Genomic DNA, 52,780 nt, shown 5'->3' with positions numbered 1-52,780 from the left:
ATAACAGTTTCGTTTTTTAAGCCAATAATTATTGGTTTATTAGGTGTGCATTTTTTTATTATTAATTTTTCCAAAAAACATTAAATATTATTTTGCTAAAATCTATTGACTTTAATTAGCTGGTCTTTATTTTATCCAATATTGTCACTATAGTTTTTAGACTTTGTTTAAATTCATCAACTTCTTTTTCTGGTATTGTACTAAATAGTTCCTCTATTTGAGATATAAATTTTTCTTCTTGTTTTATAAAGTATTCTTTGCCTTCATTAGTTAACTGGATCCATATTTTTCTTTTATCTTTTGGATCATCTTCTCTAAATACTAAACCCATCTTTTCCATAGAGTCAATTAAAGTTGTAATACTCCCTTTTTCCATATCCATATATTCGCATAATACACTGGGAGAGATTTTATCAGATCTTCCAATAATCATAATGGCTCTTATTTGATTTTTATTGCATTTATATTCTCCATCTGTCTCCCTTTTAAAAGTTGGTCTAAATAATCTATGAAATAGGGACATAAATTTAATTAAATTATGCCTTATATCTTCATAATCAGATTTATTATTCATTAAATCACCTCAAATAAAAATAGATAGTTAGAATTCTAATCATTAGAATTCTAACTATCTATTATAACATTTATACACATATAGTCAAGGATTAGTCTGTAAACATTTGTGTCCAGTAGGTAGTACCACCTTTATTTACGTATCCTACACCAATTTTTTTGAAGTTTGAATTTAAAATATTTGCACGATGGCCTGAAGAATTCATCCAGCCATTCATTACAGATTCAGCACTTAAATATCCTTTAGCAATATTTTCACCAGCTTGTCCGTATTTTATTCCAAAGTTTTTCATCATAGTGAAAGGGTCTTTATAAGTAGGAGAGTTATGGCTAAAATAGTTTTTGTCCGCCATATCTTGAGATTTTATGCGAGCTACTTTAGAAAGCTCTTCATTATAAGATAGTGGGGACAAACCTGCCTTTTTTCTCTCTATATTAACTAGTTCGACAACTTTTAATTCTTCAGCATTTGCACTAGTTGATATGTTTTGATTAACTTCTTTTTGTGTATTATTTTCAGTAGGGGTATTTTTCTCTACTACATTTTTTGTAGGTTTAGTAATGCTTTCTTTTTCGGTTATAACTTTATTTTGTTCAGTAGTGTTGTTATATTTGTATCTTGGAATATAGGTTATTAAGTAGTTATTCCAATCTTCGTTTATTTTATACTGATATCTGGTTCTAGGATAGTATTTTATAGTGGTATAATTTGCTGCATGAGCTAAACTTATTGGTGAAAATAGAAATGCAGCAATGGACAATGATAGTAAATACTTTTTAATATTTTTTCTCATTTTATATTTCCTCCCTTTATTTTAAAAAATTCTTTTCCACTCCTCCTTTCTAAAGAATGATTTTTTAAGAGTATAACATTAAGTTTTTTCAAGATAAACCCTTAAAATATGGGTAATAAGCCATATGGAAGAAATATGGGAAAAAAATAAAAAGTCCTGCAAATTTTTGCAGAACTTTTATGTTTAAGAGTATTTACAGGACTAAACAAGTTTTACCTGATGATAAACTTTCTTTCCTTTCCTTAGTAGTAATTTATTGTCAGTAAAGTCTTCAATATTTATTATTTTATTTGGATCACTAAGTCTTTTATCTTCCATATATAATCCACCTTGCTTGATTAAACGTCTTGCTTCTCCGTTAGATTTAGTAAGGCCTACTTCTGTCAATAGATTTAGTATTCCTATTCCTTTTTCTAGTTCTGATTTAGAAATTTCCGTAGTAGGTATGGAATCAGATTTTATTCCACCTTCAAATAAAGATTTAGCAGCTTTTTGAGCTTTTAAGGCTTCTTCTTCTCCGTGAACCATTTTAGTTACTTCAAAAGCTAGAACTTCTTTCCCTTTGTTGATTTCTGCTCCTTCTAGAGCTCCTAGTTTTCTTACTTCTTCCATAGGCAAGAAAGTTAAGACTGCTAGGAAGTTTTCTACGTCCCTATCGTCTACATTTCTTAGATATTGATATAGTTCATATGGTGGGGTTTTTTCTGGATCTAACCAGATAGTACCTGCTTCTGTTTTACCCATTTTAGTACCAGCGGCAGTAGTTAGAAGTTTAAATGTCATAGCATATACTTTAGCATTTTCTAATTTTCTAACTAATTCATATCCACTTAAAATATTTGACCATTGGTCACTACCTCCAACTTGAAGACGACAATTATGTTCTCTATATAGTTTTAAATAGTCATAGGATTGCATTAACATATAGCTAAATTCAAAGAAAGTTAATCCTTTATCTAATCTGTTTTTATAACAATCAAAGGAAAGCATTCTATTTACAGAGAAATGTACACCAATTTCCCTCATAAATTCTAAGAAGTTTAAATCTAATAACCAATCAGCATTATTAACAACCATTGCTTTATTATCATCAAAGTCGATAAATCTTGAAAGTTGTTCTTCAAATCTCTTTGCGTTATAATCGATTTGTTCCTTAGTCATCATTTTTCTCATATCAGATTTTCCGCTAGGGTCTCCAACCATAGTTGTGCCTCCACCTAGTAGAGCTATAGGTCTATGTCCAGCATTTTGCATATGTTTCATTACCATTATTTGAACAAAATGTCCAAGAGTTAAACTATCAGCTGTAGCATCAAATCCAATATAAAAATTTATAGGTTCCTTACCTAATAATTCTTTAAGTTCATCTTCATATGTTGCTTGATCAATATATCCTCTTTCTTTCAGGATATCAAACACATTTTCCATTTTTTACCCTCCTTGAAATTTATATTAATGATTTTTTATACAAATAAAAAGGGTGTTTTTCTCCTCAAAGGACGAGAAAACACCCGTGGTACCACCTTAATTTGCATATAGCCTCTAATCATTTTATCGTATGATAAACGCAATGGTCTCCCATTGAAACTCCAGATTGTAATTCGCTTCTTTATAGGTTATAGACTTCTCACCAATAGTCTATTCTCTGTCCTTTAACCATAAATAGCTACTGAATCTTTCATTGTTTTATCTCAATATGTATTTTATAGTTTATGATATATAATATTATATGTTATATGTATTTGTCAAGGGGAAAAAGAAAAGAGGACTAATTAGTCCTCTACAACTAGTTCAACACTATTTTCCCAAAGACCATGAATATTGCAATAGCTCATGGTATGTATTGTTCCAGGTTTATCAACTTTAAATTTAAAAGATACATAAGGTTCAGTGTATATTTCGCTTTCACCATGTGCTGAAAAATCATAGTTTCCTATTTCAATAGGAAATTTACTTCCTTCTGGATGATAAAATACTTTAATCCATGCAATGTGATGTTCTAAAGTATTTGGATGAGCTATTTCTTCTCCAACAAGTGTTTTTATTTCAAATTCTTCACCTTTTTTAACTTTTTCTGGGGCATGAATAACAGGTACGTGTTTTTCACCTTTCCAATCTCCACTTTGTAACATTGTTCCTAAACTTTTCATAATAATATTCCTCCTTAAATATTTTTAAATTCCCATAAGGGTTTATTTCCTATCTGGTAAAATATATACCCAAGTTGTTTAAAAAATACACATAAAATAAAGAAATTAAAGTAATTATTTAAAAATTAGAGTATAATATTGTTTAGACAAATATCAAAGGAGAGATAAAATGGAGCAAATAGAACTAATAGCTACATCTACTTTTGGATTGGAGTCTGTAGTTAAAAGAGAGGTTTTAGCTTTAGGATATGAAGATATAGAAGTAGAAAATGGAAAAGTAACTTTTAAATGCGATGAAAAAGCTATTCCAAAAGCAAATATTTGGCTGAGAACAGCTGATAGAGTACTTTTAAAGATGGGAGAATTTAAAGCAACTTCTTTTGAAGAGTTGTTTGAAAAAACAAAAGCCCTTCCATGGGAAGATTGGATAACAGAAGATGGGGAGTTTACGGTTGTAGGAAAAGCTGTAGATTCAAAATTAATGAGTGTACCAGATTGTCAATCTATTGTTAAAAAAGCAGTGGTTGAAAAGCTTAAAACAAAGTATAATACAGAATGGTTTAAGGAAACAGGAGCTAAATTTACAATTCAAGTATCTATCTTAAAAGATATTGCTACACTAACTATAGATACTAGTGGAGAGGGATTACATAAAAGAGGTTATAGATTAGAAAGTGTAGAGGCACCTATTAAAGAGACTTTAGCAGCGGCATTAGTTCAATTAAGTTTTTGGAATCATGAAAGAGTTTTAGTAGACCCTTTCTGTGGATCTGGAACGATTGCTATAGAGGCAGCTATGATAGGCAAAAATATTGCACCAGGTATTCAAAGAAATTTTGTTTCCGAAGAATGGCCTAGAGTGAAGAAAGAATATTGGAAAGATGAGAGAATTTCTGCTAGAAAAGCAATAATACAGGATAGAGATTTAAAGATTATAGCTTCAGATATAGATAAAAAGGCAGCCAAAATTGCTGAAGAAAATGCATTTGAAATAGGGGTAGATGATTGTATAGAGTTTAAAACTGAAGATGTTTTAAACTTAAAATTAAATGATGAATATGGTGTAATAATATCAAATCCACCTTATGGAGAGAGAATAGGTGAAAAAAAAGAGGTAGAAAAATTATACAGAGAAATTGGGAAAAAATTCAACAAACTTGATACTTGGTCTATTTATATTTTGACATCTAATACTGGATTTGAAAAACTTTATGGGAAGAAAGCTGACAGAAGAAGAAAACTGTTTAATGGAAGAATAAGAGTAGATTATTATCAATACTATGGTCCAAGACCTCCTAGAAAATAATTTATTTAAATTAATATTTTTATTTTACCAGAAAGGTTTGATTTTTTAGAAATCGAGTATATATATAATAAAGAATTTTTATTTTGGGAGGAATATATATGAATATATATACAAAGACTGGAGATAAAGGAAAGACTAGTTTATTTGATAATAAGAGAGTTTCCAAGGATTCTATTAGAGTTGAAAGCTACGGTACTGTTGATGAATTAGTAGCTTCTTTAGGTCTAGCTAAAAATTATGTTGATGATGAGGAAATGTATGACCTAATTACTGAAATACAAAATAAGTTATTTACAGTAGCAGCAACTCTTGCAACAGAAGATATAACTAAGCTTCCATATAGTATAGAAGAAAAGGATATAAGATTTTTAGAAGAAAAAATTGACGAATATATGGCAAAAGTAAGTAAACCTACAGGATTTATAATACCTGGTTCTGGAAAGGGTTCTGCTTATTTACATGTATCTAGAACTATATGTAGAAGAGCAGAAAGAAGAATTATTACATTGTCAAATAGTGCAGATATAAATCCTATTGTAATAAAATATGTAAATAGGCTGGCAGATCTTATATACGCATTAGCTAGAGCATCAGAAGAAAGAGAGGAAAAAGTAAATTTTAGCAACAAATAATAAATATTATATATGGAAATAAAGTATATTGAAGATATTCATGTAAATTTTAAGAAAATACAAATTACTGCTTAAAAATAGGCGGGAAAGCTGAAAAACAGGCATGTTTTTTCAGCTTTTTTTGTTTTATTCTTGAGTTTGTTGGAATTTCACTCTTTAAGATATATTAGAAAGTGGCATAAACATTGCAATATTTATAACAATAATAAAATGCGATTTTAAAACTATATTATAAGGGGGATTTATTATGAAGTATTTACTACAAGGTTTAATGTTAGGTCTTGGTTATGTAGCACCTCTTGGTATGCAAAATCTTTATGTTATCAATTCAGCTTTAAGAGAAAGCAGGTCTAAAGCTTATCAAGTTGCATTTGTTACTATATTTTTTGACATTTCTTTAGCTTTAGCATGTTTTTTTGGTATAGGAGCATTACTAAAAAAAGTCCCTATATTACAAGGAATAATTATGTTGCTTGGTAGTATAATAGTTATTTACATAGGGATTAGTTTATTAAAATCTTCTCCCAAAATATCAAATGATGTTGATACTGAAAAGCCTTTAATTAGAATAATAGTTGATTGTTTTGTTGTTACCTGGTTAAATCCTCAAGCATTAGTGGATGGTTCAATACTTTTAGGGGCATATAATGCTTCTATTCCTGAAGGGTTTAGTAAATACTTTATAATGGGATTTTGCTTAGCCTCATTTATTTGGTTTACATCACTTTCTACTATTGTGTCAATATTCCATGAGAAATTTAATAACAATATTATAAAATGGATAAACATTGTATGTGGCATAATAATTATATTTTTTGGTGCTAAATTAGGTTATTCATTTATTAGAACTTTTATGTAAATATTTTCACAAAAATATATATTCAATTAGAGTTTTTTAAATATAGCATATAATTTAGTTATTAAATAGATATAAGAGCATCTATTCTTTTAGGATAGATGTTCTTTAGCCATTTTAAATAAAGCTTTTTTTTAATTATAAGCTATGATATGATAGGTATAAGGTGTTTAATTTGAAAAATATAGGTGAGAAATATGATAAATAAAGAAAAATTTAGTTTCATCGAAGAAAAGATGAAAGAGTATAAGAATTATAGTATGTTAAATTATCATGTTTTAGAAGGAATGGCCGACTGGGTAAGGGTTATAGACAAAGAAGGCACCATTATATATGCAAATAAAACTATGAAGGAAAGTCTTGGTCAAGATTTAGAAGGAAGAAAATGTTATGAAGCTATTGGTAAAATTAGACCATGTACTTTTTGTATTACAGAAAGAAGTATTGCAACTGGAGATATAGTTCAAAAAGAAGAAATTGTAGGAGATAGAATTTTTTCAGTTAAAAGTTCTCCTGTAGCGGATTCTGAAGGCAATGTATATGCAGCAGTTGAAGTTTTTAGAGATGTTACAAGAGAGAGAAAATTGGAGAGGGAAATAAAACAAAAAAATAAAAAAATGAGTAAAGATTTAGGTTTTGCTAAAACTCTTCAAAGAAAAATACTTCCTCAAAGAGGCATATATAAAAATGTTAAAATAGATTTTTTATACAAGCCATGCGAAATGTTAAGTGGAGATATGTTTGATATCTTTTATATTGATGATCAACATATTGGTATATATATATCAGATGTAGTAGGTCATGGTATTACGGCTTCTATGATGACTATGTTTGTAAGGCAAACTATGAGAGCTATAAAAGAAGAAATTAAAAGTCCTTCAAAAGCTCTTACTGAACTTCATAAAAGATTTATAGACTTAGATTTGGATGATGATAAATATTTTACTATGTTTTATGGCGTTATGAATACTGAAACTAATGAGTTTAGATATTCTAATGCTGGACATAACTGTGTACCAATATTATTTAATGGAGAAGAGATAAAGCTTCTTAAGGTTAGAGGATTTCCTATTTCTTATATATTTAATGAGATAAAATATAAGGAAGACTCTATAAAGTTAAATAAAGGTGATGAGATTCTTTTTTATACAGATGGTATTACAGAGATTCAAAATAAATCTAAAAAAGAGTTTGGTATAGAAGGAGTAATAGAAGTAATAGAAAAGGGAACGACAAATGTAATAAAGAGATTAGAAGGAGAAGTTAATAAATTTAATTGGGGCACTCAAGATGATGATCTTGCAGTAGTTTTAATGGAAGTAATGGAATAAATCCTGGAAGCTTAAGCTTCCAGGATTTATTTTTTAAAATTTGTGATATTATAAGTTATAAGTAATTTTTAAATATAATAGGAGGGATTTCATGAATAATATTTATTTAGATTATTCCAAGAGTTTCATAAAAGATCATGAGCTAAAATCTTTAGAAGAATATATAAATCTATCACATAATATTTTACATGAAAAAAAAGGTGCAGGGTCAAAATATTTAGGTTGGTTGGATTATCCTCAAAATTATGACATAGATGAATTTGAAAGAGTAAAAGAAACAGCTAAAAAAATAAGAAGTGATTCAGATGTATTTATTGTTATAGGAATAGGAGGTTCCTATTTAGGGTCTAGAGCTTGTATAGAAGCTTTAAACCATTCTTTTTACAACCAGTTGAGTTCAGACAAAAGAAAAGGACCAGAAATATATTTTGTAGGAAATAATGTAAGTAGTACTTATATACTTGAATTGTTAGAGTTGATGGATGGAAAAAATATAAGTATTAATGTAATATCTAAATCTGGAACTACTACAGAACCTGCTATTTCCTTTAGAATATTTAGAGAATATATGATGGAAAAATACGGGGAAAAAGCTAAAGAAAGAATTTATATTACTACAGATAAAGAAAAAGGAATATTAAAAGAAATGTCTATTGCAAAAGGATATGAAACATTTACAGTACCAGATGATATTGGAGGCAGATATTCTGTATTTACATCTGTAGGCTTACTCCCTATTGCAGTGGCAGGTATAGATATAGATAAGTTAATGGAAGGTGCTAAAGAAGGGATGGAAGAATATGCTACTTTAGATATAGATAGCAACTATTCCTATCAATATGCTCTTTTAAGGAATATTTTGTATAGAAAAGGAATAGATATAGAAATATTAGCAAGTTATGAACCAAGTCTATTTTATTTTCAAGAATGGTGGAAACAATTATTTGGAGAAAGTGAAGGAAAAGATTTAAAAGGAATATATCCTTCGTCAGTAAATTTTACTACTGATTTACATTCTTTAGGTCAGCTTATTCAGGATGGAAGAAGAAATATTTTTGAAACTACTATAAATATTGAGAAGCCTAAAAAAGATATAAAAATCAATAAAGATAGTGAAGATTTAGATGAGCTTAATTTTCTTTCAGGAAAGACAATAGACTTTGTAAATAAAAAAGCTTTTGAAGGTACTGTTCTTGCTCATACACAAGGAGGAGTACCAAATATAATTATAAATATTCCTGAGTTAAATGAAATATATTTTGGAAAACTAATTTATTTCTTCCAGAAAAGTTGTGCTATTAGTGGATATTTAATGGGAGTTAATCCTTTTGATCAGCCAGGAGTCGAAGAATATAAGAAGAATATGTTTAGATTAATAGAAAAGCCAGGATACTAAAGGGGAGATAAAAATTGATACTATCAGATAGAACTATTAAAAAGATGATTGAAGATAAAGAACTTATAATAGATCCAATTGAAGAAGATAAGCAAATTCAACCGGCTAGTGTAGATATAAGATTAGGAAGACATTTTTTGAAAGTTGATGAAAACAGGGTTGAATCTATGTGTCTTCAAGAAGAGATAGAATATATAGAGATTGAAAGTGATGAGATAATTATTCCACCAAATTCTTTTTTACTTGCTACTACTATGGAATACATTAAACTGCCTAATTATTTGACAGCTTTTGTTGAAGGAAGAAGTTCAATAGGTAGGATGGGACTTTTTATTCAAAATGCAGGATGGGTGGACCCAGGTTTTGAGGGGGAAATAACTCTTGAATTATATAATGCCAACAGACTTCCTATAAAACTTATTTCTGGAAGAAGGGTTTGTCAATTGGTATTTGCTCTTATGGACAAAGAAGCATTGAATCCTTATGACGGAAAATATCAAAGGCAAAGAAGAGCAACAGGGAGTAAGGTTTATAAAGATATAGAGAATAATAGAATAGGTAATTAATTACCTATTCTATAGCTTTTATAATCTCTTTATAAAAACGTTATTTTCGATATTATTTTAACAAAAAATAAATACTTGTAAATTATTAATTAGCTATAATTACATTTCTTATATTGTAAAGGTATAGATTTAAATAATAAAATCCCGTAAAAAGCTTAAAATTATAAATATAATAAAAAATAACTTATAAATTAAAGAAAATAAATATTAAAAAATGGAGAACAAAGGAGATAAACTAAGAAATATCAAGAACTTTTAATTAAGACTACTCTAAGGGACAAAGATTGTTAATCGGTTATCAAACTTACCATTGATTTATTTTGGAAGTTTTGATAAAATGTAAATAAATAGAGACAAAGATAGCAATATGAGGAGGGATAGAATGGATTTTGAAAATTTAGTTTTCAAAAAAGAAGGCAATATAGGTATATTATCAATTAATAGACCTGAAGCATTAAATGCCCTCAATACTCAAGTATTGAAAGAGCTAGATAAAGCTGTAGATATGATAGATAAAGATGAAGAGGTACATATTGTTATATTAACAGGTGAGGGAAGAGCTTTTGTAGCAGGTGCAGATATAGCAGAAATGAAGAATATGGGCTCTAAAGAAGCAAGAGAATTTGCAAGAAATGGTTTAAGTGTATTTAGAAAAATTGAGTTAATGGAAAAGCCTGTTATAGCTGCGGTAAACGGTTTCTCGTTAGGCGGAGGCTGTGAATTGTCAATGTGCTGTGATATTAGAATAGCGTCAGATAAAGCTAAGTTTGGACAACCTGAAACAGGTCTTGGAATAATTCCAGGATTTGCAGGAACTCAAAGACTGGCTCGATTAGTAGGAATGGGAAGAGCAAAGGAATTAATCTTTACAGCAGGCATGATAGATGCTAATGAAGCTTATAGAATAGGACTTGTAAATAAAGTAGTTCCTCAAGATGATTTAATGGAAGAAGCAATGAAATTAGCGAAAACTATTTTATCAAAAGGACAAATAGCAGTTAGATTTGCAAAAGCTGCTATAAATAGAGGAATTGAAACAGATATTGAAACAGGAATGGCAATTGAAAGAGATCTATTTGGACTTTGTTTTACAACAGATGATCAAAAAGAAGGCATGGGAGCGTTTTTAGAAAAACGCAAACCTGACTATAAATTAAGATAATTTTAAGATAATTTTTGGAGGTGTTTTTATGCAAAAGGTTGGAATACTTGGAAGAGGTACTATGGCTTCAGGAATTGTTCAAGTTTTAGTTCAAAATGGTTGTGACGTTGTTATGTGGGTTAGAAATATTGATCCAGATAACCCAAGAGCAAGTGCAAAACATGTTGATAAAGGCTTAAGTAGATTAGTAAAAAAAGAAAAAATTACTGAAGATGATAAGAACAAGTTATTAGACAAAATACAAATTACTACAGAGTATGAAGATTTAAAAGATTGTGATTTAGTAATTGAAGCTATTGCCGAAGACATGGATATTAAAAGAGAAACTTTTGCTAAATTAGATGAAGTTTGCAAAGAAGATGCAATACTCGCAACAAACACTTCTTCTTTATCAATAACTGAAATTGCAAGCGCTACAAATAGACCTGACAAAGTAATTGGAATGCATTTCTTTAATCCAGTTCCAGTTATGAAATTAATTGAAGTTATTAAAGGAATTGCAACTAGTGAAGAAACTAGAAATGCAGTATTTGAATTATCAGAAAAACTAGGAAAAACTCCTGTTGAAGTTGAAGAAGCTCCAGGATTTGTTGTAAATAGAATACTTATTCCAATGATTAATGAAGCTGTAGGAATATTAGGTGATGGAGTAGCAAAAGCTGAAGATATTGACCAAGCAATGCAACTTGGTGCAAATCATCCAATTGGACCTTTAGCTTTAGGAGATTTAATTGGTTTAGATGTTTGTTTAGCTATTATGGATGTACTATATACTGAATTTGGTGATTCAAAATATAGAGCTCATCCATTATTAAGAAAGATGGTTAGAGGTGGACAATTAGGAAGAAAGACTGGTAAAGGATTCTACGATTACTCAAGATAAATATTATAAAGTTAAATAAATTCCCTGGTGAATTTCACCAGGGAATTTATTTTTTGTGAAAAACTATTTTATTAACTATTTTTGGTAAAAAATCACTAAATGCTTAATTTTTTATAGTTAAAAATAAGAGTAAAAAACTAAGTATTGTATAAAATATGATTATACATTGTTTGAAGGGAGGTAGAAAATTGTATATTAGATGAAAAACTTTTTAAAATACTTTAGTTTAGCTTTCATATGTTTTTTTATTGCTTTTTTATTAGGTTCTTATACTTTTTTAAAGTTTAACAATGGAGAAAAAAATCTTATATATAATAATATAAATAAAAGCGCAGAGAAAGATATAAAACTTTCTGAGAAAGATAAAAAAGAAAAAGATACAGAAAAACCTATAAATTCCTTAGAAGAAGGTATAGAAAGAAGTGATAGGATTAATTTTATATTATTAGGAATGGATGATATAAGGACAGATACTATTATATTTGCTTCTTTTGATAGGGAATACAAAAGGGTTGATTTTATTTCTATTCCTAGGGATACTTATGTTTATAGAAAGGGATATGAAAAAGCAGAACAGAGAAAGATTAATGCGGTATATGGAGATCATGGAATAGAAGGTTTAAAAAAAACTATTGAATACATGCTTGGAGAGGCACCTGTTCACCACTATGTTATGGTTGATTATAAAGGGGTTGAGAATATAGTAGACTCTATAGGGGGTGTAGAAGTATATGTGCCATTTCATATGAAATATGAAGATCCTACATCGAAACCTCCACTATATATAGATATACCAAAAGGAGAACAAGTTTTAGACGGCAAAAAAGCTGTACAATTTTTAAGATATAGAAAAGGAAATAATAATAAAGTTGGTTATAAAGAAGGAGATTTAGGTAGAATAAAAGCACAGCAAGAGTTCTTATTTTCTCTTTTAAATAAATCTCTAGGAGCAAGGTTACCTTTAGTTGTTAAAAGCAGCTTTGAACATGTAAATACAGATATTAGTTTAAATGAAGCTTTGAAATATGGAAAAGAAGCATTTGGAATAGACAAGAAAGATTTTAAATTTTCTACATTACCTGGTGTAGCAAGTTATAGAACTATTGAAGGTAAAACTCTATCTTATTATATTCAAGATGAACTAAAGACCAAGGAGATAATAGAAGAACTCTATAAAGTATCAAAAAAAGTCCCTATGGAATAGGGACTTTAAATAGCTTCTTTTTTGCTTTCTTCCAGCATTAATTCTCCTAATTTATAAATATTACCTGCTCCCATAGTTACCAAAACATCCCCATCTTCCATATTATCAAAGAGATAATTTTTAATTTCTTCAAAAGATTTAAGATATATAGCTTCTACATTTTTTTCTTTTAATAAGTTAACTAAACTAGTAGAATGAATAAGACCTGTGTCTTTTTCTCTAGAAGCATATATATCAGCTATTATAACTTTATCGGCTTCATAAAATGATTCAGAAAATTGTTCTAAAAGAAGTTTAGTTCTGGAGTAAGTATGAGGTTGAAATACACACCAAAGTTTTTGCGATGTACTTTTTCTAAGGGCATTAAGAGCTGCTTTAATTTCTGTTGGATGGTGAGCATAATCATCCATTATCTTTATACCATTTATATATCCTTTTGTTTCTAATCTTCTATGGGTACCTTTATAGTATTGCATTGAATTTATTATTGATTCTACTGGTACATTGTAAGTATGGGCTGCAGCAATACTAGCTAGGGAGTTGTATACATTATGTATTCCCATAACATTTAAGGTAATAGGAAACTTACCTTTATCTTTTATATTAAGCACAAATCTTGGATATCCTTCATCTGTAAATGAAATATTTTCTGCGGTATAATCAGCCTTGTTATTTATACCAAATGTAACAATATTACATTTACTATCTTTTATAACTTTATAAGCATTTTTATCATCTATATTTATAATCAAGTGTCCATCTTCATCTAAACTGTTTGCATATTCCTTGAATGTATCTACTATATGATCTATATTTTTAAAATAGTCTAAATGATCTTCTTCCATATTAAGTATTATGGCCATGGTAGGCTGATATTTAAGTATATTTCCTTTATATTCGCAAGCTTCGGTTAAAACCAAATTTTTGCTACCTATTTTTACATTGCCACCTATTTCATCTAATTCTCCACCTAAAAGTATAGTAGGTTCTAAAGAAGATTTATTTAATATTGTAGCTAACATACTAGTAGTAGTAGTTTTTCCATGAGTACCAGAAACAGCAATAGATTTATCGTAATTCTTCATAAGTTTTCCTAGGAAAGTACCCCTATCTAAAGTTGTTATACCATTTTTCTTAGCTTCTAATAGTTCTGGGTTGTCATTAGATATAGCATCTGTGTATATTATTAAATCTGCTCCTTGTATATTTTCTTTTTTATGATCTGTGTAAATATTAGCACCTTGTTTTTTTAATTTATCAATTATCAAAGATGAGTTCATATCTGAGCCAGAGACAGTATATCCTTCTTTTAAAAGTATTTCTGCTAATCCACTCATACTTATTCCACCAATACCTATAAGATGAACGTGTGAAACCATATACAATTACCTCCCAAAATATATATAATCATCTCTATATTTATTATTGCCAAAAAAAATATTATTATCATATTTTATAGCATTTTATTTTGTCATTGATAAATTATATCATAAAGGTGAAAATATAAAAAGGAAAAGTTATAAATATATTGAATTATACTATATAAAGGAATAAAATAGGTTAATATGTGAAAAAAATATTTAATTAGGGTGGTTAGAATGGATCAATTAAAAAGAAATGAAAGAATAGGAGCTATAATGTATATACTTACAAGTAGACCAAATGAAATTTTTACATATAATTATTTTTCTAAAATGTTTAATGTTAAAAAGCCTAGTATCAGTGGTGATATATCCATAATGAAGGAAATTGCCCAAAAACTGGATATAGGGAAAATAGAAACTATTCCAGGAGCTAATGGTGGAGTAAAGTTTTTACCAAAGTCTAGAAAGGGAGAAACTGAAATTCTTTTAGAGGATCTATGTAGAAGATTATCTGATGGAGAGAGAATTATTCCAGGGGGTTTTATATATATGATGGATATTCTATATACTCCTAGTATAATAAGAAATATAGGTAAAATATTTGCAAATGAATTTAATCATAAAAATATAGATTATGTAGTAACAGTTGAAACTAAGGGAATTCCTATAGCCCTTATGACTGCAGATATTTTGAATGTACCTCTAATCGTTATAAGGAAAAATACAAAGATCACTGAAGGGCCTACTGTAAATATAAACTATGTGTCTGGCTCTACTAAGGTTATTCAAACTATGTCTCTTTCAAAAAAGGTTCTTAAGGAAGGTTCAAAAGTTTTAGTAATAGATGATTTTATGAAAGCTGGAGGAACAATAAAGGGAATAAATGATATGATGAATGAGTTTAATGCCGAAGTGGTTGGCGTTGGAATATTTGTTTCAACTAAAAGTCCAGAGAAAAAATTAGTAGACGATTATATTTCCCTTATACAATTAGAGGCGGTTGATGAACAAAATGGTAAAATATATTTAAAATCAAATTTTGAATACTTAGAACAATTTAAATAAAAATGAAAAAGATTTACAATAAAAGAAGGATTTCTTCAAAATTTAGAGAATATAGAGAATATTTAATAATTGTATTATTTAAGGGACTTCTGGGAAGGTGGTGAGGTGAAAATGCAAGTCACAGATGTAAGAATTAGAAAAATCACCGACGAAGGTAAAATGAAAGCTATAGTTTCTGTTACTTTTGACAACGAATTTGTAGTACATGACATAAAGATAATAGAAGGTCAAAACGGATTTTTTATTGCCATGCCAAGTAGAAAGATGGCAGATGGAGATTTTAAAGATATTGCCCATCCAATTAATTCAGAAACTAGAAGCAAGATACAGGAAGCAATTTTTAAGGAGTATGAAAAAAATATAGGTGATGAGTGAAGAAAAGGACCAAATTTGGTCCTTTTTTTACTATTTTAAATAAATATTATATACAAATGGATAAATTAGGTGTGGACTTATATCAGAAATTGTATAAAATATTATTGGGTGGAGAAATACAAAAGATAGAGGTGTTTTTAATGACTATTTCAATTATACTTGCTGCTGGTGAAGGAACTAGAATGAAATCAAGTAAGCCAAAGGTATTACACAATATTTGTGGGAAACCATTATTAAGTTATGTTATTGACGCAAGCAGATGCGCAAAAGTGGAAAATAATATAGTAATAGTAGGCCATGGAGGAGAAAAAGTAATAGATAGTATAAATGATGAAGACATTACTTTTGAAAAACAGCCTATAGGAGAAGGAGTACCTTATGGAACAGGTTTTGCAGTTATGCAAGCCAGGAACTATATTAAAGATAATAGTTGTGTTATAATTTTATATGGAGATACACCTTTGATTTCTGGAAATACTCTAAACGAACTTGTAGAATATCATAATTCAAGTGATAATGCTTGTACTGTTTTAACTGCAGAATTTGAAGATCCTAAGGGATATGGTAGAATAATTAGGGATGAAAAAGGTAATATTCATTCTATAGTGGAAGAAAAAGATGCCACTGAAGAAGAAAAGAGAATAAAAGAAATAAATTCTGGCATGTATTGTTTTAAAGGAGAATATTTAAAATTTGCTTTAGATAGAATAGATAATAAAAATGCCCAGGGAGAATATTATATAACAGATGCAGTGAAAATTTTTAAAGATGAAGGACTTAAAGTAGGAGCATATAAGATAGAAGATTCTACAGAAATATTTGGTATTAATTCTAGAGTTCAGCTAGCTTATGCTGAAAAATTGATGAGAAAAAGAATTAATGAGAAACATATGAAAAATGGTGTTACTTTAATTGACCCAGAATCTACTTACATAGGGAATGATGTTAAAATAGGCAGTGATACTATAGTATATCCTGGAGCAATTTTAGAAGGTAATACAGTGATAGGAGAAGATTGTATAATAGGTCATAATACTAGAATAGTTAATGGAAAGATAAGCAATAAAGTAGAAATACAAATCTCCACCATATTAGATAGCATTGTTGAAGATGGAACAAAAGTAGGGCCTTATGCTTATTTAAGACCAAATAGTCACATTGGTAAAAATGTGAAGATTGGAGATTTTGTTGAAGTAAAAAATGCAAATATAGGAGATAATTCAAAAGCCAGCCATCTTTCTTATATAGGAGATGCTGATGTTGGCAAAAATGTAAACATTGGTTGTGGAGTAGTATTTGTAAATTATAATGGGAAAACTAAAAGTAGAACTACTGTAGAAGATAATGCTTTTATAGGAAGTAATTCTAACCTAGTAGCCCCAGTAGTTGTAAAAGAGTGGGGTTATATAGCAGCAGGTTCTACAATTACGGATAAAGTAGATAGAGGACATTTAGCTATTGCTAGAGCTAGACAAGTTTGCAAAGCAGATTGGGTTTTTAAAAAAGATTTCACAAAAGATAATAAATAATAGGAGGAGTTTTACATGAATATAAATGGATGTGGCATAAAAGTATTTACTGGAAATGCAAACAAGGAGTTAGCAGGGAAAATATGTAAGGAACTAGGTATTTCATTAGGTGATTGTGAAGTTGGAACTTTTAGTGATGGTGAGATAGCAGCAAATATTAATGAAACTGTTAGAGGTAATGATGTTTTCTTAATACAGCCAACATGTCCTCCAGTAAACGAAAATTTAATGGAAACATTAATATTAATGGACGGTTTAAAGAGAGCTTCAGCAGGTAGAATCAATGCAGTGATACCATACTATGGATATGCAAGACAAGATAGAAAAACTAAGGCAAGAGAGCCAATAACAGCAAAGCTTGTAGCTGATTTATTGACTACTGCAGGTGCAGATAGAGTTTTAACTATGGATTTACATGCAGGCCAAATTCAAGGATATTTTAATATACCTGTAGACCATTTAATTGGTGTACCTATTTTAGCTGATTATTTTAAAAAAATAGTTAAGAGAGAAACAGTAGTAGTTTCTCCAGATTTAGGAGGAGTTACAAGGGCAAGAAATTTTGCTAATTTATTAGATTTACCTATTGCAATTATAGAAAAGAGAAGACCAAAAGCTAATGTTTCAGAAGTTATGAATGTAATTGGAGATATTGAAGGAAAAGACGTAATAATTGTAGATGATATTATTGACACAGCAGGAACTATAACTAAAGCTGCAAAAGTATTAAAGAATTTTGGTGCATTAAATGTTTATGCTTGTGGAACTCACCCAATTCTTTCTGGACCAGCTGTAGAGAGAATAGAAAATTCAGAAATAGAAAAGTTTATAGTAACAGATACAATTCCATTATCAGAAGAAAAGAAAATAGACAAAATTGAAGTAGTTAGTGTTGCATCTCTTTTTGCAGAAGCTATTATGAGAGTGCACAAAAATGAATCTGTAAGTAAGTTGTTTGATTAATTAGGGAGCTGATATATTTGTATGCAGTAATAGGTCTAGGAAATCCAGGAAGAGAGTATGAAAACACTAGACATAATATAGGATTTAATACAGTGGATCTATTGGCAGATAGAAATGGCATAGATATAAACAAGATTAAGTTTAAAAGTGTTTATGGCAAGGGACGGATAGGGAATGAAAGTGTTTTGTTATTGAAGCCCCAAACCTATATGAACAATAGTGGGATTTCTGTATTAGAATTATATAAATACTATAAAATACCTATAGAAAATATATTAGTGGTAGTAGATGATATAGATATAGATTTTGGTGTTGTGAGGATTAAAAGAAAGGGAAGTGCAGGAACTCATAATGGATTGAAATCAATTATATACCATCTTCAAAGAAATGACTTTCCTAGAATAAAGATTGGGGTAGGTAGTCCACCGCCAGAATGGGATTTAGCAGATTTTGTACTAAGTAGATTTCAAAATAAAGAAGAGAAAACTATTAAAGAATCAATTGAAGTGGCTTGTGAATCAATTGAAACAATTATAAGAGAAGATATAGATAAGGCCATGAATAAATTTAATTAAAAAACAAAGCCCAGGAACAAAACCTGGGCTTAAGGTATTTGGTTAAGGAGTTGATTAAATGCCGCAAAATATGTTTGTAGATCCATTGAAGAATTTATATTCCTATAAAGAGTTACTAAAAGAAATACAAGAAAAAACTAGTCCTATTGCTATTCATGGGTTGAGTAGTGAAAGCTTAGGCCATATCACCTATGCTTTAAGAGAGGATACAAGAAAGCAAATATTGGTAATAGCTTCTGATGAGATAAAAGCTAAAAGAATATATGAGGATTTAAAAAACTTTAATACTCCAGTGGAAATGTATACTTCAAGGGAAGTAGTATTTTATGATATTGAAGCATTTAGCTATGAAACTATCCATTCAAGGCTAAAAGTTTTATCTAAATTAAATAATGGAGATAATATAGTTGTAGTAACCTATGTAGAGGCATTACTAAATAAAATAATGAGCAAAAAATTATTTGAAAACTATACTGAAAATATAAAATATGGTGAAACAGTTCAATTAAAAGAACTGGCAAGGAAATTTGTAATTAAAGGCTATGAAAGAGTAAATATGTTAGAAGGAAAGGGACAGTTCAGTATAAGAGGAGGAATTATAGATTTTTTTCCTCCGTTTAGCAACTATCCCTATAGAATAGAATTATTTGATGACGAAGTAGATTCTATAAGGGTATTTGATATAGCAAGTCAAAGATCTATTGAAAAAGTTAATGAAGTATTAATTCCTCCTACTAGAGAAGTTTTAATATTAGATGATTTTAAAGAAGAGGTTATAGAAAGTATTGATAAAGATTTCAATAAGGCATTAAAGAGATCTAAAGATAATTTAAAAGAAAAAGAGTTATTAGAAAATAAGTTTTTAAAGTATATGGAATCTATAAGGGAAGGATTGAATGTAAATAATGTAGATATGGTGACGCCATATATTCCTGATGATAAGTTAGGAAGCCTTATAGATTATTTAGATAAAAACAGTTTAATTTTATTAGATGATCCTAAAAGAATAGAAGAAAAAGTCAGAGAAATATATAATGAGTTTGTTTTTAAATTTACGGATGTGTTTCAACGCGGTGAATTGTTATCAAGTCATGAGAATATTTATTATGATTATGAAAAATTATCTGAAAAAATTAAAAAATACACATGTATAACCGTTAGTGCATTTTTAAAAACTGATGAAATGTATAGGTCTAAATCTATTTTAAATATTACTACTAAGAGCATGCAATCTTTTCATAATAAGATTGATTTTTTAGTAGAGGAATTGAAGCATTATAAATACAGAGGATATAAAACTATTATATTTTCAGGAACTGAAGATAGAGGGCAAAGGCTAGAAAGTACCCTAAGGGAAAAAGGTATAGAATGTGTATATATATGTGATAAAAGTAGAGCTATAAAATCTAGTCAAGTATTTATAATATCAGGAACTATAAATGGAGGATTTGAATATCCAGATATAAAGTTTGTTTTAATAAGCGATAAAGAAGTATTTGGAACCAATAAGAAGAAAATTTCTAGACCTATTAAAAAGAATAGAGAAAAAATAACAGATTTTTCTGATTTGAACATTGGTAGTTATGTTGTTCATGAAAATCATGGAATAGGTCAGTACTTAGGGATAGAACAGTTAGATATTCAAGGTATAAAAAAAGATTATTTAACTATTAAATATAGAGGAAAGGATAAGCTTTATGTTCCTATAGACCAGATGAATTTAATTCAAAAGTATGTAGGAGCAGATAAATCTAAGCCAAAGATAAATAAATTAAGCAGTTCTGAATGGAGCAAGACTAAAGCAAAAGCTAAAAAAGCTATTGAAGATATGGCAAAAGATTTACTTGAATTGTATGCTAAACGACAAAGTGTAAAAGGGTTTGCTTTTAGTCCTGACAATCCATGGCAAAGACAATTTGAGGATATGTTTCCATATGAAGAAACAGAAGCTCAAATGAGAAGTATTGAAGAAATAAAAAAAGATATGGAGAAATCTAGACCTATGGATAGACTCCTTTGTGGTGATGTAGGATATGGTAAAACGGAAGTAGCTTTAAGAGCGGCTTTTAAAGCAATTATGGATAATAAACAAGTAGCTTTTTTAGTACCTACTACTATATTGGCACAACAACATTATAATACTATTGTTGATAGATTTAATGAATTTCCAATTAAAGTAGGAATGTTAAGTAGGTTTAGAACCCCTAGTGAACAAAAAAAAGTTATCGAGAATTTAAGAAATGGGAATGTAAATATAGTTGTTGGTACTCATAGGTTATTGTCTAAAGATGTAAGGTTTAATGACTTAGGGTTATTAATAGTTGATGAAGAGCAGCGTTTTGGAGTAAAACACAAAGAGACTTTAAAAAAACTTAAGGAAAATGTAGATGTACTTACTCTTACAGCTACGCCTATTCCTAGAACCCTTCACATGTCTTTAATAGGTATAAGGGATATGAGTGTCATAGATGAACCTCCAGAAGAAAGATATCCTATTCAAACCTATGTTGTGGAATATAATGAACAATTAGTAAGGGACGCTATAGTTAAAGAGATAAATAGGGGAGGTCAAGTTTACTTTGTTTATAATAGGGTTGAAACCATAGACAAAATGGCTTCTACATTAAAAAAACTAGTGCCTGAAGCTAAGATTGCAGTAGGACATGGACAAATGAGTGAGAGAGAATTAGAAAAGGTAATGATGAAGTTTCTAAAAAAAGAGTTTAATGTACTAGTCTGTACCACTATTATAGAAACAGGTTTAGATATACCTAATGTAAATACTATAATAGTATATGATTCGGATAAAATGGGATTATCCCAACTTTATCAACTTAGAGGAAGAGTGGGAAGGGCTAATAGATTGGCTTTTGCCTATTTGATGTACGAAAGAGATAAAGTATTGTCGGAAGTAGCAGAAAAAAGGCTTAAGGCAATAAAAGAATTCACAGAATTTGGTTCAGGATTTAAAATAGCTATGAGAGACTTAGAGATTAGGGGGGCTGGCAATTTATTAGGAATGGAACAGCATGGACATATTGAAGCTATAGGTTATGATCTATATGTGAAGTTTTTAAATGATACTATAAGAAGGTTTAAAGGTGATGTAGTAGAAGATGTAGTAGAAACTAACATAGATCTTAATGTAAATGGATATATACCAGATAAGTATATTTCAGATGAAGAAATAAAAGTTGAGATATATAAAAAAATTGCTAGTATTCAAAATAAAGAAGACTACCATGATTTGCTAGAAGAGCTTATAGATAGATTTGGAGATATACCTGAAGAAGTAGATAATCTAATGAAAATATCTTATATTAAATATATTTCCAGTCGCTCCTATATAACAAGTATTGTTCAAGGTAAGAGTTTTATAGATATACAATTCAGCTCATCATCTTTTATTACCCCAGAGCTTATAAACGAGTTATCTACTAAATATAAAAGGAGATTACAATTTGATTTGTCAGGTAAACCTATATTTAAGTTTAGGCCAGGAATTAAAATATTAGAAGATTTAAAGGTGCTGATAGAAAAAATAAGTGGTTTTCTTAATGGAAAAAGTAGTATATAATATATTTGTTAACTAAAAATAGAGAAAGGATGTTTTCATTGATTAACTTTAATAAAAAAGTTTTCAAACTTTCATTAATATTTGTATTGGTAATTGTAATTTTGACTGGATGTCAAAGTACACCTAAGGATGCAGTGGCAAAAGTAAACGGAGATACTATTTCTAAAACTGAATTTAACAAGGCATTTGAAATGGTTAAGAAAGGGTATGAAGATCAATTAGGTCCAGATATTATGAGCCAGGAAGCTGAAAAAGGTAAAACAGTTGAAGAATTAATAAAAGAAAATATTTTAGAAGTTTTGATAATGGAAAAGATAGAGCTGAAAGAAGCTGAAAAAAATAAAATGACTGCTACCGATGAAGAAGTAAATGAATTAATTAAGCAATATAAAGAAAAACTTGGTGGAGAAGAAGAATATAAGAAGTTTTTAGAAAATAATAATGTAGATGAAGGATATTTCAACAAAATGGTAAAAAAAGAGAAGACCATTGAAAAATATAGGGAAGACTATATTAATAAAACGGAAGTAACAGATGAAGAAGCTAAAAAATTCTTTGACGAGAATAAGGATGCTTATGAGGTTGTTAAAGCAAGCCATATATTAGTTGAAACGGAAGAGGAAGCTAAAAATATTTTAGAAAAAATAGAAAAGGGAGAAGACTTTAAGGCTTTAGCTAAAGAAAAATCAAAAGATGAAGGTAGTGCTAAAGAAGGCGGAGATTTAGGCTACTTTACTAAAGATAAAATGGTACCAGAGTTTTCAAAAGTTGCATTTTCACTAAAACCAGGAGAAGTAAGTGAAGTAGTTAAAAGTCAATATGGATACCATATTATAAAAGTTGAGGACAAGATAGATAAGTACGATAAAGCAAATGATGAAATGAAAGATGAAATAGTTCAAGGAATAAAAGTTACAAGGCTTCAAGAGCATTTAGAAAAAATGAGAGATGAAGCAAAGGTAGATATATACACTGAAGAAAACAAAAAATCTGAAGATAAATCCGATGATAAGAAAGACAATGAAAAAAAAGAAGATAAAAAAGCTAGCTAATAAAAAACTCTATAGGAAAGCCTATAGAGTTTTTTATATTAATACTTTACCTTAACTTTACCATTCATGCATAAAATGTTCATAGAAGTAAAATAATAAATATACAAGAAAATTACATTTAAGGAGGTAAAACATGAAGGCTACTGGAATAGTTAGAAGAATAGATGATTTAGGTAGAGTAGTTATTCCAAAAGAAATTAGAAGAACATTAAGGATAAGAGAAGGTGATCCCTTAGAAATATTTACGGATAGAGAAGGTGAAGTAATACTTAAAAAATATTCTCCTATAGGAGAGTTAAATGAATTTGCAGCAGAATATTGTGAGTCATTGTATGAAACTACTAATCATATGGTTGTTATAACTGATAGGGATTCTATTATAGCTGTTGCGGGAGGTTCACGAAAAGAGTACTTAGAGAAAAGAGTAAGTCAAAGTTTAGAAAAAATGATGGAAAGTAGAGAGGTTTATATATCTAGTGATACTAACAAACCTATTAGACTTTTTTATGAAGATGAAAGTGTAGAGGAATATACAGGTCAAATAGTAGTTCCAATAATTATGCAAGGTGATCCAATAGGTGCAATAATTTTTATATCTAAAGATGATGATGTAAAAATGGGAGAAATGGAAGTAAAGTTAGGAGAAGTGGCAGCAGGATTCTTGTCAAAACAAATGGAAAGTTAATAAAAGTCTACCTCAAGGTAGACTTTTATTATTTTTGTAATAAATACATTTCTTATAAAATATCTTTTTGGTATAATAGACTTTATTGACCCATATTAAAATATACATATATAAATAATGTTGGAATTTTAAATGGTTTCATATACAATTAAGAATAATGAGGTTATAGTACATTATTAGCCATAGATTATGTGAAAGGTGGTGAAGCTCCTGGTTATTTTAAGATATATATTTGAAACCAGGGTTTATAATGACTAAAGAAAATTTTTTGAAAGGGGCAGCTATTTTAGGAGTTGCAGGTATTATAGTTAAGATATTAGGAGCATTTTATAGAATTCCTATTAGTAATATAATAAAAACAGAAGGTATGGGATATTATCAGACAGCGTATCCACTTTATGTCTTACTTTTAACTATATCAACTTCAGGATTTCCTGTAGCTATTGCTAAATTAGTTTCAGAAAAAAGAGCTATAGGAAACTACAGAGGAGCTCATAAGGTATTTAAAATAGCTTTATCAGGACTCTTTATATGTGGTATTTTGACAAGTTTATTTGTATTTGTATTAGCAGAAAATATTGTGGAAGCCTTAGGGAATAGAAATGCTTATTATTCTCTAATAGCATTAGTACCAGCATTATTTTTTGTTCCAATAATGTCTGCCTTTAGAGGATATTTTCAAGGAAGACAATTTATGACACCTACAGCAGTTTCCCAAATTTCAGAACAAGCTTTTAGGGTAGGGACTGGGTTGTTTCTAACCTATTTTTTACTTGATAGGGGAATTCCAATTGCAGCAGGTGGAGCTTCTTTTGGAGGTTCTATTGGAGCTATTGCAGGAACTATTGCTATGGTTTTGATATATTTACCTAAGAGAAAAGACATTAGAAAAGAAGTAAGAATGACTGAGGGATATGATGAAGAAACTACTGGTAAAATCATTAAAGATTTATTGATAATAGCAATTCCTATAACTATTGGTTCAGCTATTGCACCTATAATGGATACCATAGATGCTGCCATAGTAATGAGAAGACTTCAGTATGTTGGATTTAGTGAGTTTCAAGCAAATGATCTATATGGTCAACTTAAAGGTCTTGCTCAAACTTTAATTAATTTGCCACAAGTTTTTTCTATGGCATTGGCCATAAGTTTAGTTCCAGCTATATCTGATGCATATGCTAGAAAGAAAAAAGAAGAAATAAAGAGTATAATCTCATCTGGAGTAAGGGTTACCTTACTAATAGGTTTACCTTGTGCGTTAGGATTATTCGTTTTAGGAAAGCCTATTATTAGATTATTATATTTTAAAAATACAGCAGAAGCATTGGATAGTACGGGAGAAATATTACAATATCTTTCTTTTGGAGTAATATTTCTAACCTTGGTTCAATCTTTGACGGCTATACTCCAGGGATTGGGAAGAACTATGATACCAGTAAAAAATTTATTAATAGGTGCAATTACAAAGACTATACTTACCTATGTACTTACAGGAATACCAAGTGTTAATGTTAAAGGAGCAGCTATAAGCACAGTTGTAGCTTATATGATTGCAAGTACTTTAGACTTGATTAGTGTGAAGAAATATGCAAAAATGGAATTTAAAACTGCGGAAGTATTTATAAGGCCTCTTATTTCAGCTATAGGGATGGCAATTATGGCAAAAGTAGGGCATATAGTATTTACTCCTCTTGTTGGGGATAGAATAGCTACTATATTAGCAATATTTGTAGGAGCAATAGTTTACTTCTTATTTCTTATAAGGACTGGTTCTATAACTTATGATGATTTTAAGTTAATACCAAAGGGCGAGAAAATAGCTAATATCCTTGTGAGACTTAAACTATTAAAAGTTAATTAAAAGATATTTCATTTGCGAAACAAAGGAGAAGATATATATGGGCAAAATATACGTAGTAGGGTTAGGTCCTGGAAATGTGGATTGTTTAACATTAGGAGCTTTAGATAGATTAAATAGTGGATATATAAATATACTAAGAACAGAAAATCACCCTACAATATCTTATTTAAAGGAAAATAATATACCCTATGAATCCTATGATTATGTATATGAAGAAAAAGAAAACTTTAAAGAAGTTTATAATTATATAGTAGAAGATTTAATTAGGAAATCAGAAGAATATGGAGTAATTAATTATTTTGTACCAGGAAATCCATTAGTAGCAGAAAAAACTGTAGAAATATTATTAGATTATAAGAAAGAAAAAGATATTGAAATAGATTTAATTCCAGGTATGAGTTTTATAGACCCTATATTGGTAGCTGTAGGTCATGATCCTGTAAAAGGACTAAAAATCATAGACGGACTAAATATTACAGGACAAAAAGTAGATATAAATACGGCAAATATTATCACTCAGGTATATAATAAAAGAGTTGCTTCTTCTGTTAAGCTATACTTATCTGAAATATATGGAGATGAGTATGAAATATATATAGTAAATAGTGCGGGAATTGAAAAAGAGGAAGAAATTTTTAAAATTCCTATATATGAATTGGATAGATGTGATACAATAAATCATCTAACCAGTATATATATTCCTAAAGTGGATAAAATAAATACAAAAATTTACGATATGAATGATCTTTTAGATATAATAAAAATATTAAGAGGAAAAGAAGGTTGTCCGTGGGATAGAGAACAAACTTATTTATCTATTAGGGAATCTGTCATAGAAGAAGCATATGAGGTAGTAGAGGCTATAGATGAGGATGATATGGACAGTTTGGAAGAGGAGTTAGGTGACTTGCTTCTTCAAGTAGCGTTTTATAGTGAGATGGCAAATGAAGATGGTTATTTCAATATATTTGACGTAACTACTGGTATATGTAATAAACTTATTTTTAGACATCCTCATGTTTTTAAACAAAAAAAAGTAGAAAAATGTGATGAAGTAGTATATAATTGGAATGAAATGAAATTTAAGAATAGAAACATTGAAAACTACACAGGGAGACTAAGAGCTGTTCCAAAACTTCCTTCACTTATGAGAAGTTATAAAGTTCAAAAAAGAGCAGCAGATGTAGGATTTGATTGGGATAATATCTATGGTGCAATTGATAAAGTTAAAGAAGAATACCTTGAAGTAATTGAAGAAGTAGATTTATGTAAAGGTGGTGATATAGAGAAAATAGAGGAAGAATTAGGAGATTTATTATTTGCAGTTGTAAATGTGTGTAGGTTTTCAAACGTAAATCCTGAAGTAGCATTAAATAAAGCTATTAACAAATTTATAAAGAGATTTGAGTTGATGGAAATAAAAAGTAATGAACTTGGTAAAGATTTTAGGGAAATGACTTTAGAACAAATGGATATACTATGGAATGAAGCAAAGAATACATAAAGCCATCAATATTATAAAAACTATTCTAAAATAAGAAGGAATTTTGAAAACAACATAGAATAAGCAAATATAGGCTAATTATAAACATTTGTATGAGGAGGAATTAATTATGAATAAGGCTGAATTAGTTGCTAGCATAGCTGAGAAAAGTAATTTAACTAAGAAAGATGCAGAAAGTGCTTTAAATGCATTTATGAAATCTGTTGAAGAAGCACTAGTGGATGGAGAAAAAGTTCAACTTGTTGGATTTGGTACTTTTGAAGTAAGACAAAGAAAAGCAAGAGAAGGAAGAAATCCAAGAAATCCTGAAGAAGTTATCCATATTCCAGCTTCAAAAGCTCCAGTTTTCAAAGCTGGTAAAGCTTTAAAAGAATCAGTAAATAAGTAAAAAAATCAGGTCATTGGCCTGATTTTTTTATTAGAATGTGGAGGGCGTTATGAGGGTAGATAAGTATTTAAAGAATTCAAGACTTATTAAGAGGAGAACTATGGCTAAAGAAGCTTGCGAACAAGGTAGAGTATATATAAATGGAAAAGTTGCAAAGCCAGGAGATGAAGTAAAAGTAGAAGATATTATAGAAATTAGATTAGGGACAGGTTCCGTTAAAGTAAAAGTATTAAGTACAAAGGATAATGTTCCTAAAAATCAAGCACAAGAGCTATATAAAAATTTATAAGATATAATTAGATTTAAAAAAGAGCTATATTAGAGCGTTTTAAAACATTCTAATATAGCTCTTTTTTAAAAGTTTTAAGTAATAAAATTTTCTTTTTTTCATATTATTTAATAGAGGAGATACAAGGGGGGGATATGTGTGAATGATAGTAAAGTTGAATTTAAAAATCAAAATATATATTTAGAAGATAGAAAAAAGCTATCTATTACAGGTGTAGAGCAAGTGGAAAGCTTTAATGACAATACTATAGTTTTGTTTACAGTAAGGGGTGGTGTTACTATAAAAGGTGAGGAACTTAATATAAGCAAGTTAAATTTAGATGATGGTAATGTAAAAATAGATGGAGAGATAAATGGAATTATATATAATAATAAATCTTCAAATTCAAAAGGAAATATATTAGGTAAAATGTTTAAATGATTATGGGGAGAATACTATGGATAATTCTGTTAAGATGCAAGCATATATATTTTTTACAGTTTTCTATGGTGGTTTAATAGTAGGTTTTATATACGATATCTATAGAGGTTTTAGATATTACTTAAATCCAAAGAAGATTATTACTTTTATTGAGGATCTGGTATTTTGGATAATAGCTACACTTGTTACATTCTATATTCTTATAAAGAGTAATTGGGGCGAACTTAGAGGATATATATTTATAGGGTTATTTTTAGGTCTATATCTTTATTTAAAGTTATTGAGTAAATTAATATATCCTATTCTTTTAAAGATTTTAAGATTGCTTTGTTTAGTTATGAAGAAAGTAATTAAAGTTATAATTTTTCCTTTTAATATGATTAAGAAGATACTATCACCTTTATTTAATAAAATGAAAAAAGCAAAGGATATTTCAGGGGAGATAGTAAAAGATACAAATAAATATATACGGATAATATCTAAAAAGAAATAGAGGAATTTATTAAAAGTTGTAGAATAATTATTATGAGGTGGTAGATATGGGTAAAAAGGGTAAGAAAAAGTTTAGAATAAGACATATGGTACTTTTACTATTTGCTATATATATATGTTCTACAATATATAGCCAAAGAAATATGATGAAAGAATTAGAAATAGAAAAAAATAATACTGAAGAAGAAATAGAAAAACTAAAATCAGAAATAAGTGAGATAAATATTGAAATACAAAATAAGGATTCACTAGAATTTGTCGAAAAAATAGCAAGAGAAGAATTTAGAATGCTTAAACCTAGAGAAATTATATATATTGATAAGAATAAAAATAAAAATCCTTTCTTAAGAAAGGATAATAACTAGGCTAGATTGACATATTTAATTTTCTAATATATACTTATATCTAAGAATAACAGATTAATTGTAAGGAGGAATTATTTATTTATGGCCATAGCTGTAGGAGGTGTAGTTGAAGGCACTGTAACAGGAATAACAAATTTTGGTGCTTTTGTTCAACTACCAGAAGGAAAGACTGGTTTAGTTCATATTTCTGAAATATCAGATGATTATGTGGAAAAGGTGAGTGATTATCTAAAGAGAAATCAAAAGGTTAAAGTAAAGGTCTTATCCATAAATAAGGAGGGGAAAATAAGTCTTTCTATAAGACAAGCTAAACCTAAGACTAGTGAACCAATTGAGATAGACTGGACAAAAACTGATGACAGGCAAAAGCATATGTCCTTTGAAGATAAACTATCTAAATTTATGAAAGAAAGTAATGAAAGACAAGACCAATTAAAGAGCAGAGAGTCTAGAAAAGGACAAAAAGGCCGTAGCAAAAATGCTGATTTCTAAAACCGGATTATTCCGGTTTTTTATTATTTTTTGAAAAGACTAAAAGAATGAATTTATTATTTAATGAGTTATCTTGAAATTAAAATACATTATTATACATTAGATATGAAAATTCTTAGTTGAAGCTATACAGTTGAATACATCCCTATTATAGATATAACGTAGGTTATTTTAGGTTAAAAAAAACAATAGTTTTTTTAAGGTTTGATAATAAAATATGTCTAAAGATTTTTCTATGTAGACAACTAGTATTGACAAATATTTTAGAAAACCTTTGTTATCATGAATTGTAAATATGAAAATATAAATAGGGGTGGTTGGAAATGACTGACAGAATGGGGACTGTATCTTTAAATCAAAAGAGATCTCTTAATAAAAAAATGACATTTGATAAAGCGGGGATTCTTATTGGGATATTAGGTTTTTTCATATCTAGGACTTCAGTTATAAATGGTTTGACACCATTTGGAATATCTTTTTTAGCAGCTAGTAGTTTTAGTAATTTTTCATTTATAAGTTTTTTATCAGTAATAATAGGTGTATTAAGTTTCCATGGCATCAAAGGATACAATTATTTAATTACAATGGGTATTATATATGCTGTTTTTAGTATTAATAATAAAGATAAAAAAACATCTATAATAAAAGTATCCTTAATTTCATCTATTATATTTATATCAGTAAATTTTCTGAATTTAATTTTATTAAGTGAATATTATATGTATGATTTTATGATGGTAGTGTTTGAGGGTGTTGTTATTTTTACATTATCATATATATTTTCTTATAGCTTTCCTCAAAAAATAATAGAAAAAAATAAGTTTACTAACGAAGAACTAATATGTTTTTTTATTACTTTTTCACTAGCACTTTCTGGATTAGGAGATCTTAGTTTATTAGGAGTTTCTATTAAAAATATAATAAGCATTTTATTTATAATAGTAGTTGGACATGCATATGGAGCAGCGTTAGGATCAGGTATAGGTATTACAGTAGGAATGGTTGCGTATTTATCACAACCTGATATGCCATTTTTAATTTCTATATATGGACTTTCTGGTTTATTTTCTGGAGTTTTTAAAGATTTAGGAAAACTTGGTTCTGTATTGGGATTTATACTTGGCAATAGTATTATGAGCTTTTATATAAATGGATTTGGTACAAGTTTTTTAAGTTATTATGAATTAGGTATTGGTAGTCTAATCTTTATTTTAGGTTTTAATTATATAAAAGATAATATTTTAAATAAGTTGTCTATAAATTTAGGAGTTAATAAAAGTAATCCATATGATGATAGAATAAAAGAACTGACTAATAGAAGATTGGAAGAAGTTTCGGAAGTATTTGAAGAGTTAAGCAAGATGTTTGTAAAAGTATCAGAAGATAAGGAAGTTTGTACAGATAATGTATCTCTTTTTATTGATGAAGTTGCAAGTGATATGTGTAAAAACTGTTCTATGAATAAGTTCTGTTGGCAAGATGATTTTTATACAACTTATTATTCTATGTTTAATCTTATAACTATGATGGAAATGACAGGAGAGATTGATGAGGAACATATACCTAAACTTTTTAAATCTACATGTATCAATACTGAAAAGATAATGGATAAGGTTTATAGACTCTTTGATATATACAAGATAAATTATATATGGGAAAAGAAAATGAGCGAAAATAGAAAATTAGTAGCAGAACAGTTAAATGGAATTTCGGATATAATTGGAAATCTAATGAAAAATATAGATAGGGAAATAACTTTTAATAAGGATGTAGAGGCAGAAATATATTCCGCTTTAAGAACAAATAGTGTAGATGTATTAGAGACAGTAGTAGCTGAATATGGTGAAAATGATTTTGAAATATATGTTGAAGTAGACAAATGTTTTAAAAAAGCTAATAGCTTGGAAAATGTAAAGTCTATTGTTTCTCAAGCAATAGATTTACCTTTAAAAGGTGAATTTACTATGAATAGTAGTCAAAGTGTTAAAGAAAGGAATAGATATAATTTTAAAAAAGCTAATAGATATGGTACTATAACTAAAATCAGTAAAAATAGTCAACTTCCTAATTATGTCTCAGGAGATAGTTATACATTTGGAGAAACTGAGGATAATTATTTTGTAGCTTTAAGTGATGGTATGGGAATAGGTAAAAAAGCAAATTATGAAAGTAGTATAGCTATATCTTTGCTAGAAAAGTTTTTAGAAGCTGGATTTAGTGAAGAGGTCGCTTTAAACACTATAAATTCCATGCTGATGTTAAAATCAGAAGAAGAGATATTTACCACATTAGATATTTCTACAATAGATCTATATTCTGGAAAGTTGCAAGCCATTAAAACTGGAGCTGCTTCAACGTTTATTAAGAAAAAAGATAGGGTTGAAGTTATAAATTCACATTCTTTGCCTGTTGGAATGTTGAAAGATGTAGACTTTCAAGTATATGAACACTTTTTGGAAGATGGAGACTTTATTATTATGATGTCTGATGGGGTATTGGAAGCTAATGAAGAAGTTGCAAATAAAGAGAAGTGGATGAGGGAGGTTATTAAAAATATTGATAGCTTTAACCCTCAGACAATTGCTAATATGGTTATGAAGGAGGCCAAAAAGGCATCTAAAGGGGAAATAAAAGACGATATGACAGTATTGGCTACTAAGGTTTGGAAGGTAAAGCAATAATCTAAATTTCTTAGTTATTGAATAGTAAAAAACCTTTAGTCTTAAGACTAAAGGTTTTTTATGCTATATTTTGATAAAAAAGATAATATTTAAGCATAGATTAAAAAAATATCGTATAATAAAATAAAGAATGATTTTTAAAAGATTATTATAGGTGGTGTATATATTGGGTTTAAAGGAGCAAATGTTATTAACTATTGATCAACATAGTTTAATTGACAAAGGGGACAATATTTTAATAGGATTGTCGGGAGGACCAGATTCAATGGCCCTTTTATATGGGCTTTTAGAAATACAGAATCAAAAATCTTTTTCTATTTATATTGCCCATGTAAACCATGGGGTAAGAGGAGAAGAAGCAGATGAAGATGAGAAATTTGTAGAAAGATTATCTAAAAAATTAAATCTTCCGTATTATTCTACAAGAATAGATATGGAAGGTTATGCTAAAAAACATAAAATGTCTTCCGAAGAAGCAGGAAGAAAGCTTAGATATGATTTTTTTAGAGATACTTTATTGAATATAGGTGGAGGTAAAATAGCTGTAGCCCACAATAAAAATGATCAGGCAGAAACACTTATAATGAGGATGTTAAGGGGAACGGGTATAGATGGCTTAAAGGGGATGGAATATAAAACAGAAGAGATTATCAGACCTTTATTAGATATATCTAGAGCTGAAATAGAAGAATATATAGAAATAAATAAGATAGAAACAAGATTAGATAAAACTAATTTAGTCCCTATATACAATAGAAATAAGATCAGATTAGAAGTCATACCTTATATAAAAGAAAATTTCAATCCGAATATTATAGATACATTGTGGAGAACTTCTAAAATAATGTCTTATGATAGTAGTTTTTTAAATGAATATACACTTGAAACATATAGAGACTTGATGAAAAGTAAGAAAAAAAATAGTATAATTTTATATAGAAAGAAATTTTCAAAAGAACATACTGCTATAAAGCAGAGAATTGTTAGGCAAGCTATATATGATTTGACGAACAATCTTCAAGGAATAACTAGCAAACATATTTTAGACATAGTAGAACTTTTTGATAGAGGTGATACAGGAAAGAGCATAGACTTGATTAATAATATAGTAGCTGAGACAAGCTATGATGACCTTATTATAAAAATGGGTAATAAAGAATATAGTGTAGATTATAATTATGATATTAGTTTTGAAAAACCTATTTATATTAAAGAGACTAATTGTTTTATTGAAGCTAGGGTAGTTCCTAAAGAAAAAGTTGAAATAAATTTTAAAGATAGGTTTATTAAGTATTTTGATTATGATAAAATAGAAGACGGTTTGCATTTAAGGAATAGAAAAACAGGAGATAAATTTGTTCCTTTAGGTATGAATGGAATGAAGAAATTAAAAGATTTATTTATTGATGAAAAAATCCCATTAAATAAAAGGGATACTATTCCTATACTAACAGATGGTAAAAATATTATTTGGGTAGTAGGGCTTAGAGTTAGTGAAGATTACAAAATAACTCCTAGCACAAAAAATGTCCTAGTAATAAAATATTATAAAAAACCGTAAATTTTGAGGAGGAGAAAGATGGAGGAATTTAGAAAAGAAGTACTTGTTTCTTCAGAAGAAATTGAAAAAAAAGTAAAAGAATTAGGAGAAGAAATTACAAAAGATTATCAAGGTAAGGAGCTAATGTTAGTAGGAATACTAAAAGGCGCAGCAATATTTATGGCAGATTTAGCAAGAAATATTAAAATACCTGTTACAATGGATTTTATGGCCGTATCTAGCTATGGAAATTCAACTAAATCTTCAGGAGTAGTTAGAATAATTAAGGATTTAGATTCCAACGTAGAAGGAAAACATATTCTCATAGTAGAAGATATAATAGATACAGGACTTACACTTGGCTATCTAACAGATAATTTAAAGAAAAGAGGAGCTAGTAGTGTAAGAATATGTACTCTTTTAGATAAACCTGAAAGAAGAAAGGTAAATGTACCTGTTGACTATAGAGGATTTGTAATACCAGATGAGTTTGTTGTAGGATATGGTATAGACTATGCTGAAAAGTATAGAAACTTACCAGATATATTCTCTATAGAAGAATCGTGTGATTAAAACATTTAAAATTGTCTTTGGTTAGATTGTTGTTTTTTAGGGTAAAATGTGTTATAATTTGAAAATATACAATCTTGCCAGCTCTAGAAGGGAGGACTTAGATTGAGAAAATTCTTTAGGGGTGTGAGCTTTTATTTGCTTATACTCATAATTATATTTCTGGTAGTGGAAATGGTAGGCAAAGATGTAGAGCCAGTAGTAGAAATGGATGTAACTGAGCTAATACAACACTTAAATTCTAAAGATGTAGAGAGTTTAAAAAGTGTAGGAGGCAAAACCATAAAAGGGAAATTGAAAGATAATACTCAATTTACCACTGTATTGCCTGAGGAAATGAGGTATACTTTTTATTCTGACTATTTAAAACCTTTAGTAGATAAAAAAGAGATTAGATATAGAGGAGAAGAAGAACCGGGGACACCTTGGTTTGTTGAAGCATTACCAACTATTTTTCTTATACTTGTGTTTGTTGTAATATGGTTTGTATTTATGCAACAATCTCAAGGCGGTGGAAATAGGGTGATGTCCTTTGGAAAGAGCAAGGCAAAAATGCATAAAGAAAATGAAGGGGAAAAAGTAACCTTTGATGATGTAGCAGGTCTTGAAGAGGAAAAAGAAGAACTAAAAGAGATAGTAGACTTCTTAAAAAGTCCGAAAAAATACATTGAATTAGGTGCAAGAATACCTAAGGGTGTATTACTTGTAGGTCCTCCAGGAACAGGTAAAACTTATTTAAGTAAAGCTGTTGCTGGTGAGGCAGGAGTTCCTTTCTTTAGTATTAGTGGTTCTGATTTTGTAGAGATGTTTGTAGGTGTGGGAGCTAGTAGAGTTAGAGATTTATTTGAACAGGCAAAGAAGAATTCACCATGTATTATATTTATAGATGAGATAGATGCTGTAGGTAGAAAAAGAGGAGCAGGTCTTGGTGGAGGTCATGATGAAAGAGAGCAAACCTTAAACCAACTCTTAGTAGAAATGGACGGCTTTGGTACCAATGAAGGTATCATATTAATGGCAGCAACTAATAGACCGGATATTCTTGATCCAGCTATATTGAGACCAGGTAGGTTTGATAGAACAGTATATGTTGGTGCACCAGATGTTAGAGGTAGAGAAGCTATATTGAAGATTCATACTCGTAATAAACCATTAGCAGAAGATGTAGACTTAAAGGTTGTTGCGAAAAGAACTCCAGGATTTACACCAGCAGATTTAGAAAATCTAATTAATGAGGCTGCACTTCTTACAGCGAGAAACAACTTAAAAGAAATACCAATGAATATTATAGAAGAAGCTTCTATTAAAGTTTTAGCAGGACCAGAGAAAAAGAGTAGGGTAATAAGCGAAAAAGAAAGAAGACTTACAGCTTATCATGAAGCGGGTCATGCTGTAACTGCGAGAGTACTACCAAATTCTGATCCAGTTCATATGGTGACGATTGTTCCAAGAGGTATGGCGGGAGGATTTACTGCTTACCTTCCAGAGGATGATAGGCAATATATGACGAAGGGACAAATGGAAGATGAAATAGTACAGATGCTTGGAGGAAGAGTTGCAGAAGCTTTAGTTCTTGAAGATATAAGTACAGGAGCACAGAATGATATAGAAAGAGCTACTAAATTAGCAAGAAGAATGGTAACTCATTATGGAATGAGTAAAAATTTAGGACCTATGACTTATGGAACAGATGATGAAGAAGTTTTCATAGGTAGGGATTTTGGAAGGGCAAGAAACTATAGCGAACAAGTAGCAGCGGCTATAGATAAAGAAATGAGAACTATAATAGATAGAGCATACCAAAAGGCTGAAGAGATACTAACAGAAAATATGGATAAATTGCATAAAGTAGCAGAAGCTCTTCTTGAAAAAGAAACCCTTGATTCAAAAGAATTTGAAGAAGTTTTTATGAGTGCATAAGGTAGTTAGCAAAAAAGCTAGCTGCCTTTTTTGCTGAAAAACTTTAAAATTAAGAGGATTTTTTGAATGTATGTAGAAGTAACTACAAAGAGCTAGTAAATACTGCTTTATTTGTGACAATAAAGATGAAACTAAATTGTTTAACAAATAAAACCCAGTATTGATGACATGTCATTAATACTGGGTTTTTGTTTTTATATTTCTAAGAATTTAAAGAGGAAAAAAGAATCTTGTGTCGAATAGATTTATTAAAGTTGCAATATTTATTTCATTTTTTAAATTTTTGAAATTAATATTGCAAAAACATATATAATGTATAATATAATAGTTTATAGAGAACTTTTTATGAAAAGGATTTCATTTAAATATTGGATAGGGGGTTGGCAAATGTTTGATGATGAAAAGCTAAAAAATCTTAAATCCTCAAAAGAGGAATGGCAAAAGAAAACAATAGATAAGGCAATTAAAAGATTTCCAGAAAGAAAAGAAAAATTTTCTACAACTTCGGAAATTGAAGTAGAAAGGCTATATACTCCAGAGAATATTGGAGATTTAGATTATGAGAAAGACCTAGGATATCCAGGAGAGTATCCATATACTAGAGGCGTTCAACCTACAATGTATAGAGGTAGACTGTGGACTATGAGACAGTATGCAGGATTTGCTACTGCTGAAGAATCAAATAAAAGATACAAATATCTTCTTGAGCAAGGACAGACTGGTCTTAGTGTAGCTTTTGATTTACCAACACAAATTGGCTATGACTCAGATCATCCATTAAGTGCAGGGGAAGTAGGAAAAGTAGGGGTAGCTATTGACTCATTAAAAGATATGGAAATTTTATTTGATGGAATTCCATTAGATAAGGTAAGTACTTCTATGACTATAAACGCTCCTGCTAGTGTGCTTTTGGCTATGTATATTGCAGTGGCTGAAAAACAAGGAGTATCTCAAGATAAGCTTAGAGGTACTATTCAAAACGATATATTAAAGGAATATATCGCAAGGGGAACCTATATTTTCCCACCAGAGCCATCTATGAGACTCATAACAGATGTATTTGAATATTGTTCTAAAAACGTACCAAAATGGAACACTATAAGTATTAGTGGATATCATATTAGGGAAGCAGGAGCTACTGCTGTACAAGAAATAGCATTTACATTAGCAGATGGAATTGCTTATGTAGAGGCTGCAATAGAGGCAGGATTAGATGTAGATGATTTTGCTCCAAGGCTTTCTTTTTTCTTTAATGCTCATAATGATCTACTTGAGGAAGTAGCTAAATTTAGGGCAGCAAGAAGACTTTGGGCAAAGATAATGAAAGAAAGATTCAATGCTAAAAATGAAAAGTCTATGAGATTAAAATTTCATACTCAAACGGCAGGCTCTACTCTTACAGCTCAACAGCCAGATAACAATATTATAAGGGTAACTATTCAAACTCTTGCAGCAGTACTTGGAGGCACACAATCATTACATACAAACTCTAAAGATGAGGCTTTAGCTCTTCCAACTGAAGATGCAGTAAGAATTGCTCTTAGAACGCAACAAATAGTAGCACACGAAAGTGGAGTTACTGAAACTATAGATCCACTAGCAGGATCTTATTATATTGAATCTCTGACTAATGAAATGGAAAAAAGAGCTATGGAATATATTAAAAAGATAGATGAATTAGGTGGTACACCAAAGGCTATAGAAAAAGGATATATACAAAAAGAGATACAAAATAGCGCTTATAAATATCAAATGGAAATAGAGTCTAATGATAGAATAGTAGTTGGAGTAAATAAATTCTATATAGAAGAAGATCATAAAAAAGATATTTTAAGGGTTGATCCTGAAGTAGAAAAACTTCAAAATGAAAAACTGTCCAAATTAAAATCGGAAAGGGATAGTGAAAAAGTTCAAAATATATTGAAGGAGCTTAAAAAAGCTGCTAATGAAGATAAAAATCTAATGCCATATATATTATCAGCAGTTAAAGAGTATGCGACTTTAGGTGAAATATGTGATGTTTTAAGATCAGTATTTGGCGAATATGAACAATCTGTAATTTTATAAAAGGAGGCAAAAAAATGGATATGCCGATTAGAGTGTTAGTAGCAAAACCTGGACTTGATGGACATGACAGAGGTGCTAAAGTTATAGCAAGATCATTGAGAGATGCAGGAATGGAAGTAATATATACAGGACTTAGACAAACACCTGAACAAATAGTAGCAGCAGCTATACAGGAAGATGTGGATGTTGTTGCTATGAGTATTCTATCTGGTGCTCATAATCATTTATTTCCTAAGGTGGTAAGTCTTCTTAAAGAAGAAGGAGCAGATGATTTACTAATAATTGGTGGAGGGGTAATTCCAGAAGATGATATACCAAAATTAAAAGAAGCTGGGGTTGAAGAAATATTTACACCAGGTACATCTACAAAAGATGTAGTTAATTATATAAAGGAGCATGTAAAAAGATAGTATAGGTGGTGCTTTAATTGAATTTAGAAGAAAAGTTACTCCATGGAGACAAAAGGGCTTGTGCTAGACTTATAACTATGGTAGAAAATAATCAGCAAGAGGCTTTTGAAATAATAAAGAATCATTATAATAAAACTGGTAATTCCTATGTTGTAGGTATTACTGGACCACCAGGCAGCGGAAAAAGTACTCTTACTGATAGATTAACAAGAGAATTATTGAATAGAGGTAAAAAAGTAGGGATTATAGCTATAGATCCTACTAGCCCTTTTACTGGTGGTGCAATACTTGGAGATAGGATTAGGATGAATGATTTATCTCTAAATAAAAATGTATTTATTAGAAGTATGGGAACGAGAGGTTCATTAGGAGGATTATCTAAAGCTACCCAAGGTGCAATAAAGATTCTAGATATTTATGGAGTTGATTATATTTTTGTTGAAACAGTAGGGGTAGGACAATCTGAAATAGATATAGTAAAAGCAGCTGACACAGTACTTATGGTTATGGTTCCTAATTTAGGGGATGATATACAAGCCATAAAAGCAGGTATAATGGAGATTGCAGATATTTTTGCAATAAATAAATCAGATATAGATGGAGCAGATAAAACCCAAGTTGAAATTGAAATGAATTTAGACTTAAATGAGGAAATGGATTATAGACCACCAGTATTAAAAGTATCAGCAAGAAAAAAAGAAGGAATTAGCCAATTAGTAGATAGCATATTAGATCATAAGGAGTTTTTAGAGAAAACAGGAAAACTAAAAGATAGAAGGAAACGTAATACAGAAATAGAGATATTAAACCTTGTAGAAGAAGGGCTCATGAATATAATATTTTCTAAGATGAAAAGAAAGGCTATATTTGATGAAATAATAGAAAGTGTAATGTCTAGAGAACTAGACCCATATACTGCCAAAGATCAAATTATTAAGCTCATAAAATAAAAAGATATAAAATTAAATAAAGGGGGCTAGGCAATGGTTGTTAAGGTTGATCATATAGGAATTGCAGTGAAAGATTTGAAGAAAGCCTTAAAGTTTTATGAAGAAATTTTAGGTTTAAAATGTGAGAATACGGAAGTAGTTGAAGAGCAAAAAGTTAAAGTGGCATTTCTTCCTATAGGAGATACAGAAGTAGAGCTTCTTGAGTCGACAGAAGCTAATGGACCCATTGCAAAGTATATAGAAAAAAGAGGAGAAGGCGTACAACATATAGCTTATAGAGTAGACGATATAGAAAAAGCTATAGAGGAAATGAAGGAAAAAGGTATAAGAATGATTGATGAGAAACCTCGTTATGGTGCAGGGGGAGCTAAGATAGCTTTTGCACACCCAAAAGATACCTATGGTGTTTTAGTAGAACTATGTGAAAGGGATTAATTCAAAAAAAGGAGGATGAAAATGGACAATAAACTAGAAAAACTTGTAAAAGCCAAAGAGAAAATAAGACTTGGTGGCGGAGAAAAAAGAATAGAAAAACAACATGAAAGAGGAAAACATACAGCAAGAGAAAGAATAGATATGCTACTGGACGAAGGAAGTTTTGTAGAAATAGATGCCTTTGTTAAACACAGATGTAATAATTTTGGAATGGAAAGTGTAGAAACTCCAGGAGAAGGTGTAGTGACTGGATATGGAACTGTAGATGGAAGGTTAATTTTTGTATATGCCCAAGACTTCACAGTATTAGGTGGTTCCCTTGGAGAAATGCATGCTGAAAAAATATGTAAAGTTCAAGAAATGGCAATTAAGATGGGAGCACCAATTGTAGGATTTAATGACTCTGGAGGGGCTAGAATTCAAGAAGGTGTAGATGCACTATCAGGTTATGGGAAAATATTTTATAGAAATACTAAGGCTTCAGGAGTAATACCACAAATAACTGCTATAATGGGGCCTTCAGCTGGGGGAGCCGTTTATTCTCCTGCTATTACAGATTTTATTTTCATGGTGGAAAAGACCAGTATGATGTTTATTACAGGTCCCCAAGTAATAAAGACAGTTACAGGGGAAGAAGTAAGTCAAGAGGAACTTGGAGGAGCTATGACCCATAACAGGACTAGTGGAGTAGCTCATTTTGTAGATAATAGTGAAGAAGAATGTATTGAAAGGATTAAAAAACTTCTAAGCTTCCTACCTTCTAATAACTTGGAAGAGCCGCCATACGTAGAAACAGAAGACGATATAAATAGGATTGAAGATAGATTAAATGAAATAGTACCAGAAAATCCAAACAAACCTTATGATATGAAAGAAATAATAACTATCATAGCAGATGATAACGACTTCTTTGAAGTGCAACCATATTTTGCTCAAAATATAATTACAGGGTACATAAGAATTAATGGGAAAACAGTAGGAGTTATAGGAAATCAACCAAAAGTATTAGCAGGTTGTCTTGATATAAATGCTTCAGATAAAGCAGGAAGATTTATAAGAACTTGTGATGCTTATAATATACCGTTGTTGAACTTAGTAGATGTACCTGGATTTTTACCAGGAACTGAACAAGAATATGGTGGAATTATAAGGCATGGTGCTAAAATGCTCTATGCGTATAGCGAAGCTACGGTGCCTAAGGTAACGGTAATAATAAGGAAGGCTTATGGTGGAGCATATATTGCTATGTGTAATAAAGAATTAGGAGCAGATCAAGTATTTGCATGGCCAAATGCTGAAATAGCTGTTATGGGACCAGATGGAGCGGCAAATATAATATTCAAACATGATATAAAAGAATCTGAAGATACTATGGAGACTAGGGCGGAAAAAATAGAAGAATATAGACATACAGTAGCTAACCCATATATTGCAGCAAGTCGTGGATATGTAGATGATGTAATAGTGCCAAGTACTACAAGACAAAGACTAGCTTCTGCTTTTGATATGCTTCAAAGTAAAAGGGAGACAAATCCAGCTAAGAAACATGGAAATATTCCCCTATAAAGAGGTGATTTGATTGTTAGGTGAAAAAGTGACTATGGGGCAAAGTTTAATGGTTACTGTTTTTAGTATGGTAATAGTGTTTTTAACTTTGCTAATAATATCTTATTTAATTAAAGGACTTCAAAGCTTTTCTCAAAAAGATAGGGCTGAAAAAACAGTTGAAAATATAGAATCAATAAAAACTGAAGAGAAGCAAGAGATTATAGAGGAAGCTGAGTACTCAGATGACGAAGAATTGGTAGCAGTAATAGCGGCAGCTATTGCAGCCAATATAGGTGTAGATATTTCAAATGTGAAAATAAAAAGTATTAAAAGAGTTCCTCAAAATACTTCGGTATGGTCAAAAGTTGGGCGAGAAGAACAAATATTTAATAGATTATAGGAGGTATGGAAATGAAAAATTATTTAATAAGGGTTAACGGGAATGAATATGAGGTAGAAGTAGAAGAGATATCTAAAAGTTCAGGAGAAAAGAAATCAATAGTGAAACAAACAGTGGCACCAAAACAAGAAGTTAAGAAGCCAGCACAAAAAATAGAAACGAAAAAAGAAGAAACAAAAAAAGTAGTAGATGTACCTCAAGGTGCAGAGTCTATAGATGCGCCTATGCCTGGAACTGTTCTTAGTATAGATGTAAATGAAGGAGATGAAGTAAAAGCAGGACAAGTATTGTTAATCCTTGAAGCTATGAAAATGGAAAATGAAATACTATCCCCAAGAGATGGAAAGGTAGCAGCTATTCATACAACAAAAGGAACATCGGTAAGCACCGGAGATAAACTAGTATCTATTGAATAACTTCTGGAACAAAATTATTGGGAAAGGAAGGTAGATTAAATGTTACTAGAAATATTAAAAGAGTTTCTATTGAGTACGGGATTTGCTGCTATAACCTTTAAAGAAATAATAATGATAATTATATCCTTTATACTACTTTATTTAGCTATTAAAAAAGAATATGAACCTTTATTATTGGCACCAATAGCTTTCGGAATGCTTCTTACAAATCTTCCACTAGGTGGACTAATGGATCCGCCTAAAGATGGTCAGTTAGGGGGACTACTATATTATCTCTATCAAGGTGTGGAGCTTGGCATATATCCTCCTCTTATATTTTTAGGTGTAGGGGCTATGACAGATTTTGGACCACTTATTGCAAATCCTAAAAGCATATTGTTAGGTGCGGCAGCCCAATTTGGAATATTTATAACCTTTATAGGAGCTGTAGCTTTAAAGTTTACAGGACCAGAAGCTGCTAGTATAGGAATAATTGGCGGAGCCGATGGACCTACAGCTCTTTATTTAACTAGTAGGCTTGCACCCCATCTATTAGGACCTATAGCGGTAGCAGCTTATTCTTATATGGCATTGGTGCCTATTATTCAGCCTCCTATAATGAAGGCTCTAACTACAGAAGAGGAAAGAAAGGTAGTTATGGAGCAGTTAAGACCAGTATCAAAAAAAGAAAAAATCATATTTCCAATATTGGTAACTGTATTTGTAGTACTACTTCTTCCATCTGCAGCACCTCTTGTTGGAATGTTAATGATGGGGAATCTATTTAGAGAATCTGGAGTGGTAGATAGACTTTCTAATACAGCGCAAAATGAACTTGTAAATATTATAACTATATTTTTAGGGGTTACAGTAGGAGCTACAGCTAAAGCAGAAACTTTTCTATCTCCATCGACAATAAAGATAATAGTACTAGGACTTATTGCTTTTTCTATTGGAACAGCAACAGGAGTATTATTTGGAAAGATAATGCACAAAGCTAGTGGTGGAAAAATAAATCCACTTATTGGAGCAGCAGGAGTATCAGCAGTACCAATGGCGGCAAGGGTAGTACAAAAAGTAGGGCAAGAGGAAAACCCAGGAAACTTTTTACTTATGCATGCAATGGGACCTAATGTTGCAGGGGTAATAGGTTCAGCAATGGCGGCAAGGGTAGTACAAAAAGTAGGGCAAGAGGAAAACCCAGGAAACTTTTTACTTATGCATGCAATGGGACCTAATGTTGCAGGGGTAATAGGTTCAGCAATAGCAGCAGGATTATTACTTATGTTCTTTAGCTAAATATATAAACATAGCGGAGCTTAGCTCCGCTAATATTTTTTTAGAAAGGAGAGATATTATGTATAGTGGATATATTACAGATGTAGAAGGAATAAAAGTTGGCCATAGTCAATCTAATGAGGGGATGACTGGTTGTACCGTAGTTATTTGTGAAGATGGTGCTACTGCTGGAGTTGATGTTAGAGGTTCAGCACCAGGGACTAGAGAAACTGATCTTTTAAATGCAGAAAAAATGGTAAATAAAATTCATGCCGTTCTTCTTTCAGGAGGTAGTGCTTTTGGATTAGATGCGGCTGGTGGAGTTATGAAGTTTTTAGAAGATAAGAAAATAGGGTTTGATGTAGGAGTTACAAAGGTTCCTATAGTAAGTGGTGCCGTTATATTTGACCTTGATATTGGTGATTATTCTATTCGCCCTAATTTCAACATGGGTTATTTAGCAGCTAAAAATGCTAAGGAGGAAGAAAAAAGTCAAGGCAATATAGGCTGTGGAATGGGAGCTACAGTAGGTAAAATATTAGGGCCAGAATACTCAATGAAGTCAGGTATTGGAAGTGCTAGCATGAATGTAGGAAATCTTTGGGTTGGAGCTATAATAGCGGTAAATAGCTTTGGTGATGTTTACGACTATGAAACAAATAATATTTTAGCAGGTGCTTATGATTATAAAAATAAAAAACTATTAAATTCTTATGAAATAATGAAAGAAGAAAAAAATATTAAGGATTTTTCTATAAAAAATACTACGATAGGTGTAGTAGCTACAAATGGTATATTGTCTAAACCAGAAGCTAATAAAGTTGCTCAAATGGCCCAAAATGGATTAGCGCGTTCTATTAATCCAATACATACTATGTACGATGGAGATACAATTTTTACAATGTCTACAGGAAAAATAAAATCTGATGTAAATCTTATAGGAACATTATCTAGTGAAGTAGTATCAAGGGCTATAACAAATGCAATATTAAGTACTAATTCTTATAAAAATATTTTATCCTATGAAGATTTAAAAAGATGTTAAAAACTGTTGAAATTTTATTGAAAACAGTCTAAAATGTAGTTGAAAGAATGCTTAAGCTAGCATCCTATATACAAGGAGCTGGACTGTTTTGTAAAATCAAATCAAAACAACGTCTAGTATCTAAAAATTTTAAGAACTAGAACGGAGGTATATAACTATGTTAAAAGATGAAAAGTTTGATGTTAGAAAGATGACGGTAGTGGGAATTCTCGGAGGTATTTCTGCTATTCTTGGACTTACTCCTCTCGGGTTTATTCCTGTAGGACCTACAAAAGCAACTATTATGCATATTCCTGTTATTATAGGAGCTATAATGGAAGGTCCAGTAGTTGGTGGATTAGTAGGATTAATATTTGGGTTATTTAGCGTTTTTCAAGCTATAATGAATCCTACACCTGTTTCTTTTGTTTTTCTCAACCCACTGGTTTCAGTGGTTCCTAGAGTGTTAATAGGGATAGTGTCCTATTATGTTTATAGTTTGTTTAAAAGAATAGGAAAGAAAGCTTCAATAGCTACATTATTTTCAGTTTGGATATTTGCTCTAAGTTATCTAACATTTACTTTTGTGAAAGGTATAAAGGGTGACGTAGAGCTATTTGGAAGCATATTTAATTTCATATTGATTATTCTAACTCTTTTAGTAGGTTATTTTTCTCATGAGAAGCTTCAAGACAATGCAGCAGAGATTGTTGTATCAGCAGCCATGGGTACATTAACTAATACTTTAGGAGTACTTTCAACTATTTATTTAATATATGGACAAGAATATGCTGTAAAATTAGGTTTAGATCCAGATAAAGTGGGCAAATTTATCTTAGGCATAGGAATAACTAATGGTATTCCTGAAATTATAGTAGCCATAATTATTGTAACTAGTGTAGTAGCATCTCTTAAAAAGAGGGCTTAATATATGAGGAAGGGTGAAAAGCTTGTTATTAGTAATAGATGTAGGAAATACTAATATAGTATTAGGAGTATATGAAGGAAAAAAATTAGCATATGATTGGAGAATAGCTACAGACAAGGATAAAACATCTGATGAATATGGACTTTTATTTGAACAGATATTTAAATACCATGGCCTATGTCCTTCTATGGTAGATGATGTAATAATTTCATCTGTAGTTCCGACATTAATGTATACCATGGAAGCTATGAGTTTAAAATACTTCGAATGTGAACCTTTAATAGTAGGTCCTGGAATTAAAACAGGAATGAATATTAGGTACGATAATCCAAGAGAAGTAGGAGCGGATAGAATAGTAAATGCTGTATCTTCTTATGAAAAGTATGGAGGTCCATTAATAATTGTAGATTTTGGAACAGCAATAACTTTTTGTGCAGTATCAAAAGATGGTGAATATCTTGGAGGGGCTATAGCTCCAGGAATTAAGATTTCTAGTGAAGCATTATTTTTAAGAACTGCAAAATTACCAAAGGTAGAGCTTGTTAAGCCAGAAGGAGCAATTTGTAAAAACACAGTAAATAGTATTCAAGCAGGGCTTATATATGGATATATAGGACTTGTAGATGGCATAATAGAGAGAATGAAAGAAGAACTAAAAGATGAAGGAGAAGTAAAAACTGTAGTAGCTACAGGTGGTTTTGCAAGCCTTATAGCTAGCGAAAGTAAAACGATAAATAGAATAGATAAATTATTAACTTTAGAGGGTTTGAGAATAATTTATGAGAGAAATAAGTAAAGTAGCCTTAGGGCTACTTGCTTTTTAATATATAGAGAAATATAGGAGTGATTTGGTGAAAATAGGAAACATATTATTAGAAAACAATATATTTTTAGCTCCTATGGCTGGGGTTACAGATCTAGCTTTTAGAACAATATGTAAAGAGATGGGAGCAGGATTAGTATATACAGAGATGGTAAGCAGTAAAGGCTTATATTATGGTGATGTAAAAACTAAAGAAATTGCAGATGTAAATGAAGAAGAAAGGCCAGTTGCTATTCAGATATTTGGTTCAGATGCTGATATTATGGCATATGTTGTAAAGGAAAAAATAAACTTAAGAAATGATATAGATATTATTGATATAAATATGGGTTGTCCTGCACCTAAAATTGTTAAAAATGGAGATGGAAGCGCATTATTAAAAGTACCTTCTTTAATAAGAAAAATTGTTAGAGAAGTTGTAAAGGTATCTACAAAACCTGTTACAGTTAAAATAAGAAAGGGTTGGAATGCTTCTAATATAAATGCAGTTGAAATAGCAAAAATAGTGGAAGAAGAAGGTGCTAAAGCTATTACAATTCATGGAAGAACCAGGGATATGTTTTATTCAGGTGAAGCAGATTGGGATGTAATAAAAGATGTAAAAGAAAATGTATCGATACCAGTTATAGGGAATGGAGATATATTTACTGCTGAAGATGGGATAAGAATGTTTGAATACACTAATTGTGACGCAATAATGATAGGAAGAGGAGCAAGAGGGAACCCATGGATATTTAAAAATATATTAGAGTTAATAGATGGAAAAGAAATAATGTATCCAACAAATGAAGAAAAAATAAAAAAAGTTGTTAAACATTTAGAGCTTTTGTGTAGCATAAAGGGAGAACATATAGGGGTAAGGGAAATGAGGAAACATATAAATTGGTATATTAAAGGGATGAAAAATTCATCTCAACTTAAAAACCGGATAAATACAATTGAAACAAAGGAAGAGATGGTTAAGACTTTATTAGATTATTTGTTTATTTTAGAGGAAAAATAAATAGGTAATACCTACAATGTTCATATCATATAATAAATAAAAATATAAAATTGAGGGGGATTTTTATGTTTCGAGTTTATTTATATAATTGATCCAGAAGTTTATATTAAATACATAAGGAGAGGATTTTTAAAATATATACCAAAGAAATGCATTAGAAAAATAAGACCTAGATTTGTGACTAATTTTACTGATAGTAATGGAAAAGTTATAGGCAAAGGAATAGGAATTTTTACAGTAGATTATAAAGAATTATCAAAGTCTAAATATATTGAAGGGATAATTGAAGGAGTAGAAAAATTTAGAACAAATGAAAGTAGAAATATTATATTGGATAATTTAGATTTACTAGAATTAAAAGATATAGAGTATATAGAAAATAAAACAAAATTAAGAGTTTTAGATGGAAAGAAAACTATGATATATTTTATGCCTAGTGTATTAAAAGAATTTTATAGTGGGTTAGAAAGCAATTTGACGGATAAAGAAATTCTTATAATAAGTGATGATAGTTTTTTAACATATGATTTAATAAGAAATTTATCTGGTGAGGTTAGGTTTTTGACTGTAACAGGAGAAGATGAAAAATGGATAGAAGATATTTCTTATAAAATATATGATACTACAGGATTATCAATATTCTACACTAAAAATATAGATAGAATATTGAAGAAATACGATATTATAATTAATTTAAGTGAATATATACTTGTAAATATAGATAAATTAAGGGGTAATGTCATAGTATTTGATTTAAGTTTTGAAAATATATTGACTCAAGAAGCAAAAAAAATTAATAGCAAAATATTAGTTGTAGAAGATTTTTTATTTGAGTATGAGAAATTAGTATCTGAAAAACAATTTTTTCATGAAAAAAAAGAAATTCCTTCCCATAAGTACGAAGTTTTTGATAAAAAATCGATGAAAGATTTTAAAAAGGTTTTGGTTGATGGTAATAGTTACACATTAGAAGATTTAATCAATAATAGGATTAAAAAAAAGGTTAAATTTTAGGTACTTGACAATAAAAAGCTGCTAATTTATAATAGTCTCCATATAAAGATTGCCAATAAACCTCAAATGGAGAGAAGGTTTTTTTATGGGAAAAAGGCTGTATATGCCTAAACATATAAAAAGAAAGGGAGAGAGGGCACATGGTTGAAAGAGATGTGTTTTTAACAATGGAGGGGCTTAAGAAATTAGAGGATGAGTTAGATGAATTAAAAACTGTGAGAAGGAAGGAAATAGCAGAGAGAATAAAAGAAGCTTTGGCCTTTGGAGATATAAGTGAAAATGCAGAGTATGACGAAGCTAAAAATGAGCAAGCTCAATTAGAAGAGAGGATTGCAAAACTAGAAGCATTACTTAGGAATGCAAAAATAATAGATGAAGAAGATATATCTACTGATAATGTAAGTATAGGTTCAAGAGTTAAGGTCAAAGATCTGGAATATGATGAAGAAATAGAATATACAATAGTTGGCTCAGCAGAAGCAGATCCTTATGAAGGAAAAATTTCAAATGAATCTCCAGTAGGAAAAGCATTAATAGGAGGAAAATCAGGTGATACTGTCGAAGTTAAAGTACCAGATGGTATTATAAAATATGAAATTCTTGAAATAGCTAGATAAAAAGGAGGCTTTTATATGTCAGGAACAGAAGAAAATCTTAATGAAATACTAAAGCTAAGGAGAGAAAAGTTAGATAAGCTAATAGAAATGGAGAGAAATCCTTTTCATGTTCAAACATTTGACTATACTCACCATAGCAGTGAGATAAAAGAAAATTTTGAGGATTTGGAAGGCAAAGAAGTAAAAGTAGCCGGAAGAATAATGTCTAAAAGAGGGCATGGTAAAGTAAGTTTCACGGATATTCAAGATAGTGAAGGTAAGATACAATTATTTGTTAAAAAAGATGCATTAGGTGAAGAAGAGTATGAACTATTTAAACTTTATGATATCGGAGATATAGTAGGTGTGCATGGAGAAGTATTTAAGACTAAAACTGAAGAAATATCTATTAAAGTCGATCAAGTTATTCTTTTAACAAAGTCACTACAAATTTTACCGGAAAAATTTCATGGACTTAAAGATCCAGATTTAAGATATAGACAAAGATATGTAGATTTAATAGTAAATCCAGAAGTAAAAGAAACTTTTATATTAAGATCAAATATTATTAAAGCTATTAGAGAATATTTAGATGACAGAGGATTTATAGAAGTTGAAACTCCTATATTGAATACAATTGCAGGTGGAGCAAATGCAAAGCCTTTTATTACCCATCACAATACATTAGATATAGATATGTACTTAAGAATTGCTAATGAGTTGTACTTAAAGAGATTAATTGTAGGTGGATTTGAAAAGGTTTATGAAATGGGAAGAATGTTTAGAAATGAAGGCATGAGCCATAAACATAATCCTGAATTTACAAGTATAGAACTTTATCAGGCTTATGTAGATTATGAAGAAATGATGAGGCTTACAGAAAATTTAGTAGCCTATGTAGCAGAAAAAACATTAGGAGCTACAAAAATAAATTATCAAGGTAAAGAAATAGATTTAACTCCACCTTGGAGAAGACTAGATATGGCAGAAGCTGTTAAAGAATATGCAGGAGTAGATTTTAGTACTATTAATACAGATGAAGAAGCATTAAAGATAGCTAAAGAAAAAGGTATTGAAATAAGGGAAGGCATGACTAGAGGTCATATAATAAATGAGTTCTTTGAAGAATTTTGCGAAGAACATTTAATACAACCTACTTTTATAACTGGACATCCTGTAGAAGTATCTCCATTAGCTAAAAGAAATCTAGAAGATCCAAGAAAAACTGATAGGTTTGAAGCTTTTGTAAATAGCTGGGAAATAGCAAATGCCTTTAGTGAATTAAATGATCCAATAGATCAAAAACAAAGATTTTTAGATCAGTTAAAACAAAGAGAATTTGGTGATGATGAAGCCCATATGATGGATGAAGATTTTGTCAATGCATTGGAAGTTGGACTTCCACCAACAGGAGGATTGGGAATTGGAGTGGATAGATTGATAATGATTTTAACTAATCAAGCAAGTATTAGAGATGTACTTTTATTCCCAACAATGAAACCAGTAGATGTAGATAATGAAAATAATGAGAATTAAAATAAATAGCTAAAAAATGGACTGCTTCAAAATTGAAGCAGTCCATTTTTTAGCTATTATATATGACTATAAAGATAAAACTTTTAAAACAAAATATTTTTGAAGTTGTTAAGAAAAAAATAATTATGGTATTATATAAGTAATTATTTTTAGAGATAACTTATTGGAGGAATTAATATGTATACTTTAGAAGAACTTGAAAGTATAGTTTCAAAATGTAATAGATGTGATTTACATAGAGGAAGAAAAAATGCAGTTTTTGGAGAAGGAAATCCAAATGCAAAAATAATGTTTATAGGAGAAGGGCCTGGATATAATGAAGATCAAAAAGGGAGACCTTTTGTAGGAAGAGCAGGTAAACTTTTTGATAAGATGCTTGAAGCTATTGAAGTAAGAAGGGAAAGTGTATATATTGCAAATATAGTTAAATGTAGACCACCTAATAATAGGAATCCCATTGAAATGGAAAGCAAAACTTGTATAGAATACTTAAGATGGCAAGTTAAAATAATAGATCCAGATATTTTAGTTTGTCTGGGAGCTATAGCTGCAAAGAATATTATAGATTCTGATTTTAAAATCACAGCAAGTAGGGGTAAATGGATTAAAAAAGGTAAGTTTCATATAATTGCAACTTATCATCCTGCTGCACTACTTAGAGATGAAAATAAAAAGAAAGATGCTTGGGAAGATTTTAAAAGTATAAGGGATAGGTATATGGAAATAGTACAGATGTCAGGAAAGGATGATTAATGTGAAAGAGGATAGTCTTAAAAACTTAAATTCTAATATAATGGAAGAACATAGTGATAAAGAATTAGTATTGGGAAGTGGAAATATAAATAGTTCAATTATACTTGTTGGAGAAGCACCAGGTTCTAAAGAGGTTCAGCTTAAAAAACCTTTTGTAGGCCAAGCAGGAAAACATCTTGAAGAGTTTTTGGAAATCTTAGAAATAGGAAGAAATGAAGTATATATAACCAACGCAGTTAAATTTAGACCTACAAGAAAAAGCCCTAAAACCAATGGGTTAATAAATAGACCACCTACTAAAAAAGAAATTGAATTTTTTAGAAAACATTTAATAGATGAAATTTCCATAATAAATCCTAAAATGATAGTTACCCTTGGAAACACACCACTTAAAAGTATATTTGAAGAGGATATAAAAATAGGCGAAGTACATGGAAAACTTTATGAGGTAAATATAAAAGATGAAATCTATAAAGTATTTCCTTTATATCATCCAGCAGCAGTTATATATAGAAGGGAATTGAGAGGAACATATATAGAAGACTTAAAAAAACTTAAAGAACTAATCCATTAATCTTTTATTTAAGGGAACTGGTAATATAGGAAAATTTTTATCTAATAAATATATTGACAATAAACTATATAGGGTGTATTATAGTATTCCTTCATAAAATATGGTTGTCCTTAAGACGACTATTAATAAGCATAATAAGTAAAAAAGGATATATGAAGGTTTAAAATAAAAATGCTAGGCATTGAAATAAAAATTAAAAAAATTGTTGACATTATAATAAAAAGCTGCTATAGTATTAAGAGTTGACAGCAAGTCAACAAAAGAACCTTAAAAACTGAACAGTGTAAAAAAGTCCTTAAGTTAATAACTTTGATTTAAATATAATTCATAACTTAAGTCTGTATGTCAAACATACAGAAGTAATTAGTTCTGAAGGATAAAACTTTTATTATGAGAGTTTGATCCTGGCTCAGGATGAACGCTGGCGGCGTGCCTAACACATGCAAGTCGAGCGAAGGATATATAGTGAAATCTTCGGATTGA

The 52,780-nt window shown here is 30.0% G+C and carries 51 protein-coding genes, 1 rRNA gene and 1 other annotated feature; of the genes, 47 read left to right on the top strand and 5 right to left on the bottom strand.

All coding sequences use genetic code 11. The annotated features are described in order from the left end of the window. Window positions 1-115: 115 nt before the first annotated feature. From FYJ27_RS10460 to FYJ27_RS10445, 4 genes are all read right to left on the bottom strand, one after another. A complete protein-coding gene (locus FYJ27_RS10460; RefSeq protein ID WP_154484793.1) occupies window positions 116-574 on the bottom strand; it encodes a MarR family winged helix-turn-helix transcriptional regulator in 459 nt (152 codons plus the stop codon). Window positions 575-665: 91 nt separating this feature from the next. Continuing rightward, window positions 666-1,367 carry a CAP domain-containing protein gene (locus FYJ27_RS10455; protein ID WP_154484792.1) on the bottom strand — a complete coding sequence of 234 codons (702 nt, stop codon included), beginning with the start codon at window positions 1,365-1,367 and terminating at the stop codon, window positions 666-668. A gap of 201 nt (window positions 1,368-1,568) precedes the next feature. Next, window positions 1,569-2,795: a tyrosine--tRNA ligase gene (tyrS, locus tag FYJ27_RS10450; RefSeq protein WP_154484791.1), complete on the bottom strand. Its 1,227-nt coding sequence runs from the start codon at window positions 2,793-2,795 to the stop codon at window positions 1,569-1,571. A gap of 64 nt (window positions 2,796-2,859) precedes the next feature. Next, window positions 2,860-3,058 (bottom strand) — a binding site (T-box leader). Between the two features lie 81 nt (window positions 3,059-3,139). Next, window positions 3,140-3,517 (bottom strand): class II SORL domain-containing protein, encoded by a 378-nt coding sequence (locus FYJ27_RS10445; protein ID WP_154484790.1) that lies wholly within the window; start codon window positions 3,515-3,517, stop codon window positions 3,140-3,142. A 169-nt stretch (window positions 3,518-3,686) separates the two neighbouring features. Here FYJ27_RS10445 and FYJ27_RS10440 point away from each other — a divergent pair, with 169 nt between their 5' ends. The 9 genes from FYJ27_RS10440 to FYJ27_RS10400 all read left to right on the top strand — a co-directional run bounded on the left by FYJ27_RS10440 (window position 3,687) and on the right by FYJ27_RS10400 (window position 12,853). Then, window positions 3,687-4,823 (top strand): THUMP domain-containing class I SAM-dependent RNA methyltransferase, encoded by a 1,137-nt coding sequence (locus tag FYJ27_RS10440; RefSeq protein WP_154484789.1) that lies wholly within the window; start codon window positions 3,687-3,689, stop codon window positions 4,821-4,823. Between the two features lie 98 nt (window positions 4,824-4,921). Then, window positions 4,922-5,455 (top strand): cob(I)yrinic acid a,c-diamide adenosyltransferase, encoded by a 534-nt coding sequence (locus FYJ27_RS10435; RefSeq protein WP_154484788.1) that lies wholly within the window; start codon window positions 4,922-4,924, stop codon window positions 5,453-5,455. Window positions 5,456-5,702: 247 nt separating this feature from the next. Beyond that, entirely contained in the window at window positions 5,703-6,314 is a 612-nt protein-coding gene (locus tag FYJ27_RS10430) for a LysE/ArgO family amino acid transporter (protein ID WP_154484787.1), read from the top strand. 194 nt (window positions 6,315-6,508) lie between these two features. Continuing rightward, window positions 6,509-7,642, top strand: coding sequence for a SpoIIE family protein phosphatase (locus FYJ27_RS10425; protein ID WP_154484786.1), 1,134 nt, complete (start codon window positions 6,509-6,511; stop codon window positions 7,640-7,642). 91 nt (window positions 7,643-7,733) lie between these two features. Then, a complete protein-coding gene (locus tag FYJ27_RS10420; protein WP_154484785.1) occupies window positions 7,734-9,038 on the top strand; it encodes a glucose-6-phosphate isomerase in 1,305 nt (434 codons plus the stop codon). Between the two features lie 14 nt (window positions 9,039-9,052). Further along, a complete protein-coding gene (gene dcd, locus FYJ27_RS10415; protein ID WP_154484784.1) occupies window positions 9,053-9,604 on the top strand; it encodes a dCTP deaminase in 552 nt (183 codons plus the stop codon). A 382-nt stretch (window positions 9,605-9,986) separates the two neighbouring features. Continuing rightward, window positions 9,987-10,766 carry a short-chain-enoyl-CoA hydratase gene (locus FYJ27_RS10410; protein WP_154484783.1) on the top strand — a complete coding sequence of 260 codons (780 nt, stop codon included), beginning with the start codon at window positions 9,987-9,989 and terminating at the stop codon, window positions 10,764-10,766. A 28-nt stretch (window positions 10,767-10,794) separates the two neighbouring features. Continuing rightward, window positions 10,795-11,649, top strand: a complete 855-nt coding sequence (locus FYJ27_RS10405) for a 3-hydroxybutyryl-CoA dehydrogenase (protein ID WP_154484782.1) — start codon at window positions 10,795-10,797, stop codon at window positions 11,647-11,649. Between the two features lie 199 nt (window positions 11,650-11,848). Further along, window positions 11,849-12,853, top strand: a complete 1,005-nt coding sequence (locus FYJ27_RS10400; protein ID WP_154484781.1) for an LCP family protein — start codon at window positions 11,849-11,851, stop codon at window positions 12,851-12,853. Between the two features lie 5 nt (window positions 12,854-12,858). Here FYJ27_RS10400 and murC read toward each other — a convergent pair whose 3' ends face one another. Then, on the bottom strand, window positions 12,859-14,232 hold the full coding sequence (gene murC, locus FYJ27_RS10395; protein WP_154484780.1) for a UDP-N-acetylmuramate--L-alanine ligase: 1,374 nt from the start codon (window positions 14,230-14,232) through the stop codon (window positions 12,859-12,861). A gap of 219 nt (window positions 14,233-14,451) precedes the next feature. On the opposite strand from murC, the gene purR reads away from it, so the two are divergent. From purR to FYJ27_RS10205, 38 genes are all read left to right on the top strand, one after another. Then, window positions 14,452-15,282, top strand: a complete 831-nt coding sequence (purR, locus tag FYJ27_RS10390; RefSeq protein WP_154484779.1) for a pur operon repressor — start codon at window positions 14,452-14,454, stop codon at window positions 15,280-15,282. A gap of 111 nt (window positions 15,283-15,393) precedes the next feature. Further along, window positions 15,394-15,657 carry a septation regulator SpoVG gene (spoVG, locus tag FYJ27_RS10385; RefSeq protein WP_154484797.1) on the top strand — a complete coding sequence of 88 codons (264 nt, stop codon included), beginning with the start codon at window positions 15,394-15,396 and terminating at the stop codon, window positions 15,655-15,657. A 140-nt stretch (window positions 15,658-15,797) separates the two neighbouring features. Next, window positions 15,798-17,186, top strand: a complete 1,389-nt coding sequence (gene glmU / locus FYJ27_RS10380) for a bifunctional UDP-N-acetylglucosamine diphosphorylase/glucosamine-1-phosphate N-acetyltransferase GlmU (protein ID WP_154484778.1) — start codon at window positions 15,798-15,800, stop codon at window positions 17,184-17,186. Between the two features lie 15 nt (window positions 17,187-17,201). Continuing rightward, window positions 17,202-18,149 carry a ribose-phosphate pyrophosphokinase gene (locus tag FYJ27_RS10375; protein WP_154484777.1) on the top strand — a complete coding sequence of 316 codons (948 nt, stop codon included), beginning with the start codon at window positions 17,202-17,204 and terminating at the stop codon, window positions 18,147-18,149. A gap of 17 nt (window positions 18,150-18,166) precedes the next feature. After that, window positions 18,167-18,724: an aminoacyl-tRNA hydrolase gene (gene pth, locus FYJ27_RS10370; RefSeq protein WP_154484776.1), complete on the top strand. Its 558-nt coding sequence runs from the start codon at window positions 18,167-18,169 to the stop codon at window positions 18,722-18,724. Between the two features lie 58 nt (window positions 18,725-18,782). Then, complete coding sequence (gene mfd, locus FYJ27_RS10365) at window positions 18,783-22,301, top strand: transcription-repair coupling factor (RefSeq protein WP_154484775.1); 3,519 nt, start codon at window positions 18,783-18,785, stop codon at window positions 22,299-22,301. A 38-nt stretch (window positions 22,302-22,339) separates the two neighbouring features. Continuing rightward, entirely contained in the window at window positions 22,340-23,353 is a 1,014-nt protein-coding gene (locus FYJ27_RS10360) for a peptidylprolyl isomerase (RefSeq protein ID WP_195839124.1), read from the top strand. Between the two features lie 133 nt (window positions 23,354-23,486). After that, on the top strand, window positions 23,487-24,038 hold the full coding sequence (spoVT, locus tag FYJ27_RS10355; RefSeq protein WP_154484773.1) for a stage V sporulation protein T: 552 nt from the start codon (window positions 23,487-23,489) through the stop codon (window positions 24,036-24,038). A gap of 250 nt (window positions 24,039-24,288) precedes the next feature. Beyond that, window positions 24,289-25,902: a putative polysaccharide biosynthesis protein gene (locus FYJ27_RS10350; RefSeq protein ID WP_154484772.1), complete on the top strand. Its 1,614-nt coding sequence runs from the start codon at window positions 24,289-24,291 to the stop codon at window positions 25,900-25,902. Between the two features lie 37 nt (window positions 25,903-25,939). Further along, the gene (gene yabN / locus FYJ27_RS10345) at window positions 25,940-27,406 is read left to right on the top strand and encodes a bifunctional methyltransferase/pyrophosphohydrolase YabN (RefSeq protein WP_154484771.1); all 1,467 of its coding nucleotides are present in this window, start codon (window positions 25,940-25,942) and stop codon (window positions 27,404-27,406) included. 109 nt (window positions 27,407-27,515) lie between these two features. Then, complete coding sequence (locus tag FYJ27_RS10340) at window positions 27,516-27,794, top strand: HU family DNA-binding protein (protein ID WP_154484770.1); 279 nt, start codon at window positions 27,516-27,518, stop codon at window positions 27,792-27,794. 49 nt (window positions 27,795-27,843) lie between these two features. Next, entirely contained in the window at window positions 27,844-28,083 is a 240-nt protein-coding gene (locus FYJ27_RS10335) for an RNA-binding S4 domain-containing protein (protein WP_154484769.1), read from the top strand. 138 nt (window positions 28,084-28,221) lie between these two features. Next, a complete protein-coding gene (yabP, locus tag FYJ27_RS10330; protein ID WP_216384035.1) occupies window positions 28,222-28,503 on the top strand; it encodes a sporulation protein YabP in 282 nt (93 codons plus the stop codon). Between the two features lie 16 nt (window positions 28,504-28,519). Beyond that, window positions 28,520-28,996: a spore cortex biosynthesis protein YabQ gene (gene yabQ / locus FYJ27_RS10325; protein ID WP_154484768.1), complete on the top strand. Its 477-nt coding sequence runs from the start codon at window positions 28,520-28,522 to the stop codon at window positions 28,994-28,996. 46 nt (window positions 28,997-29,042) lie between these two features. Next, entirely contained in the window at window positions 29,043-29,360 is a 318-nt protein-coding gene (locus FYJ27_RS10320; RefSeq protein WP_154484767.1) for an FtsB family cell division protein, read from the top strand. A gap of 81 nt (window positions 29,361-29,441) precedes the next feature. After that, window positions 29,442-29,852, top strand: a complete 411-nt coding sequence (locus FYJ27_RS10315; RefSeq protein ID WP_154484766.1) for a S1 RNA-binding domain-containing protein — start codon at window positions 29,442-29,444, stop codon at window positions 29,850-29,852. Window positions 29,853-30,175: 323 nt separating this feature from the next. Further along, the gene (gene spoIIE, locus FYJ27_RS10310; RefSeq protein ID WP_154484765.1) at window positions 30,176-32,533 is read left to right on the top strand and encodes a stage II sporulation protein E; all 2,358 of its coding nucleotides are present in this window, start codon (window positions 30,176-30,178) and stop codon (window positions 32,531-32,533) included. A gap of 166 nt (window positions 32,534-32,699) precedes the next feature. Then, window positions 32,700-34,094 (top strand): tRNA lysidine(34) synthetase TilS, encoded by a 1,395-nt coding sequence (gene tilS, locus FYJ27_RS10305; protein ID WP_229775539.1) that lies wholly within the window; start codon window positions 32,700-32,702, stop codon window positions 34,092-34,094. A gap of 18 nt (window positions 34,095-34,112) precedes the next feature. Continuing rightward, entirely contained in the window at window positions 34,113-34,646 is a 534-nt protein-coding gene (hpt, locus tag FYJ27_RS10300; RefSeq protein WP_154484764.1) for a hypoxanthine phosphoribosyltransferase, read from the top strand. 102 nt (window positions 34,647-34,748) lie between these two features. Continuing rightward, the gene (ftsH, locus tag FYJ27_RS10295) at window positions 34,749-36,563 is read left to right on the top strand and encodes an ATP-dependent zinc metalloprotease FtsH (RefSeq protein ID WP_195839123.1); all 1,815 of its coding nucleotides are present in this window, start codon (window positions 34,749-34,751) and stop codon (window positions 36,561-36,563) included. 387 nt (window positions 36,564-36,950) lie between these two features. Further along, complete coding sequence (locus tag FYJ27_RS10290; RefSeq protein WP_154484763.1) at window positions 36,951-38,630, top strand: acyl-CoA mutase large subunit family protein; 1,680 nt, start codon at window positions 36,951-36,953, stop codon at window positions 38,628-38,630. Window positions 38,631-38,644: 14 nt separating this feature from the next. Next, window positions 38,645-39,040 (top strand): cobalamin B12-binding domain-containing protein, encoded by a 396-nt coding sequence (locus tag FYJ27_RS10285; RefSeq protein ID WP_154484762.1) that lies wholly within the window; start codon window positions 38,645-38,647, stop codon window positions 39,038-39,040. A gap of 17 nt (window positions 39,041-39,057) precedes the next feature. Next, on the top strand, window positions 39,058-39,990 hold the full coding sequence (meaB, locus tag FYJ27_RS10280) for a methylmalonyl Co-A mutase-associated GTPase MeaB (RefSeq protein ID WP_154484761.1): 933 nt from the start codon (window positions 39,058-39,060) through the stop codon (window positions 39,988-39,990). A gap of 33 nt (window positions 39,991-40,023) precedes the next feature. After that, a complete protein-coding gene (mce, locus tag FYJ27_RS10275; protein ID WP_154484760.1) occupies window positions 40,024-40,425 on the top strand; it encodes a methylmalonyl-CoA epimerase in 402 nt (133 codons plus the stop codon). A 21-nt stretch (window positions 40,426-40,446) separates the two neighbouring features. Continuing rightward, the gene (locus FYJ27_RS10270; RefSeq protein WP_229775538.1) at window positions 40,447-41,991 is read left to right on the top strand and encodes an acyl-CoA carboxylase subunit beta; all 1,545 of its coding nucleotides are present in this window, start codon (window positions 40,447-40,449) and stop codon (window positions 41,989-41,991) included. A gap of 13 nt (window positions 41,992-42,004) precedes the next feature. Continuing rightward, entirely contained in the window at window positions 42,005-42,373 is a 369-nt protein-coding gene (locus FYJ27_RS10265; protein ID WP_154484758.1) for an OadG family protein, read from the top strand. A gap of 11 nt (window positions 42,374-42,384) precedes the next feature. After that, a complete protein-coding gene (locus tag FYJ27_RS10260) occupies window positions 42,385-42,789 on the top strand; it encodes a biotin/lipoyl-containing protein (RefSeq protein WP_154484757.1) in 405 nt (134 codons plus the stop codon). Window positions 42,790-42,828: 39 nt separating this feature from the next. Beyond that, window positions 42,829-44,067 (top strand): sodium ion-translocating decarboxylase subunit beta, encoded by a 1,239-nt coding sequence (locus tag FYJ27_RS10255; RefSeq protein ID WP_154484756.1) that lies wholly within the window; start codon window positions 42,829-42,831, stop codon window positions 44,065-44,067. A 58-nt stretch (window positions 44,068-44,125) separates the two neighbouring features. Beyond that, window positions 44,126-45,091 (top strand): P1 family peptidase, encoded by a 966-nt coding sequence (locus FYJ27_RS10250; RefSeq protein ID WP_154484755.1) that lies wholly within the window; start codon window positions 44,126-44,128, stop codon window positions 45,089-45,091. A 157-nt stretch (window positions 45,092-45,248) separates the two neighbouring features. After that, window positions 45,249-45,998: an ECF transporter S component gene (locus FYJ27_RS10245; RefSeq protein WP_154484754.1), complete on the top strand. Its 750-nt coding sequence runs from the start codon at window positions 45,249-45,251 to the stop codon at window positions 45,996-45,998. A gap of 13 nt (window positions 45,999-46,011) precedes the next feature. Next, window positions 46,012-46,794 (top strand): type III pantothenate kinase, encoded by a 783-nt coding sequence (locus tag FYJ27_RS10240; protein WP_425330886.1) that lies wholly within the window; start codon window positions 46,012-46,014, stop codon window positions 46,792-46,794. Window positions 46,795-46,849: 55 nt separating this feature from the next. Further along, window positions 46,850-47,824: a tRNA dihydrouridine synthase DusB gene (gene dusB, locus FYJ27_RS10235; protein ID WP_326831078.1), complete on the top strand. Its 975-nt coding sequence runs from the start codon at window positions 46,850-46,852 to the stop codon at window positions 47,822-47,824. A gap of 177 nt (window positions 47,825-48,001) precedes the next feature. Further along, the gene (locus tag FYJ27_RS10230) at window positions 48,002-48,838 is read left to right on the top strand and encodes a hypothetical protein (RefSeq protein ID WP_154484752.1); all 837 of its coding nucleotides are present in this window, start codon (window positions 48,002-48,004) and stop codon (window positions 48,836-48,838) included. A 140-nt stretch (window positions 48,839-48,978) separates the two neighbouring features. Further along, the gene (greA, locus tag FYJ27_RS10225) at window positions 48,979-49,455 is read left to right on the top strand and encodes a transcription elongation factor GreA (protein ID WP_154484751.1); all 477 of its coding nucleotides are present in this window, start codon (window positions 48,979-48,981) and stop codon (window positions 49,453-49,455) included. A gap of 15 nt (window positions 49,456-49,470) precedes the next feature. After that, a complete protein-coding gene (lysS, locus tag FYJ27_RS10220; RefSeq protein ID WP_154484750.1) occupies window positions 49,471-50,970 on the top strand; it encodes a lysine--tRNA ligase in 1,500 nt (499 codons plus the stop codon). A gap of 177 nt (window positions 50,971-51,147) precedes the next feature. After that, window positions 51,148-51,723 (top strand): uracil-DNA glycosylase, encoded by a 576-nt coding sequence (locus FYJ27_RS10215; RefSeq protein ID WP_154484749.1) that lies wholly within the window; start codon window positions 51,148-51,150, stop codon window positions 51,721-51,723. 1 nt (window position 51,724) lies between these two features. Then, the gene (locus FYJ27_RS10210) at window positions 51,725-52,297 is read left to right on the top strand and encodes a uracil-DNA glycosylase (protein ID WP_326831077.1); all 573 of its coding nucleotides are present in this window, start codon (window positions 51,725-51,727) and stop codon (window positions 52,295-52,297) included. Window positions 52,298-52,683: 386 nt separating this feature from the next. Then, window positions 52,684-52,780, top strand: a 16S ribosomal RNA gene (locus tag FYJ27_RS10205); the annotation flags it as partial.

The organism is Anaerosalibacter bizertensis, assembly GCF_009696605.1.
Lineage (GTDB): Bacteria > Bacillota > Clostridia > Tissierellales > Sporanaerobacteraceae > Anaerosalibacter > Anaerosalibacter bizertensis.
Note: the sequence above shows the minus strand (reverse complement) of the source record. Positions and strands in the feature narration are given on the sequence as shown.

Excerpts from the sequence above, each read along its gene's own strand:
- FYJ27_RS10460 (WP_154484793.1), bottom strand. The coding sequence starts at position 574 with ATGAATAATAAATCTGATTATGAAGATATAAGGCATAATTTAATTAAA.
- FYJ27_RS10455 (WP_154484792.1), bottom strand. The coding sequence starts at position 1,367 with ATGAGAAAAAATATTAAAAAGTATTTACTATCATTGTCCATTGCTGCA.
- tyrS (WP_154484791.1), bottom strand. The coding sequence starts at position 2,795 with ATGGAAAATGTGTTTGATATCCTGAAAGAAAGAGGATATATTGATCAA.
- FYJ27_RS10445 (WP_154484790.1), bottom strand. The coding sequence starts at position 3,517 with ATGAAAAGTTTAGGAACAATGTTACAAAGTGGAGATTGGAAAGGTGAA.
- FYJ27_RS10440 (WP_154484789.1), top strand. The coding sequence starts at position 3,687 with ATGGAGCAAATAGAACTAATAGCTACATCTACTTTTGGATTGGAGTCT.
- FYJ27_RS10435 (WP_154484788.1), top strand. The coding sequence starts at position 4,922 with ATGAATATATATACAAAGACTGGAGATAAAGGAAAGACTAGTTTATTT.
- FYJ27_RS10430 (WP_154484787.1), top strand. The coding sequence starts at position 5,703 with ATGAAGTATTTACTACAAGGTTTAATGTTAGGTCTTGGTTATGTAGCA.
- FYJ27_RS10425 (WP_154484786.1), top strand. The coding sequence starts at position 6,509 with ATGATAAATAAAGAAAAATTTAGTTTCATCGAAGAAAAGATGAAAGAG.
- FYJ27_RS10420 (WP_154484785.1), top strand. The coding sequence starts at position 7,734 with ATGAATAATATTTATTTAGATTATTCCAAGAGTTTCATAAAAGATCAT.
- FYJ27_RS10410 (WP_154484783.1), top strand. The coding sequence starts at position 9,987 with ATGGATTTTGAAAATTTAGTTTTCAAAAAAGAAGGCAATATAGGTATA.
- FYJ27_RS10405 (WP_154484782.1), top strand. The coding sequence starts at position 10,795 with ATGCAAAAGGTTGGAATACTTGGAAGAGGTACTATGGCTTCAGGAATT.
- FYJ27_RS10400 (WP_154484781.1), top strand. The coding sequence starts at position 11,849 with ATGAAAAACTTTTTAAAATACTTTAGTTTAGCTTTCATATGTTTTTTT.
- murC (WP_154484780.1), bottom strand. The coding sequence starts at position 14,232 with ATGGTTTCACACGTTCATCTTATAGGTATTGGTGGAATAAGTATGAGT.
- purR (WP_154484779.1), top strand. The coding sequence starts at position 14,452 with ATGGATCAATTAAAAAGAAATGAAAGAATAGGAGCTATAATGTATATA.
- spoVG (WP_154484797.1), top strand. The coding sequence starts at position 15,394 with ATGCAAGTCACAGATGTAAGAATTAGAAAAATCACCGACGAAGGTAAA.
- glmU (WP_154484778.1), top strand. The coding sequence starts at position 15,798 with ATGACTATTTCAATTATACTTGCTGCTGGTGAAGGAACTAGAATGAAA.
- FYJ27_RS10375 (WP_154484777.1), top strand. The coding sequence starts at position 17,202 with ATGAATATAAATGGATGTGGCATAAAAGTATTTACTGGAAATGCAAAC.
- mfd (WP_154484775.1), top strand. The coding sequence starts at position 18,783 with ATGCCGCAAAATATGTTTGTAGATCCATTGAAGAATTTATATTCCTAT.
- spoVT (WP_154484773.1), top strand. The coding sequence starts at position 23,487 with ATGAAGGCTACTGGAATAGTTAGAAGAATAGATGATTTAGGTAGAGTA.
- FYJ27_RS10350 (WP_154484772.1), top strand. The coding sequence starts at position 24,289 with ATGACTAAAGAAAATTTTTTGAAAGGGGCAGCTATTTTAGGAGTTGCA.
- yabN (WP_154484771.1), top strand. The coding sequence starts at position 25,940 with ATGGGCAAAATATACGTAGTAGGGTTAGGTCCTGGAAATGTGGATTGT.
- FYJ27_RS10340 (WP_154484770.1), top strand. The coding sequence starts at position 27,516 with ATGAATAAGGCTGAATTAGTTGCTAGCATAGCTGAGAAAAGTAATTTA.
- FYJ27_RS10335 (WP_154484769.1), top strand. The coding sequence starts at position 27,844 with ATGAGGGTAGATAAGTATTTAAAGAATTCAAGACTTATTAAGAGGAGA.
- yabQ (WP_154484768.1), top strand. The coding sequence starts at position 28,520 with ATGGATAATTCTGTTAAGATGCAAGCATATATATTTTTTACAGTTTTC.
- FYJ27_RS10320 (WP_154484767.1), top strand. The coding sequence starts at position 29,043 with ATGGGTAAAAAGGGTAAGAAAAAGTTTAGAATAAGACATATGGTACTT.
- FYJ27_RS10315 (WP_154484766.1), top strand. The coding sequence starts at position 29,442 with ATGGCCATAGCTGTAGGAGGTGTAGTTGAAGGCACTGTAACAGGAATA.
- spoIIE (WP_154484765.1), top strand. The coding sequence starts at position 30,176 with ATGACTGACAGAATGGGGACTGTATCTTTAAATCAAAAGAGATCTCTT.
- hpt (WP_154484764.1), top strand. The coding sequence starts at position 34,113 with ATGGAGGAATTTAGAAAAGAAGTACTTGTTTCTTCAGAAGAAATTGAA.
- FYJ27_RS10290 (WP_154484763.1), top strand. The coding sequence starts at position 36,951 with ATGTTTGATGATGAAAAGCTAAAAAATCTTAAATCCTCAAAAGAGGAA.
- FYJ27_RS10285 (WP_154484762.1), top strand. The coding sequence starts at position 38,645 with ATGGATATGCCGATTAGAGTGTTAGTAGCAAAACCTGGACTTGATGGA.
- mce (WP_154484760.1), top strand. The coding sequence starts at position 40,024 with ATGGTTGTTAAGGTTGATCATATAGGAATTGCAGTGAAAGATTTGAAG.
- FYJ27_RS10270 (WP_229775538.1), top strand. The coding sequence starts at position 40,447 with ATGGACAATAAACTAGAAAAACTTGTAAAAGCCAAAGAGAAAATAAGA.
- FYJ27_RS10260 (WP_154484757.1), top strand. The coding sequence starts at position 42,385 with ATGAAAAATTATTTAATAAGGGTTAACGGGAATGAATATGAGGTAGAA.
- FYJ27_RS10255 (WP_154484756.1), top strand. The coding sequence starts at position 42,829 with ATGTTACTAGAAATATTAAAAGAGTTTCTATTGAGTACGGGATTTGCT.
- FYJ27_RS10250 (WP_154484755.1), top strand. The coding sequence starts at position 44,126 with ATGTATAGTGGATATATTACAGATGTAGAAGGAATAAAAGTTGGCCAT.
- FYJ27_RS10245 (WP_154484754.1), top strand. The coding sequence starts at position 45,249 with ATGTTAAAAGATGAAAAGTTTGATGTTAGAAAGATGACGGTAGTGGGA.
- greA (WP_154484751.1), top strand. The coding sequence starts at position 48,979 with ATGGTTGAAAGAGATGTGTTTTTAACAATGGAGGGGCTTAAGAAATTA.
- lysS (WP_154484750.1), top strand. The coding sequence starts at position 49,471 with ATGTCAGGAACAGAAGAAAATCTTAATGAAATACTAAAGCTAAGGAGA.
- FYJ27_RS10215 (WP_154484749.1), top strand. The coding sequence starts at position 51,148 with ATGTATACTTTAGAAGAACTTGAAAGTATAGTTTCAAAATGTAATAGA.